The 55,885-nt window shown below is 52.1% G+C and carries 61 protein-coding genes, 2 tRNA genes and 6 pseudogenes (2 of these 69 only partly in view); 32 read left to right on the forward strand and 37 right to left on the reverse strand.

What is annotated here, in order from left to right:
• The 4 genes from fliD to amyA form a co-directional block, all read left to right on the forward strand.
• Positions 1–250: the 3' end of a flagellar filament capping protein FliD gene (gene fliD, locus OGX96_RS07135; protein WP_198802499.1), read on the forward strand. It extends 1,154 nt beyond the left edge of the window; only the last 250 of its 1,404 coding nucleotides appear in the window; its start codon lies off the left edge, out of view; the stop codon is at positions 248–250.
• A 15-nt stretch (positions 251–265) separates the two neighbouring features.
• The gene (gene fliS, locus OGX96_RS07140; RefSeq protein ID WP_198802501.1) at positions 266–673 is read left to right on the forward strand and encodes a flagellar export chaperone FliS; all 408 of its coding nucleotides are present in this window, start codon (positions 266–268) and stop codon (positions 671–673) included.
• Positions 673–1,044, forward strand: coding sequence for a flagella biosynthesis regulatory protein FliT (fliT, locus tag OGX96_RS07145; RefSeq protein WP_008785101.1), 372 nt, complete (start codon positions 673–675; stop codon positions 1,042–1,044). Before fliS ends, fliT begins: the two co-directional genes overlap by 1 nt.
• Positions 1,045–1,112: 68 nt before the next feature.
• A complete protein-coding gene (gene amyA, locus OGX96_RS07150) occupies positions 1,113–2,600 on the forward strand; it encodes an alpha-amylase (protein ID WP_198802503.1) in 1,488 nt (495 codons plus the stop codon).
• Between the two features lie 40 nt (positions 2,601–2,640).
• Here the strand turns inward: amyA and yedD are convergent, their stop codons facing one another.
• The gene (gene yedD, locus OGX96_RS07155) at positions 2,641–3,054 is read right to left on the reverse strand and encodes a lipoprotein YedD (RefSeq protein WP_003030454.1); all 414 of its coding nucleotides are present in this window, start codon (positions 3,052–3,054) and stop codon (positions 2,641–2,643) included.
• 185 nt (positions 3,055–3,239) lie between these two features.
• On the opposite strand from yedD, the gene yedE reads away from it, so the two are divergent.
• The 3 genes from yedE to OGX96_RS07175 all read left to right on the forward strand — a co-directional run bounded on the left by yedE (position 3,240) and on the right by OGX96_RS07175 (position 6,293).
• Positions 3,240–4,445 carry a selenium metabolism membrane protein YedE/FdhT gene (gene yedE, locus OGX96_RS07160; protein WP_032943831.1) on the forward strand — a complete coding sequence of 402 codons (1,206 nt, stop codon included), beginning with the start codon at positions 3,240–3,242 and terminating at the stop codon, positions 4,443–4,445.
• Positions 4,442–4,675: a sulfurtransferase-like selenium metabolism protein YedF gene (gene yedF, locus OGX96_RS07165; RefSeq protein WP_000790504.1), complete on the forward strand. Its 234-nt coding sequence runs from the start codon at positions 4,442–4,444 to the stop codon at positions 4,673–4,675. Before yedE ends, yedF begins: the two co-directional genes overlap by 4 nt.
• A 520-nt stretch (positions 4,676–5,195) precedes the next feature.
• A complete protein-coding gene (locus OGX96_RS07175) occupies positions 5,196–6,293 on the forward strand; it encodes an acyltransferase family protein (RefSeq protein WP_172111210.1) in 1,098 nt (365 codons plus the stop codon).
• A gap of 133 nt (positions 6,294–6,426) precedes the next feature.
• Here the strand turns inward: OGX96_RS07175 and OGX96_RS07180 are convergent, their stop codons facing one another.
• The 6 genes and pseudogenes from OGX96_RS07180 to OGX96_RS07205 all read right to left on the reverse strand — a co-directional run bounded on the left by OGX96_RS07180 (position 6,427) and on the right by OGX96_RS07205 (position 11,921).
• Positions 6,427–8,157, reverse strand: coding sequence for a tail fiber/spike domain-containing protein (locus OGX96_RS07180; protein WP_172111212.1), 1,731 nt, complete (start codon positions 8,155–8,157; stop codon positions 6,427–6,429).
• A gap of 56 nt (positions 8,158–8,213) precedes the next feature.
• A pseudogene (locus OGX96_RS22590) lies at positions 8,214–8,764 on the reverse strand (host specificity factor TipJ family phage tail protein); the annotation flags it as partial.
• Positions 8,754–9,518, reverse strand: a pseudogene (locus OGX96_RS07190) (DUF2213 domain-containing protein); the annotation flags it as partial. The pseudogenes OGX96_RS22590 and OGX96_RS07190, both read right to left, overlap by 11 nt.
• A 78-nt stretch (positions 9,519–9,596) precedes the next feature.
• Entirely contained in the window at positions 9,597–9,845 is a 249-nt protein-coding gene (locus OGX96_RS07195; protein ID WP_079935369.1) for a hypothetical protein, read from the reverse strand.
• The gene (locus tag OGX96_RS07200) at positions 9,842–10,867 is read right to left on the reverse strand and encodes a phage minor head protein (RefSeq protein WP_502872638.1); all 1,026 of its coding nucleotides are present in this window, start codon (positions 10,865–10,867) and stop codon (positions 9,842–9,844) included. Before OGX96_RS07200 ends, OGX96_RS07195 begins: the two co-directional genes overlap by 4 nt.
• Positions 10,803–11,921: an anti-CBASS protein Acb1 family protein gene (locus tag OGX96_RS07205; RefSeq protein ID WP_253193194.1), complete on the reverse strand. Its 1,119-nt coding sequence runs from the start codon at positions 11,919–11,921 to the stop codon at positions 10,803–10,805. Before OGX96_RS07205 ends, OGX96_RS07200 begins: the two co-directional genes overlap by 65 nt.
• Here OGX96_RS07205 and OGX96_RS07210 point away from each other — a divergent pair.
• Positions 11,910–12,134: pseudogene (locus OGX96_RS07210) on the forward strand (type II toxin-antitoxin system HicB family antitoxin); the annotation flags it as partial. The gene OGX96_RS07205 and the pseudogene OGX96_RS07210 sit on opposite strands and share 12 nt — an antisense overlap.
• Positions 12,135–13,086: 952 nt before the next feature.
• On the opposite strand, the pseudogene OGX96_RS07215 reads toward OGX96_RS07210, so the two are convergent.
• Positions 13,087–13,680: pseudogene (locus OGX96_RS07215) on the reverse strand (antitermination protein Q); the annotation flags it as partial.
• Between OGX96_RS07215 and xisR the strand changes: the two are divergent.
• Positions 13,676–13,888, forward strand: a complete 213-nt coding sequence (gene xisR, locus OGX96_RS07220; RefSeq protein ID WP_079935372.1) for an excisionase family protein — start codon at positions 13,676–13,678, stop codon at positions 13,886–13,888. The pseudogene OGX96_RS07215 and the gene xisR overlap by 5 nt on opposite strands.
• 45 nt (positions 13,889–13,933) lie before the next feature.
• Positions 13,934–15,227: pseudogene (locus tag OGX96_RS07225) on the forward strand (tyrosine-type recombinase/integrase).
• A 26-nt stretch (positions 15,228–15,253) separates the two neighbouring features.
• Here the strand turns inward: OGX96_RS07225 and fliE are convergent.
• Positions 15,254–15,568 (reverse strand): flagellar hook-basal body complex protein FliE, encoded by a 315-nt coding sequence (gene fliE / locus OGX96_RS07230; protein WP_079935374.1) that lies wholly within the window; start codon positions 15,566–15,568, stop codon positions 15,254–15,256.
• Positions 15,569–15,784: 216 nt separating this feature from the next.
• Between fliE and fliF the strand changes: the two genes are divergently transcribed.
• From fliF to rcsA, 14 genes and pseudogenes are all read left to right on the forward strand, one after another.
• Positions 15,785–17,458, forward strand: a complete 1,674-nt coding sequence (gene fliF / locus OGX96_RS07235; protein WP_071445475.1) for a flagellar basal-body MS-ring/collar protein FliF — start codon at positions 15,785–15,787, stop codon at positions 17,456–17,458.
• Positions 17,451–18,449 (forward strand): flagellar motor switch protein FliG, encoded by a 999-nt coding sequence (gene fliG / locus OGX96_RS07240; RefSeq protein ID WP_003030443.1) that lies wholly within the window; start codon positions 17,451–17,453, stop codon positions 18,447–18,449. The genes fliF and fliG overlap by 8 nt, the downstream gene beginning before the upstream one ends.
• Positions 18,442–19,149, forward strand: a complete 708-nt coding sequence (gene fliH, locus OGX96_RS07245) for a flagellar assembly protein FliH (protein ID WP_198802511.1) — start codon at positions 18,442–18,444, stop codon at positions 19,147–19,149. The genes fliG and fliH overlap by 8 nt, the downstream gene beginning before the upstream one ends.
• Positions 19,149–20,519: a flagellar protein export ATPase FliI gene (gene fliI, locus OGX96_RS07250; protein WP_003030440.1), complete on the forward strand. Its 1,371-nt coding sequence runs from the start codon at positions 19,149–19,151 to the stop codon at positions 20,517–20,519. Before fliH ends, fliI begins: the two co-directional genes overlap by 1 nt.
• 21 nt (positions 20,520–20,540) lie before the next feature.
• Entirely contained in the window at positions 20,541–20,984 is a 444-nt protein-coding gene (gene fliJ, locus OGX96_RS07255; protein WP_003834052.1) for a flagellar export protein FliJ, read from the forward strand.
• Positions 20,981–22,195 (forward strand): flagellar hook length control protein FliK, encoded by a 1,215-nt coding sequence (gene fliK, locus OGX96_RS07260; RefSeq protein WP_286582589.1) that lies wholly within the window; start codon positions 20,981–20,983, stop codon positions 22,193–22,195. The genes fliJ and fliK overlap by 4 nt, the downstream gene beginning before the upstream one ends.
• A gap of 104 nt (positions 22,196–22,299) precedes the next feature.
• The gene (gene fliL / locus OGX96_RS07265; RefSeq protein ID WP_003834054.1) at positions 22,300–22,767 is read left to right on the forward strand and encodes a flagellar basal body-associated protein FliL; all 468 of its coding nucleotides are present in this window, start codon (positions 22,300–22,302) and stop codon (positions 22,765–22,767) included.
• Positions 22,768–22,771: 4 nt separating this feature from the next.
• The gene (gene fliM / locus OGX96_RS07270) at positions 22,772–23,776 is read left to right on the forward strand and encodes a flagellar motor switch protein FliM (protein ID WP_003030434.1); all 1,005 of its coding nucleotides are present in this window, start codon (positions 22,772–22,774) and stop codon (positions 23,774–23,776) included.
• Entirely contained in the window at positions 23,773–24,186 is a 414-nt protein-coding gene (fliN, locus tag OGX96_RS07275) for a flagellar motor switch protein FliN (protein ID WP_003030433.1), read from the forward strand. The genes fliM and fliN overlap by 4 nt, the downstream gene beginning before the upstream one ends.
• Positions 24,186–24,563 carry a flagellar biosynthetic protein FliO gene (gene fliO / locus OGX96_RS07280; protein WP_103014243.1) on the forward strand — a complete coding sequence of 126 codons (378 nt, stop codon included), beginning with the start codon at positions 24,186–24,188 and terminating at the stop codon, positions 24,561–24,563. The genes fliN and fliO overlap by 1 nt, the downstream gene beginning before the upstream one ends.
• Entirely contained in the window at positions 24,563–25,300 is a 738-nt protein-coding gene (gene fliP / locus OGX96_RS07285) for a flagellar type III secretion system pore protein FliP (protein WP_003834056.1), read from the forward strand. Before fliO ends, fliP begins: the two co-directional genes overlap by 1 nt.
• A gap of 9 nt (positions 25,301–25,309) precedes the next feature.
• Entirely contained in the window at positions 25,310–25,579 is a 270-nt protein-coding gene (gene fliQ / locus OGX96_RS07290) for a flagellar biosynthesis protein FliQ (protein ID WP_008785117.1), read from the forward strand.
• An 8-nt stretch (positions 25,580–25,587) separates the two neighbouring features.
• Positions 25,588–26,428: pseudogene (gene fliR / locus OGX96_RS07295) on the forward strand (flagellar biosynthetic protein FliR).
• 233 nt (positions 26,429–26,661) lie between these two features.
• Complete coding sequence (gene rcsA / locus OGX96_RS07300) at positions 26,662–27,285, forward strand: transcriptional regulator RcsA (RefSeq protein ID WP_003030421.1); 624 nt, start codon at positions 26,662–26,664, stop codon at positions 27,283–27,285.
• A gap of 54 nt (positions 27,286–27,339) precedes the next feature.
• Here rcsA and dsrB read toward each other — a convergent pair whose 3' ends face one another.
• Positions 27,340–27,528, reverse strand: coding sequence for a protein DsrB (gene dsrB / locus OGX96_RS07305; RefSeq protein ID WP_003030419.1), 189 nt, complete (start codon positions 27,526–27,528; stop codon positions 27,340–27,342).
• Between the two features lie 163 nt (positions 27,529–27,691).
• On the opposite strand from dsrB, the gene yodD reads away from it, so the two are divergent.
• Positions 27,692–27,919: a YodD family peroxide/acid resistance protein gene (yodD, locus tag OGX96_RS07310; RefSeq protein ID WP_003030417.1), complete on the forward strand. Its 228-nt coding sequence runs from the start codon at positions 27,692–27,694 to the stop codon at positions 27,917–27,919.
• Positions 27,920–28,125: 206 nt separating this feature from the next.
• Here the strand turns inward: yodD and OGX96_RS07315 are convergent, their stop codons facing one another.
• Both OGX96_RS07315 and OGX96_RS07320 read right to left on the reverse strand, forming a co-directional pair.
• Entirely contained in the window at positions 28,126–28,311 is a 186-nt protein-coding gene (locus tag OGX96_RS07315) for a YodC family protein (RefSeq protein ID WP_003030415.1), read from the reverse strand.
• Between the two features lie 77 nt (positions 28,312–28,388).
• Positions 28,389–29,303 (reverse strand): DUF808 domain-containing protein, encoded by a 915-nt coding sequence (locus tag OGX96_RS07320; protein ID WP_172111214.1) that lies wholly within the window; start codon positions 29,301–29,303, stop codon positions 28,389–28,391.
• 175 nt (positions 29,304–29,478) lie between these two features.
• Between OGX96_RS07320 and yedA the strand changes: the two genes are divergently transcribed.
• On the forward strand, positions 29,479–30,399 hold the full coding sequence (yedA, locus tag OGX96_RS07325; RefSeq protein WP_204558149.1) for a drug/metabolite exporter YedA: 921 nt from the start codon (positions 29,479–29,481) through the stop codon (positions 30,397–30,399).
• Here the strand turns inward: yedA and OGX96_RS07330 are convergent.
• From OGX96_RS07330 to OGX96_RS07340, 3 genes are all read right to left on the reverse strand, one after another.
• Complete coding sequence (locus OGX96_RS07330) at positions 30,391–30,858, reverse strand: very short patch repair endonuclease (protein ID WP_003839067.1); 468 nt, start codon at positions 30,856–30,858, stop codon at positions 30,391–30,393. The genes yedA and OGX96_RS07330 overlap by 9 nt on opposite strands.
• A complete protein-coding gene (locus tag OGX96_RS07335; RefSeq protein ID WP_502872635.1) occupies positions 30,839–32,269 on the reverse strand; it encodes a DNA cytosine methyltransferase in 1,431 nt (476 codons plus the stop codon). The genes OGX96_RS07330 and OGX96_RS07335 overlap by 20 nt, the downstream gene beginning before the upstream one ends.
• A gap of 76 nt (positions 32,270–32,345) precedes the next feature.
• Positions 32,346–33,038: a phosphohydrolase gene (locus OGX96_RS07340; RefSeq protein ID WP_137377235.1), complete on the reverse strand. Its 693-nt coding sequence runs from the start codon at positions 33,036–33,038 to the stop codon at positions 32,346–32,348.
• 441 nt (positions 33,039–33,479) lie between these two features.
• Between OGX96_RS07340 and ompC the strand changes: the two genes are divergently transcribed.
• Positions 33,480–34,625, forward strand: a complete 1,146-nt coding sequence (gene ompC, locus OGX96_RS07345) for a porin OmpC (RefSeq protein ID WP_286582594.1) — start codon at positions 33,480–33,482, stop codon at positions 34,623–34,625.
• 169 nt (positions 34,626–34,794) lie between these two features.
• On the opposite strand, the gene OGX96_RS07350 is transcribed toward ompC, so the two are convergent.
• Positions 34,795–34,884: transfer RNA gene (locus tag OGX96_RS07350), tRNA-Ser, on the reverse strand.
• 93 nt (positions 34,885–34,977) lie between these two features.
• Between OGX96_RS07350 and mtfA the strand changes: the two genes are divergently transcribed.
• The 5 genes from mtfA to OGX96_RS07375 all read left to right on the forward strand — a co-directional run bounded on the left by mtfA (position 34,978) and on the right by OGX96_RS07375 (position 39,614).
• Positions 34,978–35,742: a DgsA anti-repressor MtfA gene (gene mtfA / locus OGX96_RS07355; protein WP_032943883.1), complete on the forward strand. Its 765-nt coding sequence runs from the start codon at positions 34,978–34,980 to the stop codon at positions 35,740–35,742.
• Positions 35,743–35,874: 132 nt separating this feature from the next.
• Positions 35,875–35,950 (forward strand) — tRNA-Asn (locus OGX96_RS07360).
• A gap of 260 nt (positions 35,951–36,210) precedes the next feature.
• Complete coding sequence (locus OGX96_RS07365) at positions 36,211–37,248, forward strand: extracellular solute-binding protein (RefSeq protein WP_048235116.1); 1,038 nt, start codon at positions 36,211–36,213, stop codon at positions 37,246–37,248.
• Positions 37,232–38,920 (forward strand): ABC transporter permease, encoded by a 1,689-nt coding sequence (locus OGX96_RS07370; protein WP_286582596.1) that lies wholly within the window; start codon positions 37,232–37,234, stop codon positions 38,918–38,920. Before OGX96_RS07365 ends, OGX96_RS07370 begins: the two co-directional genes overlap by 17 nt.
• 10 nt (positions 38,921–38,930) lie before the next feature.
• Complete coding sequence (locus OGX96_RS07375; RefSeq protein ID WP_032669186.1) at positions 38,931–39,614, forward strand: ABC transporter ATP-binding protein; 684 nt, start codon at positions 38,931–38,933, stop codon at positions 39,612–39,614.
• A gap of 24 nt (positions 39,615–39,638) precedes the next feature.
• Here OGX96_RS07375 and ldtA read toward each other — a convergent pair whose 3' ends face one another.
• The 21 genes from ldtA to OGX96_RS07480 all read right to left on the reverse strand — a co-directional run.
• Positions 39,639–40,568 (reverse strand): L,D-transpeptidase, encoded by a 930-nt coding sequence (gene ldtA / locus OGX96_RS07380; RefSeq protein WP_128612319.1) that lies wholly within the window; start codon positions 40,566–40,568, stop codon positions 39,639–39,641.
• 127 nt (positions 40,569–40,695) lie between these two features.
• Positions 40,696–41,760, reverse strand: a complete 1,065-nt coding sequence (gene cobT / locus OGX96_RS07385; RefSeq protein ID WP_008785130.1) for a nicotinate-nucleotide--dimethylbenzimidazole phosphoribosyltransferase — start codon at positions 41,758–41,760, stop codon at positions 40,696–40,698.
• 24 nt (positions 41,761–41,784) lie between these two features.
• Entirely contained in the window at positions 41,785–42,528 is a 744-nt protein-coding gene (gene cobS / locus OGX96_RS07390; RefSeq protein ID WP_286582600.1) for an adenosylcobinamide-GDP ribazoletransferase, read from the reverse strand.
• A complete protein-coding gene (gene cobU, locus OGX96_RS07395) occupies positions 42,525–43,070 on the reverse strand; it encodes a bifunctional adenosylcobinamide kinase/adenosylcobinamide-phosphate guanylyltransferase (protein ID WP_286582603.1) in 546 nt (181 codons plus the stop codon). The genes cobS and cobU overlap by 4 nt, the downstream gene beginning before the upstream one ends.
• Complete coding sequence (locus OGX96_RS07400; protein ID WP_125363422.1) at positions 43,067–44,587, reverse strand: cobyric acid synthase; 1,521 nt, start codon at positions 44,585–44,587, stop codon at positions 43,067–43,069. Before OGX96_RS07400 ends, cobU begins: the two co-directional genes overlap by 4 nt.
• Positions 44,584–45,399, reverse strand: a complete 816-nt coding sequence (locus OGX96_RS07405; RefSeq protein ID WP_267439887.1) for an energy-coupling factor ABC transporter ATP-binding protein — start codon at positions 45,397–45,399, stop codon at positions 44,584–44,586. Before OGX96_RS07405 ends, OGX96_RS07400 begins: the two co-directional genes overlap by 4 nt.
• An 8-nt stretch (positions 45,400–45,407) precedes the next feature.
• On the reverse strand, positions 45,408–46,085 hold the full coding sequence (locus tag OGX96_RS07410) for an energy-coupling factor ABC transporter transmembrane protein (RefSeq protein WP_008785133.1): 678 nt from the start codon (positions 46,083–46,085) through the stop codon (positions 45,408–45,410).
• The gene (locus OGX96_RS07415; protein ID WP_003030289.1) at positions 46,072–46,353 is read right to left on the reverse strand and encodes an energy-coupling factor ABC transporter substrate-binding protein; all 282 of its coding nucleotides are present in this window, start codon (positions 46,351–46,353) and stop codon (positions 46,072–46,074) included. The genes OGX96_RS07410 and OGX96_RS07415 overlap by 14 nt, the downstream gene beginning before the upstream one ends.
• 2 nt (positions 46,354–46,355) lie before the next feature.
• On the reverse strand, positions 46,356–47,093 hold the full coding sequence (gene cbiM / locus OGX96_RS07420; RefSeq protein WP_003834098.1) for a cobalt ECF transporter S component CbiM: 738 nt from the start codon (positions 47,091–47,093) through the stop codon (positions 46,356–46,358).
• Positions 47,090–47,803 carry a cobalt-factor II C(20)-methyltransferase gene (locus OGX96_RS07425; RefSeq protein WP_286582606.1) on the reverse strand — a complete coding sequence of 238 codons (714 nt, stop codon included), beginning with the start codon at positions 47,801–47,803 and terminating at the stop codon, positions 47,090–47,092. Before OGX96_RS07425 ends, cbiM begins: the two co-directional genes overlap by 4 nt.
• Positions 47,800–48,594: a sirohydrochlorin cobaltochelatase gene (gene cbiK, locus OGX96_RS07430; RefSeq protein WP_008785135.1), complete on the reverse strand. Its 795-nt coding sequence runs from the start codon at positions 48,592–48,594 to the stop codon at positions 47,800–47,802. Before cbiK ends, OGX96_RS07425 begins: the two co-directional genes overlap by 4 nt.
• 10 nt (positions 48,595–48,604) lie before the next feature.
• Positions 48,605–49,390 (reverse strand): cobalt-precorrin-6A reductase, encoded by a 786-nt coding sequence (locus tag OGX96_RS07435; RefSeq protein WP_048216008.1) that lies wholly within the window; start codon positions 49,388–49,390, stop codon positions 48,605–48,607.
• Positions 49,387–50,112 (reverse strand): precorrin-3B C(17)-methyltransferase, encoded by a 726-nt coding sequence (locus OGX96_RS07440; RefSeq protein WP_003030278.1) that lies wholly within the window; start codon positions 50,110–50,112, stop codon positions 49,387–49,389. Before OGX96_RS07440 ends, OGX96_RS07435 begins: the two co-directional genes overlap by 4 nt.
• Positions 50,112–51,167 carry a cobalt-precorrin 5A hydrolase gene (gene cbiG / locus OGX96_RS07445; RefSeq protein WP_075145992.1) on the reverse strand — a complete coding sequence of 352 codons (1,056 nt, stop codon included), beginning with the start codon at positions 51,165–51,167 and terminating at the stop codon, positions 50,112–50,114. Before cbiG ends, OGX96_RS07440 begins: the two co-directional genes overlap by 1 nt.
• Positions 51,148–51,921: a cobalt-precorrin-4 methyltransferase gene (locus tag OGX96_RS07450; protein WP_003030275.1), complete on the reverse strand. Its 774-nt coding sequence runs from the start codon at positions 51,919–51,921 to the stop codon at positions 51,148–51,150. Before OGX96_RS07450 ends, cbiG begins: the two co-directional genes overlap by 20 nt.
• A complete protein-coding gene (locus tag OGX96_RS07455) occupies positions 51,914–52,483 on the reverse strand; it encodes a decarboxylating cobalt-precorrin-6B (C(15))-methyltransferase (RefSeq protein WP_008785138.1) in 570 nt (189 codons plus the stop codon). Before OGX96_RS07455 ends, OGX96_RS07450 begins: the two co-directional genes overlap by 8 nt.
• Positions 52,473–53,078, reverse strand: a complete 606-nt coding sequence (locus OGX96_RS07460; RefSeq protein ID WP_008785139.1) for a cobalt-precorrin-7 (C(5))-methyltransferase — start codon at positions 53,076–53,078, stop codon at positions 52,473–52,475. Before OGX96_RS07460 ends, OGX96_RS07455 begins: the two co-directional genes overlap by 11 nt.
• Positions 53,072–54,208, reverse strand: a complete 1,137-nt coding sequence (gene cbiD, locus OGX96_RS07465; protein WP_032943892.1) for a cobalt-precorrin-5B (C(1))-methyltransferase CbiD — start codon at positions 54,206–54,208, stop codon at positions 53,072–53,074. The genes OGX96_RS07460 and cbiD overlap by 7 nt, the downstream gene beginning before the upstream one ends.
• Positions 54,205–54,837 carry a cobalt-precorrin-8 methylmutase gene (locus OGX96_RS07470; RefSeq protein ID WP_008785140.1) on the reverse strand — a complete coding sequence of 211 codons (633 nt, stop codon included), beginning with the start codon at positions 54,835–54,837 and terminating at the stop codon, positions 54,205–54,207. The genes cbiD and OGX96_RS07470 overlap by 4 nt, the downstream gene beginning before the upstream one ends.
• Positions 54,838–54,847: 10 nt before the next feature.
• Positions 54,848–55,807, reverse strand: a complete 960-nt coding sequence (gene cbiB, locus OGX96_RS07475; protein WP_286582610.1) for an adenosylcobinamide-phosphate synthase CbiB — start codon at positions 55,805–55,807, stop codon at positions 54,848–54,850.
• Positions 55,804–55,885, reverse strand: the end of a protein-coding gene (locus OGX96_RS07480; protein ID WP_198801601.1) for a cobyrinic acid a,c-diamide synthase CobB. Its footprint extends 1,298 nt past the window's final position; only the last 82 of its 1,380 coding nucleotides appear in the window; its start codon lies beyond the right edge, outside the window; it ends in the stop codon at positions 55,804–55,806. The genes cbiB and OGX96_RS07480 overlap by 4 nt, the downstream gene beginning before the upstream one ends.

Raw genomic sequence — 55,885 nt, forward strand, 5'->3', positions numbered from 1 at the left:
TATTACCACTAAAATTGCCGCCGAAGTAAAAAGCTACCTGGCCGATGACGGCATTATCGATAATGCACAAGACAATATTAACGCCAACCTGAAACTGCTGACTAAGCAGTATCTGACCGTGAGTAATAGCATTGATGAAGTCGTGGCTCGCTATAAAGCACAGTTTACCCAACTCGATTCCATGATGAGTAAGCTGAACAGCACCAGTACCTATCTGGGCCAACAATTTTCAGCGATGAATAATTCCTGATAACACGAGGTAAACATGTATACCGCGAGCGGTACCAAAGCCTATGCACAGGTCAGCGTGGAAAGCGCCGTGATGAGCGCCAACCCGCATCAGTTGATCGAAATGTTGTTTGATGGCGCACATAGCGCCCTGGTGCGCGCTCGTCTGTTTATGCAGCAGGGTGATATCGTTGCCAAAGGTGAAGCATTAAGCAAGGCAATCAATATCATCGATAATGGTCTGAAGGCGGGCCTGGACCACGAAAAAGGAGGAGAGATCGCCACCCATCTTTCTTCGTTGTACGACTACATGGTTCGCCGTTTATTGCACGCAAATCTGAATAATGATTGTCAGGCCATTGAAGAAGTCGAAGAGTTACTCGGCAACATTGCAGATGCCTGGAAACAGATCTCATCGAAAGCGTCGTCCCAGGAGTCTCGTTAATGACCTCAGCCGTGGAGTTTATCAACCGTTGGCAGCGCATCGCGCTACTCAGTCACTCGCTGCTGGAACTGGCGCAGCGTGGTGAATGGGACCTTTTACTGGAACAGGAAGTTACCTATCTGCAAAGTATTGAAGTGGTCATGGAAGAGCAAACTCCACCGGGCATTACGCGAAGTATTCAGGACTTGGTTGCCGGGTATATTAAGCAAACGCTGGATAACGAACAATTACTCAAAACGTTGTTGCAGCAGCGACTGGATGAGCTCAGCAACCTCATCGGCCAGTCGACACGCCAAAAGACGCTGAATAACGCCTATGGTCGTCTTTCCGGCATGCTGCTGGTACCCGACGCCCCCACCTCGCCACAATAATTTCCCGTCTCGTCTGAATTATCTTCCATACTCCAGAGGTCGGCCAAACGACTTCTGGAGCACGGAAGATGAAAAATCCCACGTTATTGCAGTACTTCCACTGGTATTACCCTGATGGCGGTCAACTCTGGCCCGAGCTTGCCGAACGCGCAGGCGGACTGAATGATATCGGCATCAATATGGTATGGCTGCCCCCCGCCTATAAAGGCGCGTCCGGCGGCTATTCCGTTGGCTATGACTCCTACGATCTGTTTGATCTGGGCGAATTCGACCAAAAGGGAACCGTCGCCACCAAATACGGCGATAAAAACCAGCTGCTGGCGGCGATAGACGCGCTTAAGCACAATGATATTGCCGTGCTGCTCGACGTGGTGGTTAACCACAAAATGGGCGCAGATGAGAAAGAAAAGATCCGCGTCCAGCGCGTTAACGCCGAAGATCGTACGCAAATAGATGATGAGATTCTCGAATGTGAGGGCTGGACGCGCTATACCTTCCCTGCCCGCGCAGGCCAGTACTCGCAATTCATTTGGGATTTTAAATGCTTCAGCGGCATTGACCATATCGAGAACCCAACCGAAGACGGGATTTTTAAAATCGTTAACGACTACACGGGCGAAGGCTGGAACGATCAGGTTGATGATGAGTTGGGTAATTTTGATTATTTGATGGGCGAAAACATCGATTTTCGCAATCACGCGGTGACTGAGGAGCTCAAATACTGGGCGCGTTGGGTAATGGAGCAAACCCAGTGTGACGGCTTTCGTTTAGATGCCGTGAAACATATTCCGGCATGGTTTTACAAAGAGTGGATTGAGCACGTACAGGAAGTCGCCCCCAAGCCACTGTTTATTGTGGCAGAATACTGGTCCCATGAAGTCGATAAGTTGCAAACCTACATAAATCAGGTGGAGGGGAAAACCATGCTGTTCGACGCCCCTTTGCAGATGAAATTCCATGAAGCCTCCCGTCAGGGCCGCGATTACGACATGAGCCAGATTTTCACCGACACGTTAGTGGAGGCAGATCCGTTTCATGCCGTCACGCTGGTGGCCAATCACGACACCCAACCCTTGCAGGCACTCGAAGCCCCTGTCGAACCGTGGTTTAAGCCGCTGGCCTATGCACTGATCCTGCTGCGCGAAAATGGCGTGCCGTCGGTGTTTTACCCTGACCTCTACGGAGCGCATTACGAAGACACCGGCGGCGATGGCGAAACCTATCCTATCGACATGCCGATCATTGAACAACTTGATGAACTGATCCTCGCACGCCAGCGCTTCGCGCATGGGGTACAGACGCTCTTTTTTGACCACCCTAACTGTATCGCTTTTAGCCGCAGCGGTACGGATGAGGATCCCGGCTGTGTGGTGGTGCTGTCTAACGGCGATGACGGAGAAAAGACCATCAATCTCGGCGCCAATTATGGCAATAAAACCTGGCGGGACTATCTGGGAAATCGTGAAGAAAGCGTGATCACCGATGAAAACGGCGAAGCGACGTTTTTCTGTAACGGCGGGAGCGTCAGCGTGTGGGTGATTGAAGACGTGTTGTAAAGCTCAACCCCGGTGACCGATGGTTACCGGGGCGTACGGCTTATGGCAGCGGTGTTGCCAGCGGCGTTTTCTTTAACGCGTCAGCACATTCCTGCGTCGGGCGATCCACCCGCTGCAGCGTCATACCGTCATATTCCAGCGTATTGCCTTCGCGCTCGATCTCGTACAGCTCGCGTTTCACCGTCACGTTGGTGAGATCGCCAGAGAGCATCGTCAGTTTCCCCGGCAACGCGATCACCCGCTGCCACTGGCGACAATCCAGCGTATCGCCCTCTTTCGTTATCACCAGGCTGGCAATGGCTTCCGGACTCACCAGACTGCGTTGCGGACCTTTTGACTGCCAGTATCCTTCCAGACCGGCTGGCGCTGGCGTTTTCACCACGTCGTTATAATTTTCTACTTCGGCGCATCCGGTAAGCGCCAGAAATACACCAACGATTGCTAATTTTTTCATCATTCATCCTGCATGCGAAGAAAATGGGATTGTGGCATTAAAGGCCTGATGTCGCCAGCCTTTCGGCAGCGTTGAGAAAGATTGATCCAGACGGTGTTACCTCTTATTACTCATAGTCAAAAATTCTGAACGGTGTAGTATCCACACTTCTTGTTACATACCTTCTGAGTTCAGAGGCACAACGCATGTCATGGCAACACTTCAAACAGGCCTGGTTAATTAAATTTTGGGCCCCCGCCCCTGCGGTCATCGCAGCGGGTATTCTCTCTACTTACTATTTCGGCATTACGGGAACCTTCTGGGCCGTTACCGGTGAATTCACCCGCTGGGGTGGTCAAATCCTGCAACTGTTTGGTGTGCACGCCGAAGAGTGGGGATACTACAAGCTGATACATCTCGAAGGCTCGCCCCTGACCCGCATCGACGGCATGATGATCCTCGGTATGTTCGGCGGCTGTTTTGCTGCCGCACTGTGGGCCAACAACGTCAAGTTACGCATGCCGCGCAGTCGAGTGCGCATTATGCAGGCGATAGTCGGCGGGGCAATCGCCGGATTCGGCGCACGGCTGGCAATGGGCTGTAACCTGGCCGCATTCTTCACCGGCATTCCGCAGTTCTCACTACACGCCTGGTTTTTTGCGCTGGCCACGGCCATTGGCTCATGGTTTGGCGCACGCTTTACCCTGCTGCCGATGTTCCGTATTCCGGTCAAAATGCAGAAAGTCTCCGCCGCTTCGCCGTTAACGCAAAAGCCGGATCAGGCCCGTCGCCGTTTCCGCCTGGGCATGCTGGTGTTTATCGCCATGATCGGCTGGGCGCTGCTCACGGCGATGGATAAACCCAAGCTCGGTCTGGCGATGCTGTTCGGTGTTGGGTTCGGACTGCTGATTGAACGGGCGCAAATCTGCTTCACCTCCGCCTTCCGCGACCTGTGGATTTCCGGTCGCACCCATATGGCAAAAGCGATTATCTTCGGGATGGCAGTCAGCGCCATCGGTATCTTTAGCTATGTGCAACTAGGCGTCGAGCCTAAAATCATGTGGGCGGGTCCGAATGCGGTGATTGGCGGCTTGCTGTTCGGCTTTGGCATCGTTTTAGCGGGCGGATGTGAAACCGGCTGGATGTATCGCGCCGTTGAAGGCCAGGTGCATTACTGGTGGGTTGGTCTGGGCAACGTTATTGGCTCGACCATTCTGGCCTACTACTGGGATGATTTTGCTCCCGCACTTGCCACCAACTGGGACAAAGTGAATCTGCTCAACACCTTCGGTCCGCTCGGCGGTCTGCTGGTGACCTATCTGCTGTTGTTTGCCGCGCTGATGCTCATTATCGGCTGGGAAAAACGTTTCTTCCGTCGTGCAGGGCTGACGCCTGCCAAGGAGTCTGTATGAAAAATATCGTGCCTGATTATCGCCTCGATATGGTCGGCGAACCGTGTCCATATCCGGCTGTAGCCACGCTGGAAGCGATGCCGCAATTGAAGAAAGGTGAAATTCTGGAAGTGGTGAGCGATTGCCCGCAGTCAATCAACAATATTCCACTGGATGCGCGTAATCACGGCTATACGGTGCTGGATATTCAGCAGGATGGTCCAACGATCCGCTATTTGATTCAGAAGTAACTGGTTGCCGGATGGCACTGCGCTTATCCGGCAAACATTATCTGCACGTTGTCCCTACACCTGCATCGACATCATATGACCATGTATTTTTCATAAACGACAAAGATCGTCCAAGAGCGCATCAGATAACAGATGGTTAGAGTCGTCGAAAACATCAATCGCCTAAGTTCACCTCAGAGTGAGCGCTTCGTTGTGCCCCATCCATGCCCCATCACACGTCCCATCTTAGTAAAAGATAGAAATTGGTCGAAAGGCATATAAAAGCCTTGGCGTCCCATTTTTGTCTCATATCACCTGACGATCATCGAACTCAGCATGACCCGCTCTGTTTACAACCACGCAGCTTACCTTGATACGCGCATGGAGATGATGCAGTGGTGGGCGGGCGGGATTGATGAGAAGGTGAATTGACCACCTAATGGATAGTTTACTTATCGCTGTAAATTATTAATTAATAGACACATAATTACAATCCATGATAAATTATAAAGGTTTATCTTAACTCATTAAGAGTATGCTCATGCTATTATCATTGCAGTATTTGAGAGGTATTGCCTCGCTTTTGGTGGTGCTTTACCATGCAAGAGGCGAAATTAGTAATGTATATGCTCAAAGCAATCTAGGTGAATTGCTTTTTGGGAATGGTTATATTGGTGTTGACTTATTTTTCATGATAAGCGGATTTGTTATTATGCTATCAACTGAGAAGGATAAGTCGTCTTTCTCATTCATAATTAAAAGATTGTTTAGAATTTACCCTGTTTATTTGGTCTGCTTATTTGCCTTGGTATTCCTTCAGGGAAGACCGTTTGATGTAAACTTACTAAAATCTTTGTTATTCATAAATCTTGACTTGTTCTCAGAGGCTCCTTGGTTTGGGTATACAATTATATTCACAGCATGGACATTGATGTTTGAGATCATCTTCTATATGCTTTTCTACATATCCTTGGCTTTATCATGGAAATATAGAGGGTATATTTGCATGTTATTAATTGCATCTATTGTATTAGGTACAAACCTTTATTTTAATGGAAGTGTTAACTTTAGTGGCTATTCAAGCATAACTATTGCATCAAATCAAGAGCATAGCATTTGGTTAGGAATGGCCAGAGTTTTATCATCTCCCATGTTCTTTGAATTTATTATTGGGATGGTTATTTATAAAATTTATGCTTCAACTAAAATAAATATAAGCAATAACTACACACGAATTGCTGCGATTATAGCCATAGCTTTATTTTCATATTTCTATGTTACTGGATACAATGGTGGTCACGGTCCTTTAAGTTGTGGTGTATATGCGGCAATTCTGTTATTGGCATTAGTTCTTTTTGAGAAGACATGCAAGGTTAACTACTCACCAACACTAAGCTATTTTGGTAATATTTCTTATTCGTTATATCTTACGCATGCTCTTGTTATGAACATATTACCAACCGGTATAATTCCTGGTTCTCTCTACTCTCAGGCTCACGGTTTTTCTAATTTATATCTAATATTGCTGGCTTCAATATTTATTTCAACCATTCTCTACTATACAGTAGAAGTGTTTTTCGTGAGATTTGCTAGGATGATGCTTAAAACCATCATGATAAAAAACACAAGTGCAATTTAGTTTGTGAGATTATATGTGAGTAGGCCCATGGAAGGGATTTTATCAAAATATTAGAAAGGAATAGGTTTTCTGGCTTTATGAGAATGTTGTTAAACAACTGCCTCATAAAGCCATTTAATTTACGGAAGGTTTATCATAAGAAACTTTTGCTCATTCCAGTTATCTCGATTGTTGTATTTACAGCAATATCTGTGGAGCCAACATTAACAAGCTGTACATTTGCAGAGTTAGCAGCAGATGAAACCTGAACAATGAGCCCTGCATATAAATGTCCCATGCTCCACATAACTGCGCTACCACTCTTCAAACCAGGAACAGAAACTGATGTTGTAACTGTTCCGCCACTTCCTACAACTGTAGTGTTAATCGTCGCACTGCCCCAGACCTTGTTGAACACGCCAACCAGAGTGTGAAACTCTTCCCTTACTTGTGTTTTCAGTTGGTTATCAGGAATGTCTTCGCCGTTGTCAGTACCTAATACAGTACTGCGATGACCATTTGGATTCACGTTGATCCAGTTAACAAGACTTGGGTTCCCATAAGGAAAAAGTGCAAGGCCAATAAAAGTCTGACGACCTCCATCTTTTGCCTGACACGTTATTGCTGGGTTGCCGTTATCAATACTGGTGTTTATCCAAACGTTATGATAAGGAGAGTTTATCGAGAAAAACCACTCAAAAGCACTACCAACACTTTCAATATTGCAGGTCATGAAGGTATTAGTTTCATACACCCCGCGAGGGTTACTGAAATTGTAAGCAAGATCGCTTGCTGTCCACGTGTTGCTTATAAAGGTCCATCTGTTTACATATCCGTTAAAATTAACACATCGAACACTGTCACCGGCATAACATTGCTCTACTATTCCGAAGTAACATTGTCCTCCTGCAGATGTATCAACAGCGTTAGGGTATGTGATGACTCCATCGGTAGTTACGCGAGTATCATCAATCCACTTATTAATGGATAGTGCATTGTTAAATAGGCTCATTCTGACACGGGTAAATCTGGGGTAAGAAGCATCATTGATATCAATAGCATTAATATCTTTTGCATTTCTCCCTACCAGGTAAACATCACGAATCCCCATATTGTGAGCACCCGGCCCCCATCCCGATGGGCGTATGCCGCGGATCATTGTTCCGCCAGCAGGAAAGCTGTTAGTGGCTCTGATAAATGTTTTGTCATACCCCCCACCAACAATGGTTACACCAGGATATAGCAACACCATATCTGAGATATAGAAATCACCAACGACTGTTACCTCTGGAATTCCTAAAGTGTGCGCGGCCACAATAGCAGCCTGTAGGTTTGTAGTCAGATCTGGTTGACCTGTAATTACCCCGCCAGGAACAAAATCAGCAGCCAAATCGATAGAGTTTCTGAGCTTTCTGTCTACCTTGGTAAGTTGTGATGATGGCTGGTTGAGATCGTATCCTACAAGAAGGGAGCCTGTCCCTGCCGCTAAATCTTTTCTCAAGACATCACTGATATCTACTGGCTGCCATTTTCCTTCACCTGTCCCACCTGATGATTCTGGCGTAGAGCCCGCCGGAACCGTTTTTGGCAATGTTGTCAGGTCGTCCCATCGGTACCAGACATTTGTCGACGTATCCTGCAGTACATCACCAGCAGCAGTAACGGTCCCACCGCCCTGAAATGTTCCCGCCAGATTCCAGCCGAGATTGTAGATCTGCTGGAGTGTTAACTGCTTAAGACCTTCAATCGTGTAATGAGCATTCCCAAAACGATCGATGTACTGCTGGGCCATTGACGTAACAAACTCATCAATTTTCCCGGCGTTGAATTTCAGATCTTGCGGTTTTTCGCTCGGAACTGGCTGGTTAGTTGGTGTAGTGCTCATATTTTTTCCATAAAAAACCCGGCGCTGTGGCCGGGTTGTGTTATTTGGATAAGGTCTTATTCGTAGACTGAGTCGCTGTACTCTGCGACGGTCAGAGATACAGTGTTATCTGTGTTGGGTTTGATGCTGTTGACTGTCCACAGCTGGCTGTCCAGTTCCTCCACAGTGGCTATTAGATATCGCGACGGGAGCTGTACGGTGTCTCCGTTCCATATATTGAGCTGAATGGAGGGTATTGCTGCAATGAAGCCGTATTTAGTGTCGCTGCGTGCCGTTGCCGGATAACGTAGTGTCGGGTTTCCCATACTGTCACCAGAACATACATCGTTCCGGTAAACTTGATTGGTTCGCTCGTATCGAAGTTATTTCCGGTGCGACCGGTGATGTACCCCTGTTGCTGGTTGCTGTCGTAGATGTCCGGCATCTGAATAACGCTGCCGACCTGAATGATCCCATCCTCGAACACCTTGGCGTTCATCTTCACCCGTGAGTAAATCAGACGCTTTGTTTCTCGTAACGCCCTCTCCCGAGCCTGGTACTCGTTACGGAATCCTACTATCTCAAGCTTGTTTGGGTTCTCCGCTTCCTGCTCGACGATAGCGCCATTTTTTGTCGTCCTGCTTGATGGACATGCGCAACGCCTGGTAGATATCGTCAAATGACATCTCTGAAGCGTTGCTGATGAAGAACTTCACTTTGTTCCACCAGCCGTCTTTCATGCTGTTGGCGGCATCGATGAGGCTCGTCGATTCAACATCGGCCTCCTGCCCGTCAGCGTTGACGAACATGCCGACGCCTTCATCCGGCGTACCGGCGCCGGGCTCGTCGAGCAGGATCGCAATGTGGTCGAACTGCATGTTGTGAGCGACCCAGGAGTACTTCTTCTGCTTCGACTCACCTGCCTTTTGCTCTTTGTTCAGCAGCAGACCGGTGGAAACATGAATCGGTTCGGCGTTATTGCCGCTAATCATGTCGTCCAGGCGCTGAATAAGGCGCTTACCGTCAGGTTTGGTATCTGCCACAGCCTTATTGACGTAAACGTCCATCACGACCTTGTCGTTGGCCTTGCTGACGTTCTGAGCCCACGCCCCGGCGTAGTAATCGTTGACAGCCTGCGGGTCGTTGGCGCTAACGTATTTGCCGTTCACCATCGGGTGGCCGATCGGCATTAACTTGCGCTCCATCGTCTGGTAGCTGTTGTTAATCTCCTCCGCCGGGTACAGGCCGCCATTCATCACGATGTCATCGACGATCGGGACCGCACCACGAATGACGTAGTGTTCCTGACCGTTGATGGTGGTCGTTGAGATGTTGGAGGCATTGATGGCGAGGGATTTAACGTGGATGCTGGATAGCTTCACGTTGCGTCCTCATTTGTGGATTTCGGGCAATAAAAAAGCCCAGTTAATTACTGGGCCGATAACAATACGAGGTGTATTTTAATTTATAAGTGTGTTTAAAATATTTCTGGCATTGTTTAGAGCCTGCATTTCAATCGCGTTAACGCCTGATTGTTGACCGTTTGAAACTGGCATTACAAGGCCCTTGTGCATTTTAAGGATTTCACTAGCTTCAACAGATACATCGTTTTCTAAAGTAATCACACACGTGACCTTGAAAGCAATCTCCATATCTGTCTTAAACATTTCCTTCCAGTCGAACTTCACTTGCTTGATGCTATGGCTCATATAACCTCCGTTGAATGTTGAGGTTTATTATCGCCTTTTTTATTCCAATCTTTACGCTCTTTCGCCAACTTATCAGCCAGCCCTTCGTTAAATATGCTGCCGTCGTCGTTGAGCAGCACCGGAATCTGGCTGCAGTAACAGTTGTACCGGTTGCCGTTCTCGGCGTAGAAGTCCCGCACCTCTTCGGTGGTGTAGACCTTGCCGTGACGGCTGGCGTGCCAGGTGCGCGTTGTTGGTTTGAGTGCCGACAACCACAGCAGTCCGGTATTCAGCCCCAGCCGGTCAGCAGCCCAGTCCGTTTCATTCCATTGTGCCTGCCGTAGCGCGCCGACCTGTTCAGTTTGAGCGATAGTCTTTGCCTTCGACATGGACACATCGAGACGCTTGCTGATGACGCTGGCCGTCTCGCGAGGATTAACCCCACGCGCGACCGCATCGGTGATGATGTTGGTTAAATCGCCGCGGGCAGTGTCGCTGATGACCTTCCAGTCACTAAACGTTGTCAGCCTGGCCGCCGCCACCTGATTAAGGTGTCCGGGGCTGCTTAAAAGCTGCTTTAGCGTCGTCTGACTGGCGTACACCTGCGACTGTTGCGAGAGGTTGTTGAAGGCCTCCAGCGTGCCGCGCTGCGCTTCTGCGACGACGTAATCCATCGCCCAGAGGTTTTGCTCGCCACCTTCCAGCAAGTGGTCATCGAGAATGGCCTGCACTGCCTCAAGCAGATCAGCTAGTTCCTGCGCCGACATGTCGTAGATAAACTTGCCAGCGTTGACCTGGTAAAGCGTAGGCTCGTCACCGTTAACATGGCACAGGAAATGCCAGTTATGGCTATTTACCGCACGCTCTCTCCCGATCAGACGCTGGTCGAGCAGCGCTTTCATGGCCACCTTAATCGCGTAATACCGATCCTCAATGTCGCGCTCCATCTTGCTGACTGGCTTACGCGACATCGTTGGGTCAACTTTCGACCGTGGTATCACCGGACTTTTCGGCTTCTGACTGAGGGTCGGCCAGAGGATCAGGCTTTGGTTTGTTGCCATCAGGCGGAACCTCATCATCAAGCTCAGGCAGTGGCTGTAATTCGCCAGCAGTGCGGATTTCGTTTTCAGTGATAGCCGAACGCCCGAAGGCATTCGTTGATTTCACTGCCACGTCCGCCAGTTTATCCATATTGGCAATCTTCTCTGCCTGACTAGGCGCCAGCAGATCAGACCAACCAACGGTAATTTCCTCATTCTGCGCCGGAGGAATAATGCCAAGCATCCAGAAGCGAGAAACCACGTCAGTGATAACGTCAGTCAGGAAGCCTTTACGTCGGCTCATCCTGGTGCGCCCCCAGCCTTTCGCATCTTCGGTACTGGCGCGCTCACCCGTCTGCATCCCAACAAGCTCTTTCACAGGTATTGGAACGGTCGCGCAGAACTCGCTCAGTGCTGTGCGCCATGTTGGCTCAGGGTCGGCTTCTGGAACGCTTAATACCTCGGCAGTACCGGCCTGCATAAAGCTGGCGCTGTCGGTGCTGTCGTTCAGGCGGCGCACCTGCTGATCCAGAGCCTCAGCAAGTTGCCCTTCCGCCACGCCAAGTGCCTTGGCAAGAGCGGAGAAGTTCGTCTTCTCGCTGAATGAGTAGTTAAGCTGTCGGCTGGCGTTCTTCAGGAATCCCTCAGAAGCCCCGCCGCTCACCTTCTCGATGTCCAGCAACTTATTGAAGCCGGCCTCAAGCAGTGACTTACCTGACGTCATGACGCCATCATCTGAACCTTCAGCCAGGATGATTACCCGATCAGGATGCACGTTAATGATTCGCCCCGGTCGCGCATCGAAGTTCCCGTCGACAGGCAACTCAGTAAACGAGTACATCGTTACTTCGCCAAACGTTTCACTTTCTGGGTCATCGTCCCATTTAATCGGGTCGATCTGCGCTTCCCATGCAGGGATTAACTTAACAAGTGCCTTTTCCTGAAGGCGTCCAACGACTGTCTTGTCGACTTCCTCATACCATTGCTTGCTGTCCTTAATCTGAAGCAGGATTGCAGAGTAACGTCCAACCAGGTTTCGACGGTCATCACCGTTCATCTTCCTGTGCTGATCTGCATGAAAGCTGCATTGCACAATGCAATGATTAACACCGGTACGCGTAAGGCTGATTTAGCCAGAAAGCTAAACCAGAAAGGGCCGCAGATTGACCGGCTTCTTGACGTTAGTCACGCATCCAAAGTCGAGACGCTGGAACAAGCCTTATACCTTCTTGGTTATGAGGCAGAGGTATCTGTAAAGAAGTTATCATGAGCAGTTAACAGCCACCCATCTTCACGAAGCCCAGCCATTGTGCTGGGTTTTCTTTTTTGGAAGCGCACAGCACCGTAGCCACAGTGGGTAGGGTGAGGGTTTTGTCTGTCTGGTATTTGGTGAGATGCGCTTTCAGAAAGGATAATTATTAAAAGACTTAAAGCTTAATTTGATGCGGTCGATAACCTTACTTTCAACTCAAAAAGAAGGTTCGACTATGAATGTCTTTCGTGTTCACCGTGATAGAGATGCTATTTTTAAATTTGCAGTTGAGAGGCATAAATTAACACCTCAACTTCACCCAGTTAGCAAAGGTGCGGTCAATCATTATGGCCCATACGTTAACCCTGATGTATACGTTTATGTAATTACTACGACTGCAACCAGTGTGGCTGCACTTACGTCGGACCTTCAACTTAATCCGCCAACGAAGGACACCTTCACCATCGTTGGTAACAACGAAATTTATATCTAACAAAAAAAGCCCCGGCATTTCTGCCAGGGCCTATTAATTAGTGGAGGGCATTCAGTTGTATATTGAGTACACGCCGGGGGTCTCCCGTTACATCTAACGCATACCTGAATCCGAGTAATCCTGCCTTTCGCGCAAATCCCAAGCCAGCCACAGGCATCGGTGTGAGGTACCACATATTTGCACTATCCATTCCCCTAACCCAGATTCCGCTTTATGGCTTTAGCGGATTACACAAGGGGACTTTCAAAAAGTTTGCCAAAGGAAACCTCCTTAATCATCCTCAAGTAATTCGGGGAGTTGGATCATCATGGTTTCACAAAGAAAATTCATTGATCTTAGTCATAAAAAAGCCCCGAGATATTAACTCAGGGCCATTGAATGAATGTACTACTCCATCATTGAGTTCAGATTAAACAGAAATCGCCACTTTGTAAAGTGTAATTTTCTAGATAAATCCTATTTAATAGAAAATATTCACTACCGCGTGACTTTGTTCAACATCTGGTTTGCGTACTCTTCCTGTTTGATACACTCGCCTACTAGGCTTTCAAAGAAATCCTTGTAAGACCTGCGCCATGTGGTTTCAGGTATATCCATCACCGTCGCGCAGATGTATTTACGGACGCTATCAGGTAGCAATCTGGCATATCCCCGACCGTTGCAGCGTGAACAGGTTTTATATGCAGGGACGCCGCGTTGTAGAATAGTTTTATCTTTGTCTAACACTGTTCCTTTGCCATTGCACTGGCATGCGTTGGTCAGAACTCCCTTCCCTTTGCACTTGTGGCAAAGCACCTTAACCATCTCTCTTTTTTCGCTAAGGTGTGATCGTCCCATGTGTTTCATTGTCATAACTTCAGCTTCGACAAACTTATTGCCATGGCAGCAGTCGCACGTTCTGGTACTGGCGGCGCTCCGGGAGTAATCGGCAAAGGCGAAAGTTGCGAGAACTTGCATTACCTTTGGCTTAACATCGCTCTCAAGCTTGCGTAAGGCGGCAACCTTATCGCAGTGCTCAATTGCATATTTGGTCAGCAGTTCAATCGCTCGCTCACGATCGTAATCGCTGATAACCGAAGAAAAGCTCGTCGAGATTACCGGCCTTCGCCCGGGCACTATCGAGCGGGCCCGTAAAAATTGCTGGATGGTCGGACGGGAATATCTGCATGTTTCCCCTGACGGAGTGCCTAAGAAAAACAGCGAGTGCATGTACAACAGAAAGGCTGTCGACCAGTGGGTTGAGAGCATGTCAAAGAAACAGCCTGGTGCGCGCCAATGAAGATCCGTTTATGCTTAGCTGGCTCTTGGACGTCAGGAGGGAATAATGGCTAAGTCAGCATACCCAACAGGCGTGGAGAACCATGGCGGTACGCTCCGCATATGGTTCATCTATAAAGGCAGCCGGGTGCGTGAAAGCCTCGGCGTGCCGGATACACCAAAAAACAGGAAGATCGCTGGCGAGCTGCGCGCGTCGGTGTGCTTCGCGATAAAGACCGGCAACTTCAATTATGCGGCTCAGTTCCCGGACTCACCGAATCTGAAGAAATTTGGAGTTGAAAATAAGGAAATCACCATGCTCGAGTTGGCGAATAAATGGCTTGAGTTGAAGCGCATGGAGATCAGCACCAACGCGATGTCTCGCTATTCATCTATAGCGCGCAACATGATACCGAGAATTGGTGGGGACAAGCTGGTATCTGCGGTGACACAGGAAGACCTGCTGTTTATCAGGAAGGAGTTGCTAACCGGCTATCACGTATTGAAGACAGGACAGAAGACACCAGTAAAAGGAAGATCCGTCAGAACCATCAACAACTACATGAGAACCATGTCAGGCATGTTTAACTTCGCTGCGGACAGTGGTTATGTTAAGGCGAATCCGTTTAACGGCATTTCCATGCTCAAACGATCACGCACTGAACCAGATCCGCTCACACGAGAGGAGTTCGTCAGAATGATTAATGCATGTACTCATCAGCAACTGAAAAACATGTGGTCGCTGGCCGTGTACACAGGGGTGAGGCATGGAGAGCTGGTATCGTTGTCATGGGAAGACATCGACCTGAAAGCGGGAACTATGATGATTCGTCGCAACCACGTTAACGAAGGAGTTCACCCTTCCTAAAACAGAGGCAGGAACTGATCGAATCATAAACCTGATTCAGCCAGCCATCGATGTGTTGAAGAACCAGGCTGAAATGACCAGGCTGGGCAAGCAGTATCAAGTTGAGGTTAAGCTTCGTGAATACGATCGTACTGATGTGCATCCATGCACATTCGTGTTCAACCCGCAAATCGTATCGCGTAATGGCCGTGCAGGGCATCATTACGCTGTAGGGTCGATCAACCAATCGTGGGAGGCGGCAATGCGACGTGCAGGTATTCGCTATCGCAGAGCATACCAGTCAAGACACACTTACGCATGTTGGTCGTTAGCTGCCGGTGCCAACCCTAACTTCATCGCGAAGCAAATGGGCCACACCGACGCGCAAGTGGTTTACCGGGTGTACGGATCCTGGATGGCAGAAAACAACCAGGACCAGGTACTCATACTCAACCAGAAATTGAGTGAGTTTGCCCCACCCATGCCCCATGCAGTAGGATCGGATGGATATTAACAATAAATATCATTAGGTTATGTAGCCTAAACTTGCATGGACATCACTTCCTGATACGCCGACACCAGTTTATTACGCACCTGAATACCCATCTGCATCGATACCGACGCTTTTTGCATATCGGTCATCACATCATTTAACGCAATGCCCGGCTCACCCAGGGTAAATTTCTCAGCCTGCGTACGGGACGCGGTTTGCACATCGCTGATTCTGTCTAACGCCGCATGCAGTTGTCCGGCAAAACTCACGGTCGGTTGTGGCTGCATATCCTGCGTTTTTGCTGACATCGCCGTGGCCTGTAACTGGCTGATGACCCCTTCAATCCCCTGTATTGCCGACATTCTGATCCCCTGGATGATTTTTTACGTAGCTGAGATTACCAGTTAGTCAATAAGATAAAGGCGTTAAATAACGATAAAAAACCACGGTTTTTAACGCATAGAAAAATTCGAAACCGCAAATAATGAGACCGTCAATTTTTCGAGTTTGCTGACCCGGGAGTGAGTCTTGTTCCACTTTGCAAAAAACGCCGTCCACGATAAGCCACGAGGTGCGAGATGAGTGCGACAGCATCGACTGCAACCCAGCTTAAACCTCTCGAGTGGTTAAACCGCCTGCGCGCGAATCCCAGAATTCCTTTGATTGTGGCGGGAGCCGCTGCCGTCGCTATCATCGTGGCGATGGTCCTGTGGGCCAAAGCGCCTGACTATCGCACGCTGTTCAGCAATCTTTCCGATCAGGATGGTGGCGCGATTGTCACCCAACTGACGCAGATGAACGTTCCCTATCGTTTTACAGAGGGAAGCGGTGCTATAGAAGTTCCTGCCGATAAAGTCCACGAACTACGTTTACGTCTGGCGCAGCAAGGCCTGCCGAAAGGCGGCGCCGTTGGTTTTGAACTGCTGGATCAGGAAAAGTTTGGTATTAGCCAGTTTAGCGAGCAGGTCAACTACCAGCGTGCGCTGGAAGGTGAATTAGCCCGGACCATTGAAACGCTGGGACCGGTAAAACGCGCCCGCGTGCATCTGGCAATGCCGAAACCGTCGCTGTTTGTGCGTGAGCAAAAAGCGCCTTCAGCCTCCGTGACCGTTAACCTTGAACCGGGCCGTGCACTGGATGAAGGTCAGATCAGTGCAGTTACGCATCTGGTTTCCAGCGCTGTCGCCGGGTTACCGCCGGGCAACGTTACGCTGGTCGACCAGGCGGGTCATCTGTTAACTCAGTCGAACACCAGCAGCCGCGACCTTAACGATGCTCAGTTGAAATACGCCAGCGATGTCGAAGGCCGCGTTCAACGTCGTATCGAATCGATCCTGTCGCCGATTGTCGGCAACGGTAACGTACATGCGCAGGTCACCGCGCAGCTGGATTTCGCTAATAAAGAGCAAACCGAAGAACAGTACCGTCCAAACGGTGATGATTCCCAGGCCGTGCTACGTTCACGTCAGTTAAACGTCAGCGAGCAGATCGGAAGCGGAGCGCCAGGCGGCGTACCGGGCGCGTTGTCCAATCAACCAGCACCGGCGAATACCGCGCCAATCGCCAACCCTCCGGCTAATCAGCAAAATGCGCAAACCACGCAGACGGCAAATAACAGCAATAATGCCGGACCACGCAGTACGCAGCGCAACGAAACCAGCAATTATGAAGTCGACCGTACCATTCGCCACACCAAAATGAACGTCGGCGATGTGCAGCGTCTCTCGGTTGCAGTGGTGGTCAACTATAAAACGTTGCCGGACGGCAAACCGCTGCCGTTAACCGCCGATCAGATGAAACAGATTGAGGACCTGACCCGCGAAGCGATGGGCTTCTCCGACAAACGTGGCGATACCCTGAACGTGGTGAACTCTCCGTTCACGGCGACCGACGATTCCATTGGCGAGCTGCCGTTCTGGAAACAGCCGTTCTTTATTGATCAGTTGATGACCGCAGGCCGTTGGTTGCTGGTTCTGCTAGTTGCCTGGATCCTGTGGCGTAAGGCTGTTCGTCCGCAGTTGGTTCGCCGCAGCGAAGAAGCAAAAGCGGTACAAGAACAAACGCGTATTCGTCAGGAAACGGAAGAAGCGGTAGAAGTTCGCCTCAGCAAAGACGAGCAGACCCAGCAGCGTCGTACGAATCAGCGTCTGGGTGCAGAAGTGATGAGCCAGCGTATTCGTGAAATGTCAGATAACGATCCGCGCGTCGTGGCGCTGGTCATTCGCCAGTGGATGAGTAACGATCATGAGTAATGCCCTTACCGGTACCGATAAAAGCGTCATCCTGCTGATGACCATTGGCGAAGATCGCGCTGCTGAGGTGTTTAAACACCTTTCCACGCGCGAAGTTCAGGCGCTGAGTACAGCGATGGCGAACGTACGCCAGATCTCCAACAAACAGTTGACGGAAGTGCTGGCCGAATTTGAGCAAGAAGCAGAACAGTTTGCCGCGCTGAATATCAACGCCAACGAATATCTGCGCTCCGTGCTGGTGAAAGCGCTGGGCGAGGAACGCGCCTCCAGCCTGCTGGAAGATATTCTGGAAACCCGCGATACCACCAGCGGCATTGAAACGCTCAACTTTATGGAGCCGCAAAGCGCCGCCGACCTTATCCGCGACGAGCATCCGCAGATTATCGCCACCATTCTGGTGCACCTCAAACGTGGCCAGGCCGCCGATATTCTGGCGCTGTTCGACGAGCGTTTACGTCACGACGTGATGCTGCGTATTGCTACCTTCGGCGGTGTGCAGCCTGCCGCGCTGGCAGAACTGACCGAGGTACTGAACGGTCTGCTCGATGGCCAGAACCTCAAGCGCAGCAAAATGGGCGGCGTGAGAACGGCGGCAGAAATTATCAACCTAATGAAAACCCAGCAGGAAGAAGCGGTTATCACCGCCGTACGCGAGTTCGACGGCGAACTGGCGCAGAAAATTATCGACGAGATGTTCCTGTTCGAAAACCTGGTGGACGTCGACGATCGCAGTATCCAGCGCCTGCTGCAGGAAGTGGATTCCGAATCGCTGCTGATTGCGCTGAAAGGTGCCGAACAGCCGCTACGCGAGAAGTTCCTGCGCAACATGTCGCAACGTGCTGCCGATATTCTGCGCGACGACCTTGCCAACCGCGGTCCGGTGCGCTTGTCGCAGGTGGAAAACGAACAGAAAGCGATTCTGCTTATTGTGCGTCGTCTGGCGGAAACCGGCGAGATGGTGATCGGCAGCGGCGAGGATACCTATGTCTAACGAACTGCCGTGGAAAGTCTGGACTCCGGACGATCTCGCCCCACCGATGGCAGAGTTCGTGCTGGCCGACCACAGCGAAACGCCGCTGTCCGAAGAGACGGAAGAACCCGAGCTTTCCGCAGAGCAACAGCTTGAACAACAGCTCGCACAGCTGCAAATGCAGGCCCATGAGCAAGGGTATAACGCGGGGCTGGCGGAAGGTCGACAAAAGGGTCATGAACAAGGCTATCAGGATGGTCTGAGCCAGGGGCTGGAGCAGGGCCAGAACCAGGCGCGTGCGCAGCATGCGCCGATTCATGCCCGTATGCAGCAGCTGGTGAGCGAGTTTCAGAATACGCTGGACGCACTGGACAGCGTCATTGCCTCGCGCCTGATGCAAATGGCGCTGGAAGCTGCGCGTCAGGTGATTGGTCAGACGCCTATCGTGGATAACGCTGCGCTGATTAAGCAGATCCAACAGTTATTGCAACAGGAACCGCTGTTTAGCGGTAAACCGCAGCTGCGCGTACATCCGGACGATCTCCAGCGTGTTGAGGAGATGCTCGGTGCCACTCTCAGCCTGCACGGCTGGCGGCTGCGCGGTGATCCCACGCTGCATCACGGCGGTTGTAAAGTCTCAGCTGACGAAGGCGATCTGGATGCCAGCGTCGCCACACGCTGGCAAGAACTCTGCCGTCTGGCAGCGCCGGGAGTCGTGTAATGACCACTCGCCTGACTCGCTGGCTCAATACGCTGGACAACTTCGAAGAGAAAATGTCTCTGCTGCCTGCGGTGCGTCGTTACGGTCGCCTGACCCGCGCAACCGGGCTGGTGCTGGAAGCTACGGGGTTACAGCTGCCGCTGGGTGCCACCTGCGTCATTGAACGCCAGGATGGCAACGAAACCCAGGAAGTTGAAAGCGAAGTCGTAGGCTTTAACGGTCAACGTCTGTTTCTGATGCCGCTCGAAGAGGTCGAAGGCGTTCTGCCCGGGGCGCGCGTGTACGCGAAAAACATTGCCGGAGAAGGTCTGCAAAGCGGGAAGCAATTACCGCTTGGCCCTGCTCTGCTGGGGCGTGTGCTGGACGGCAGCGGCAAACCGCTCGACGGACTGCCCGCCCCGGATACCACCGAAACCGGCGCGCTGATTACACCGCCGTTTAACCCGCTGCAACGTACCGCAATTGAACACGTCCTGGATACCGGTGTACGCCCCATCAACGCGTTGTTAACCGTAGGTCGCGGCCAGCGTATGGGGCTTTTCGCAGGTTCCGGCGTCGGTAAAAGCGTCCTGCTCGGCATGATGGCGCGTTATACCCAGGCCGACGTCATCGTCGTGGGCCTGATTGGCGAACGTGGCCGCGAAGTTAAAGATTTTATTGAAAATATTCTCGGCGCTGACGGTCGCGCACGCTCGGTTGTGATTGCCGCTCCGGCGGACGTCTCGCCGCTGTTACGTATGCAAGGCGCGGCCTACGCCACGCGTATCGCCGAAGATTTCCGCGATCGTGGACAGCACGTATTGCTGATTATGGATTCCCTCACCCGCTATGCGATGGCGCAACGTGAGATAGCCCTGGCGATCGGCGAGCCACCGGCAACCAAAGGTTATCCACCGTCAGTATTCGCCAAATTACCGGCGCTGGTTGAACGTGCCGGAAACGGTATTCACGGCGGCGGTTCAGTCACCGCGTTTTATACGGTACTGACCGAGGGTGACGACCAGCAGGACCCGATTGCCGATTCCGCGCGCGCAATTCTGGACGGCCACATTGTGCTGTCACGTCATCTGGCCGAGGCGGGTCACTATCCGGCCATCGATATCGAAGCCTCAATCAGCCGCGCCATGACCGCGCTCATTAGTGAAAAACATTACGCACGGGTGCGCAACTTTAAACAGTTGCTGTCCAGCTTCCAGCGTAACCGCGATCTGGTTAGCGTGGGGGCGTATGCCAAAGGCAGCGATCCAATGCTGGATAAAGCCATCGCCTTATGGCCACAGCTGGAAGCGTTTTTACAGCAAGGCATCTTTGAACGGGCTGACTGGGAAGATTCTCTACAAGCTTTAGAACTGATTTTCCCTGGTGTGTGATTAAGCAGGAGAGCATAGGTCATGGCACAACATGGTGCGTTAGCAACACTGAAAGACCTGGCTGAAAAAGAGGTAGATGACGCCGCTGTCTTATTAGGAGAGATGCGTCGTGGCTGTCAGCAGGCAGAAGAACAGTTAAAAATGCTGATCGATTATCAGCATGAGTATCGCAACAATCTGAATACTGATATGGGCCAGGGTATTACCAGCAATCGCTGGATTAACTACCAGCAATTTATTCAGACGCTGGAAAAAGCGATTGAGCAACACCGCCAACAGCTCAATCAGTGGACGCAAAAAGTGGACATGGCTTTGAACAGTTGGCGCGACAAAAAACAACGATTACAGGCGTGGCAGACGTTGCAGGACAGACAAACCTCGGCGGCGTTACTGGCCGAAAACCGTCTGGATCAGAAAAAAATGGATGAATTTGCTCAGCGCGCAGCTATGAGGAAACCCGAATGATTACTTTACCCCAACTGATTACCACCGACACCGACGTAGCCGCAGGTCTTCAGTCAGGCAAAGCGGTAGATTCACCCGAGGATTTTTTAGCGTTGCTGGCTGGCGCATTAGGTGCGGGCGACGCGCAGGGTAAAGACGCTCCGCTGTCGCTTGCCGACTTACAGGCGGCCAGCAGTAAGCTGCAAAAAGGGTTACTGCAAAAAAATGGCGATACTGCACAGTCGGTCAAATTAACCGATCTGTTGGCGCAACAGGAGCTACAAGCCGAGTCTTCTCTTGCCGACATGACTGACGCTCAGCAACTGTTGTCTGCTCTCACACCTTCACTGAAAGCTAATGCCCTGACGACGCTGGGCAAAGTTGCTCAGCAGGACGAAAAAAACACCACGCTGAGTGATGACGATCTCGCCAACCTGAGCGCATTGTTCGCCATGCTACCAGGACAACCGCTGGCTACGCCTGCCGTCGACAGCGCACCAGCCCCGGTTGATGCCACGCTTTCGGCGTTGTCACGTGGCGCTGCACACGGCGCGACGACTGATAATGCAGACGAATTGCTGCCGGGTGATGCCAAAAAAGGCAAAGCGGATGCCACAATTGCTGGCGGTGGTGCTAATCAGGCAAACAATCCAGCACTAACCCCGCTGACGGCGGCGGCGAACGCCAGAGCTGAAATCGACAGCACCCCGTCACCGACCAGCATTGGCATGACTGCGGCACCGCTAAGTGGTCCACAGACACACGCACAACCGTTACCGACGGCCGCGCCAGTGTTAAGCGCTCCGTTAGGTAGCCATGAATGGCAGCAATCGCTGAGCCAGCACGTCACATTGTTCACGCGCCAGGGCCAGCAAAGCGCAGAGCTGCGTCTGCATCCGCAAGACCTGGGTCAGGTACATATTTCCCTCAAGCTGGACGACAACCTCGCACAGTTACAAATGGTTTCACCGCACAGTCACGTGCGCGCCGCACTGGAAGCCGCATTACCGATGCTGCGTACGCAGTTGGCTGAAAGCGGCATTCAACTGGGGCAAAGCAACATCAGCAGTGAAAGCTTCGCTGGCCATCAGCAGTCTTCCGGGCAGCAACAGCAGGCTGGTCGCGCTCAAGGACAAGACATTTTTGCCGCTGAAGATGACGCAATACTGGCAACCCCAGCCTCGCTGCAAGCCGCTGCCCGCGGCGATGGCGCAGTAGACATCTTCGCCTAACGCCAGAGGTAGCATGATTATCCGCGTCTTTTCCACGCTTTGTCGTGGACAGGACACGGGATAATCAGCCCATAAGCTGTACCGAAACAGGAAGCCCGTATCTGATGACTGACTCCGCGATTAACAAAAAAAGTAAACGCGCTATTTGGATCCCTCTGCTGGTATTAATTACCCTCGCCGCCTGCGCAACTGCGGGTTATAGCTACTGGCGCATGCAGCAGCAGCCGTCCGCCAGCGTCAAAGCGGAACCGCCTCCACCGCCAGCCCCGGTGTTCTTTGCGCTGGATACCTTTACCGTCAATCTGGGTGATGCAGATCGTGTGCTGTATATCGGTATCACGCTGCGCATGAAAGATGAGGCGACACGTTCACGTCTTAACGAATATCTGCCGGAAGTGCGCAGCCGCTTGCTGCTGCTGTTCTCTCGTCAGAATGCAGCCACACTCGCCACCGAGGAAGGTAAGCAACAGCTGATTACCGCCATCAAAGAGACGCTGGCGACTCCGCTCGTTGTTGGGCAGCCGAAACAGGTTGTCACCGACGTTCTTTATACAGCTTTTATTCTGCGGTAAAGACATGGGCGACAGTATTCTTTCTCAGGCTGAAATCGACGCATTGCTCAACGGCGATAGCGAAACCAAAGACGAACCCATTTCAGGTATCGCAAAAGAAAGCGATATTCGTCCTTATGATCCCAACACTCAGCGTCGCGTGGTACGTGAGCGTTTACAGGCGCTGGAGATCATTAACGAACGCTTTGCGCGCCAGTTCCGTATGGGGTTATTTAACCTGTTGCGCCGTAGCCCGGATATTACCGTGGGTGCGATCCGTATCCAGCCATACCATGAATTTGCGCGCAACTTACCGGTTCCGACCAACCTGAACTTAATCCACCTGAAGCCGCTGCGCGGTACGGGTCTGGTGGTGTTCTCACCGAGTCTGGTATTTATCGCCGTAGACAACCTGTTTGGCGGTGACGGTCGTTTCCCGACGAAAGTCGAAGGTCGCGAATTTACGCACACGGAACAGCGCGTTATCAACCGCATGTTGAAGTTGGCGCTGGAAAGCTACAGCGACGCGTGGAAGGCCATCAACCCGCTGGAAGTGGAATACGTCCGTTCTGAGATGCAGGTGAAATTTACCAATATCACTACCTCTCCGAACGACATCGTGGTGAATACCCCGTTCCACGTTGAAATTGGCAACCTGACCGGTGAATTTAACATCTGTCTGCCATTCAGCATGATTGAACCGTTGCGTGAGCTGCTGGTGAATCCGCCGCTGGAAAACTCACGTAATGAAGATCAGAACTGGCGCAATAATCTGGTGCGTCAGGTTCAGCATTCTGAGCTGGAGCTGGTGGCAAACTTTGCCGACATTCCGCTGCGGCTATCCCAGATTTTAAAACTGAAACCCGGCGATGTACTGCCGATTGAAAAACCCGACCGCATTATTGCTCATGTGGACGGCGTGCCTGTGCTGACCAGCCAGTATGGCACCGTAAACGGTCAGTATGCGTTACGCGTAGAACATCTGATAAACCCGATTTTGAATTCGCTGAATGAGGAACAGCCCAAATGAGTGATATGAATAATCCGTCCGATGAGAACACTGGCGCATTGGACGATCTGTGGGCTGACGCGTTAAACGAGCAAAAAACCACGCCCACCAAAAGTGCGGCCGATGCGGTATTCCAGCAGTTAGGTGGCGGCGACGTCAGCGGTGCTTTGCAGGACATCGACCTGATCATGGACATTCCGGTCAAGCTGACCGTCGAACTGGGCCGTACCCGCATGACCATCAAAGAGCTGCTGCGTCTGACGCAGGGTTCTGTTGTCGCACTGGATGGTCTGGCAGGCGAACCGCTGGATATTCTGATCAACGGTTATCTGATTGCCCAGGGCGAAGTCGTCGTAGTTGCGGACAAATACGGTGTGCGTATCACTGACATTATCACCCCGTCTGAACGTATGCGCCGTCTGAGCCGTTAATCATGAATACCCAGGCTACCGTTTCTCAACCCGCCGCCGTTCCCGGCTCACCGCTGGTGCAGGTAAGCGGCGCGCTGCTCGGGATCATCGTCTTGATCCTGGCGGCGGCCTGGGTCATTAAACGTCTGGGGTTTGCCCCCAAAAGTGCCGGTACGCGCGGGCTGAAAGTCACGGCCAGTACCTCACTGGGTCCACGTGAGCGCGTGGTGATTGTCGAGGTCGAAGATGCCCGTCTGGTACTGGGCGTCACAGCCTCGCAGATTAACGTCCTGCACACCCTGCCCCCGGCACCTGCCGATGCAGAAGAAAAAACGGCCTCCCCTGCGGATTTCCAGGCCATGATGAAGAGTTTGCTGAAGCGTCCTGGGAGATCCTGATGCGCCGTTTGTTATCCCTTACGCTGGCAGGCTTGTGGCTTTTCAGCCCCGTTGCCCTCGCCCAACTCCCGGGTCTGGTCAGTCAGCCTTTGCCGGGCGGCGGACAAAACTGGACGTTGCCCGTGCAGACGCTGGTGTTCATCACCTCGCTGACGTTCCTGCCTGCAATTTTGCTGATGATGACCAGCTTCACCCGCATCATCATCGTTTTTGGTCTACTGCGAAATGCGCTGGGTACCCCCTCAGCACCACCTAACCAGGTGCTCCTGGGCCTGGCGCTCTTTTTGACCTTTTTCATCATGTCGCCGGTGATCGATAAAATCTACGTTGACGCATACCAACCGTTCAGCGAAGAGAAGATCTCCATGCAGGAAGCCATGGAGAAAGGCGCCCAGCCGCTGCGTGAGTTTATGTTGCGCCAGACCCGTGAAGCCGATCTGGCACTTTTCGCGCGCTTAGCAAACAGCGGTCCGTTACAGGGACCAGAAGCCGTGCCGATGCGAATTTTGCTGCCCGCTTATGTCACCAGTGAGCTGAAAACAGCATTCCAGATAGGCTTTACCATTTTTATTCCGTTTCTGATTATCGACCTAGTGATCGCCAGCGTGTTGATGGCGCTCGGGATGATGATGGTACCGCCCGCCACAATCGCGTTGCCGTTCAAGCTGATGCTGTTTGTGTTGGTAGACGGTTGGCAGCTACTTGTCGGCTCGCTGGCACAAAGCTTTTACAGTTAGAGGCGCGAAATGACTCCTGAATCGGTCATGATGATGGGCACAGAGGCGATGAAAGTCGCTCTGGCCCTTGCCGCGCCTTTGCTGTTGGTCGCTCTCATCACGGGTCTTATCATCAGTATTCTGCAGGCGGCGACCCAGATTAACGAAATGACGCTGTCCTTCATCCCCAAAATTGTCGCGGTGTTTATTGCCATCATTGTTGCTGGCCCGTGGATGCTTAACCTGCTGCTCGACTACGTGCGTACGCTGTTCAGCAATATCCCCTATATCATCGGGTAGACAACGTTATGTTGCAGGTGTCCAGCGTTGAGTGGCTCCACTGGCTGAATTTATACTTCTGGCCTTTGCTGCGCATACTGGCGCTCATCTCAACGGCCCCCATCCTCAGTGAACGAGCCATCCCCAAACGGGTAAAGCTGGGGCTGGGGTTGATGATTACCGTCGTTATCGCCCCATCGATCCCTGCCGTTGACGTCCCCATCTTTTCTGTTGGCGCGCTTTGGCAGGCAATGCAACAAATCCTGATCGGTATCGCATTAGGCTTCACCATGCAGTTTGCGTTTGCCGCAGTACGTACCGCCGGGGAATTAATTGGCCTGCAAATGGGCCTTTCCTTCGCGACGTTCTTCGATCCCGGTAGCCGTCTGAATATGCCGGTTCTGGCACGACTGATCGACATGCTCGCCATGCTGCTGTTCCTGACCTTTAACGGCCATTTATGGCTGATTTCGCTGCTGGTAGATACTTTTCATACTCTGCCCATCGGCGGCAATCCGGTGAACAGCAATGCGTTTCTCGCACTGGCACGGGCGGGTAGCCTGATTTTCCTCAACGGGCTAATGCTGGCCCTGCCGGTAATGACGCTGCTGCTCACGCTGAACCTTGCACTTGGTTTGTTAAATCGCATGGCACCACAGCTGTCGGTTTTCGTCATCGGCTTTCCTCTCACTCTGACCGTAGGTATTTCACTAATGGCGGCGCTAATGCCATTAATTGCGCCATTCTGCGAACGATTATTCAGTGAGATTTTTAATTTACTGGCCGATATCGTCAGCGAAATGCCTGGAAAATAATAACCCTTATTTTTTATCCTGTTTTACTAAGGATTGTCCTAAATTTAAAAAGTGACAACATCCACCAGGATATCTCTGTCGCGGCTTATTTGTTTTTGCCTCACTCACATAACGCAACATTCACTTTACTTTAAGATGTTTCCTGGCAAATTATACGCAACTTTACGGGATAGTAAATCCGCCTGAAAAACAGCGAAAGCGTCATCTTGGGTCGTTATTATTCCGTTTAGTTGTGATGAAATAATCAGGTAAGGGGAATTATCGTTACGCATTGAGTGAGGGTATGCCATGTCAACGATTATTATGGATTTATGCAGTTACACCCGACTAGGGTTAACCGGATATCTGGTAAGTCGGGGAGTGAAAAAAAGGGAAATCAACAACATTTCCAACGTTGATGAACTCAGTCTCGCCTGTGTCTCTCAACAACCCGCTGTGGTGTTTATTAATGAGGACTGCTTTATCCACGATCCTGCTAATAGCCAGCAAATAAAGCAAATCATTAATCAGCATCCCAGCACATTATTTATTGTGTTTATGGCAATTGCCAACGTGCATTTTGATGAATATCTACTCGTCAGAAAAAATTTATTGATTAGTTCTAAATCGATTAAACCTGATTCACTGGATAAACTACTTGGCGATATTCTGAAAAAGGAAGTAGATATTGCTATTGATGTGAATCTGCCAACATTATCATTAAGTCGAACCGAATCCAGCATGCTGCGTATGTGGATGGAGGGTCAGGGAACAATACAGATATCAGATCAAATGAATATCAAAGCCAAGACGGTGTCATCCCATAAGGGGAATATAAAACGAAAGATTAAAACGCATAATAAGCAAGTTATCTATCACGTTGTAAGGCTTACGGATAACGTCACCAATGGTATCTTTGTGAATATGCGCTAAGACGTTCTGACTGGTGGCGACCCCACCAGTCAGAATTAAACAGCGGAACTCATGTCACTCCACTTTTTCCACAAAGATACCATCCTGATGACCTGATTCATTAAAGAACCAGATACCGAGCGGGTAGTCTTCCAGCGAAACCAGGTACATAGTGCCTTCGCTAAACTCTTCGATTGCCAGTACCACGCCCGGTCGACGAGGACCGCCGTCCGTTTTGACTGTGACCCGATCATTCACCTTCATAGTTTTCCTCCTGTGGCTTTGTGCCAGTGTAGAACAAATTCCTTTTTCTGGCAGCGCTGTACACGCGCGATTGCGGGTTTTATCGACGGTCTATACTTAAGTTGTGCGTATCTGATGTTTGGGTACGCTCCCCCGGTATCCTTAACGGTTGAGAGGTATGAGGATGAAAACCGCGAAAGAGTACAGCGATACGGCCAAACGTGAAGTCAGCGTCGATGTCGACGCGCTGCTAAAGGCAATCAACGAAATCTGCGAGAGTGAAATTCATCGCAGCCAGGATGACCCGGAGCGCGTCAGCGTTGACGGGCGTGATTACCATACATGGCATGAACTGGCCGATGCGTTCGAGCTTGATATCCATGATTTTAGCGTGTCGGAAATCAATCGCTGACTGAGGGCGAAAAAAATCCCGGCCCTTATCGGGTCGGGATCAAGCTTGCTTATGCAAGAAGCACTTGTAAATTCGTTACACCAGAAAATCTGATGTGAACCAAACCTTATCTGCAATTTTTTTGCCTGACAAGTAAATAATTCTCACCGGAATGATAAATATAACTAATGGGTGAGAGATCACCAGGTTACGGTCGAGCCAAATGTTCAGGCATCCTGACAGAGCTGTCTTCGCTCGCCAGGCACCACCAGTTCATCTTCACGGAATGCTTCCCGTTTAACGCCAAAGCCGTCGTACCAGCGACACTCCACCATTCCGCTGGCATACCCGGTAACGATCATACGTGGGCCACCCTCTTTGGAGGTGACTTCCTCACTGACAGAAAAGACCATACCTGCCTCCTGTATCAAGAGAAACCTTTACACCTTAGATGACAAGGAGGCTTTTTGCGTAATCAGTCCTGTAACAATTAGTGCGAAATCCCGCGCACTCTGGCGACAGCTTTTACCAGCAAAACGACAATCCCACCGATGATAAAGCCGAGCACCAGGTTAAGCAGGGTCGGAAGCATTAGCGAAATCAATGTACTTTGCTGCTGAGCAAAATGTTCAATCGCATGATGCAGCGGCGATATTCCGTGTACCACAATGCCGCCTCCCACTAAAAACATCGCCAGTGTGCCGACCACAGAAAGTGTTTTCATAAGCCAGGGGGCAACCACCAGTAACCCTTTGCCCAACGACTGGGCAAGCAGGCTACGCTTTTCTGCCAACCAGTACCCAATGTCGTCAAGCTTAACGATAATCCCGACCAGGCCATACACGCCCACGGTCACCACTAACGCGATACCTGATAGCACCAACACCTGATTCAGCAAGGGTGCGTCCGCTACAATACCCAGCGTAATTGCGACAATCTCGGCAGACAAAATGAAGTCGGTACGTATTGCCCCTTTGATTTTATCTTTCTCAAAGGTGAGCGGATCCTGCGCCGCCAAAGATGTCAGACGCTGCTGACGTTCTTCCGGAGTTTCTTTGTGCTTCCGCGCCTCCAGGGTATGCAGAACCTTTTCCACCCCTTCAAAACAGAGAAACGCCCCGCCTACCATTAATAAGGGGGTGATCGCCCAGGGAATAAATGCGCTTATCAATAGCGCCAACGGCACCAGAATAACTTTGTTAACAAACGATCCTTTCGCCACACTCCAGACCACCGGGAGTTCGCGGTTCGCCCGCACGCCCGACACCTGCTGCGCATTAAGCGACAGATCATCCCCCAGCACGCCCGCGGTTTTTTTCGCGGCCAGTTTTCCCATCACTGAGATATCATCCAGCAGCGTGGCGATATCATCGAGTAAGGTCAGTAAGCTACTTCCTGCCAAAATTTTCACCCTCAATATTATTTTTTTGCAGTCATAAGTATGAAGTAAAACACGCCATGCTGAAACTGACCTTTCTGGTCAACAAGTTTTTAACATCAACACGTAATTATAAATCTCGCCAGTAAGATAGTTTTGACGTTTACTATGTTGCACCTTTTTATTTCCACCGTGAGGGATTATGCGTTTCAGGCAATTGTTACCGCTTTTCAGTGCGCTATTCGCGCTGTACATCATTTGGGGTTCCACGTACTTCGTTATTCGCATTGGCGTTGAAAGCTGGCCGCCGTTAATGATGGCAGCCGTACGTTTTCTCTCCGCGGGAATTTTATTAACAAGTTTCTTACTTATTCGTGGGCATAAGCTGCCCCCCTTACGCCTAATCCTGAACGCCGCGTTAATTGGTATCCTGCTGCTGGCTGTGGGTAATGGTCTGGTCACCGTCGCAGAACACCAAAATGTCCCTTCCGGTATTGCCGCCGTGGTGGTCGCCACCGTCCCGTTATTTACGCTGTGTTTTAGCCACTTTTTTGGCATCAAAACGCGCAAGCTGGAATGGTTGGGGATAGCGATTGGGCTAGCAGGGATCATCATGCTGAACAGCGGAGGCAATTTAAGTGGCAATCCGTGGGGCGCTATTTTAATCCTGATCGGTTCAATAAGCTGGGCGTTTGGCTCGGTGTACGGTTCACGCATTACGCTACCCGTTGGCATGATGGCCGGAGCCATTGAAATGTTAGCCGCCGGTATTGTGCTGATGTGCGCATCGCTACTCTCCGGGGAAAAACTGACCACCATGCCAACATTTTCAGGCTTTATGGCGGTGGCTTACCTGGCCCTGTTTGGCTCCATTATTGCCATTAATGCGTATATGTTCCTGATCCGCAATGTCAGCCCGGCGCTAGCCACCAGCTATGCCTACGTCAATCCGGTTGTTGCCGTGCTGTTAGGTACCGGTCTGGGGGGTGAAAGACTGGCCCCTATCGAATGGCTGGCGCTCGGCGTGATCGTGTTTGCTGTGGTGCTGGTAACGTTGGGGAAATACCTGTTCCCTGTTAAAGCGGATGCCGTTACTACCCCGTCGGAAAAAACGTTACAGTAAATGAATACCGAGTGTGTCGATCTGCGCGGTGTCGCCACCGCCGCAGATCCACTCGATGACACGTTCAGATAACGCTTCATCGTCCAGCTTTTCGCGACCACGCAGGGCGCACTCCCAGACAATCAGTACGCGCCAGCCCAGAGCCTGCAACTTTTCACAATCCCGCGCATCGCGCTGGACATTTTTGCCTATTTTTTCCAGCCAGAATTCCGTTCGTGTCGCGGGGACTTTAAACAAATAGCAATCGTGGTGGTGCCAGAAACAGCCGTGAGTAAAAATCACACAATGATAATCATCCACCACAAAATCAGGGCGACCGGGTAACGTCGCATCCTGCACGCGAAACGTTACCCCCTGCTCTGTCAGCACGCTGGCAAGGCGTTTTTCAATTGCGGTATCGCGGGTAGCTATCGCCCGCATATTTTTACTGCGTGTTGCTTTATCGTGAACGTCTGCCACGCTGATTCTCTTTCTCGCGAGTAGCAACTGCCTGCCTGATTTTCGGCTCCAGCAACCTGGCCACCGCCGCAAATGCCGGAACGACTACCGAATTACCAAACTGGCGATAAGCCTGGGTATCTGACACAGGGATCCTGAACTGATAGCCCTGCGGAGATTCAAACCCCATCAGACGCGCGCACTCTCTGGGCGTAAGTCTGCGTGGGCGGTGGCGCTGATTCTGCGGATCGTCAAAATCTTTCTCACCCAGCGCCATATCCCAACCACGGTCAATCAGGATCTCCGCCCCATCCTTATAATAACGCGCAGATAACGTGCGCGTTACGCAATCAGGGTTACCGGGATACACCATGCCATAGCCAAATCCATTGCCCCGCGCCTGATGCTTTTTCGCATAGCGATAGAGGTATTTCCACAACACCGGCGTCAGTACATATTTCGCATCGACGGTCGGCTCAAGCAGTTCCGCCAGCGTGGTACGCCGCGGCGGATAACGCGTGACAATATCCCGCAGCGTGAAGTCTGATTTCAAATTCAGATCGCGTCGGAAGCCGACAAGCACGATACGTTCTCGATGCTGAGGCAAAAAATGTTGCCCATCGATAATTTTCGGATCGTCCGGGCCGTTATCCGCCGCATCCGCTACGTCATAACCCAGCTCGTCCAGCGTTTGCATAATGATGCGAAACGTTTTGCCCTGATCGTGACTCTTCAGGTTTTTGACGTTTTCGAGCACAAATATGGCGGGCCGACGCGCATCGATAATGCGCACCACGTCAAAAAATAGCGTGCCTTGCGTATCACAGGCGAAACCATGTGCCCGCCCTAACGCATTTTTCTTTGATACACCAGCCAGAGAAAATGGCTGACAAGGGAATCCGGCTAACAGCACGTCATGTTCAGGAACATGCTGGCGAATATGTTCTGCCGCCTGCTGGTCACTCACCCCATCGTGATGGCTGAGTGTGATATCACGAATATCTTCATTAAAGTTGTGCTGGAGCGGATCGCAGTAGTTGTTCGCTTTATAGGTGCGCACCGCATGCTTGTTCCACTCACTGGTAAACACGCACTGCCCGCCAATAGCTTCAAAGCCGCGACGAATGCCGCCAATACCGGCAAAAAGATCGATAAAGCGAAAGGCATAATGCGGATGATGCGCAGGTGGTTTCGGCAACAAAGTATTCAGATGAATGAGCTCGCGGTCGCTGAGGCGATGCCATGTTTCATTAGCAACCACTCGTTTAAAAATGGCCGGGCTCCAGCGGTTCTCGCCAACGCCATTCAGATGAGCAACCAGCGTTTTCACGTCATATATTTCAAGCAACTTGGCCAACATCACCTGCACGTCGGTCTCGTTTTCATCTGTCATCGGGTTCATGGAGCCTGCTACTGAAAAATTATCCTGCATACATTTAACCGGCAGAAATGGATAACCGACAGATTAACATAAATTAGCACGGTTGACGTTTCAGCCGTATTGACGACTAGCGCGCTTTAAAGGGTTGAATCGCGTCAAGATCCAGCATTTCGTATTCTCCTTTTAACTCCGCACTCAGCTTCGCCATATACGTCAGTAAAAAATCCGCATTATGTTGTGCCAAATGCCTCCCTTGTTCGGTTTGCATCGTCAACGGCAACGTCAATAACTTGGTCTGGAAGTGATCGAGCGCGTACTGTTTATCGTCAAGGCTACGCTTTCGGGCAAACGGATCTTCCGCATCAAACAGCGCAACCCCCAACGCCCCTGAAACGGCAAATACGCGCGCTAAACCAATTGCACCCAGCGCCTCAAGCCGGTCTGCATCCTGCACGATTTTCGCTTCAAGGGTTTCTGGCACGATTTTGGCGCTAAAACTGTGCGCCTCAATGGCATGACACACTGCCGATAACCGCTGTTGTGGAAAATCCGGAAAATCGCGCATCAAAACACAACGTGTTTCCTTGGCTGCCAGTACCGACGAACAATGACGCTCAGGATGGTTCTTTGGCAGGCTGACGAGATCGTGGAAGTAGCACGCGGTCAACACCACCAGCCAGTCTACGGTTGCATCTGTACTCAGCTTTTGCGCCGTTATCCACACACGTCGAAAGTGAAAGATGTCATGTGCAGCATCTTGTCCAGAATGGTTATCAGCTAACCAGGCTTCAAATCGTGACTGCCAGTCGTGCAGTTTCATGCTATCTCCCTTTGTAGAAAGAAAATCACCTTAGCAACAATTTTCATTGCAGACCACTGCCCGCCCCATTACATAATCATTTTTTATTATTGCACTAAAAATAAAATCCACATGAATTTATAAAACCCACGACGCCAATATCGAAAAATAATTTATATGAATATTAAAAACAAACATCTAAAACAAATAAAATACACATAACAAATAAATAGATTAACGCATATAACCCACTGATTAAAAACAATTCATATGGCGAATGCCAATGTAATTAACACACACGTATAATTATATAAAGATGCAAAAGAAACATTTTGAAATATTTTAAATACATTTGTTACATGTTATATTTTAAATTAAATGAACTTCATAGATAGTATCCAAATGTAGTCACTTGGATAGTACTACATATTCATTTTAATTATCATGCAAAGGGAATACATAATGAAAAGAAAAGTATTGGCACTGCTTCTCCCTGCTTTATTAGCTGCAGGCGCAGCAAATGCGGCTGAAATCTATAATAAGAACGGCAATAAACTGGATCTGTACGGTAAAGTCGATGCACGTCATGTCTTCTCCGAAGATACTACTGAGGACGGGGACGCTACATATGTACGTCTGGGTTTTAAAGGTGAAACTCAGATTAATTCTGATCTGATCGGTTTTGGTCAGTGGGAATACAACATTCAAGCAAATGAAATTGAAGATGATAATGCAAATACCGCTACTCGTCTGGGTTTTGCGGGTCTGAAATTCAGTGATTATGGCTCCTTCGATTATGGCCGTAACTATGGCGTGCTGTATGACATCGAAGCATGGACCGACATGTTGCCTGTATGGGGCGGTGATTCATACACCTACACTGATAACTTTATGACAGGCCGTACCAACGGTGTAGCAACTTACCGCAACACTGATTTCTTTGGCTTGGTTGAGGGCCTGAATTTTGCACTGCAGTATCAAGGTGCAAATGAGAGCGAAAACTCTGTCTTTGGTCAGGAAGGAACCAACAACGGTCGTAATGTGCGCAAACAGAACGGCGACGGTTTCGGTATGTCCACCACTTACGACTTCGGCATGGGTATCAGTGCTGGTGCAGCATTCTCAACGTCTGACCGTACCAATGAACAACAGTATGATACCACTGCAAATGGTGAAAAAGCAGAAGCCTGGACTGTTGGTCTGAAATACGATGCTAACGACATCTATCTGGCAACCATGTATGCGGAAACCCGCAATATGACCCCAGTAGGAAGTAGTAGCAAATGTGATAACTGTTTTGCTAACAAAACTCAGAACTTCGAAATAACGGCTCAATACCAATTTGATTTCGGTCTGCGTCCGGAAATTTCTTACCTGCAGTCTAAAGGTAAGGACTTGAGTGAAGACATGGGATTCATTACCAATAAGTACAACAACAAAGATCTGGTTAAGTACGTATCTATTGGTGCTAACTACTACTTCAACAAAAACTTCTCCACCTACGTTGATTACAAAATCAACCTGCTTGACGGCGATGATGCATTCTACGACGCAGTCGGTATTTCGACTGATGATGTTGTAGGTGTTGGTATGATCTACCAATTCTAATTGACGCAAAAATAAGCAAGCCCGCTTCATATGAAGCGGGCTTTTTATTTATACGAAACGTATTTTTTTATCACACGGGCATTACAACGATAAACTTGTGAGGATACTCAAAGAAAAAAACATCCATGAGAACTGTCGTTGAAAGCGAGGCGTGCAAGTGCTTGAATAGTGGCGGAGAGAGGGGGATTTGAACCCCCGGTAGAGTTGCCCCTACTCCGGTTTTCGAGACCGGTCCATTCAGCCGCTCTGGCATCTCTCCGTTTTGGCGGTTGCCATGATGCCAGGTAATTTGGCATTTTAACAGACCCCGTTCCGTCAATTTCGTTCAAGTGACGAGTTTGCGAGCAAAACGATGATTAAGTGGCCCTGGAAAGAGCAAGAAACAACCCGGAGTGACGACTGGCCGTGGGACGACGCCCTGGCTATTCCTCTTCTGGTGAATCTCACCGAGCAAGAACAAGCCAGGCTTATCGCCCTGGCCGAGCGCTTTTTACAGCAAAAAAGATTGGTAGCGCTTCAGGGGTTTGAACTGGATCCACTAAAAAGTGCGCGCATTGCGCTGCTTTTCTGTTTGCCTGTCCTGGAATTAGGGATCGAGTGGCTCGACGGGTTTCATGAAGTTCTCATCTACCCTGCCCCGTTTGTCGTGGACGATGAATGGGAAGACGATATTGGGCTGGTACATAATCAACGTGTTGTACAGTCCGGGCAAAGCTGGCAGCAAGGTCCAATAATCCTCAACTGGCTCGACATTCAGGATTCTTTTGATGCCTCCGGCTTTAATCTGATCATCCATGAAGTGGCGCATAAGCTTGATATGCGTAATGGCGACCGCGCCAGCGGTATTCCGGCGATCCCTCTGCGAGATATTGCCAGTTGGGAGCACGATCTGCATGCCGCAATGAATAACATTCAGGATGAAATTGATCTGGTCGGTGAAACCGCGTGCAGTATAGATGCCTACGCAGCGACCGATCCTGCCGAATGCTTTGCCGTTCTATCGGAGTATTTCTTCAGTGCCCCTGAATTATTTGCACCACGTTTTCCGGCATTATGGCAACGTTTCATTCAGTTTTACCGCCAGAACCCCATGGAGCGGTTACGCGATACCCGCTAAGGTGGCCATTGTCGCTCACCAAATGTGCATTAACGCTGAATTTGAAGATTAATTAACCAATTGAAATGACGCGCTAATTTTACTGTTGACACCTCATGATGAGGTCAGTAATATGCGCCTCGTTCACACGATTCCTCTGTAGTTCAGTCGGTAGAACGGCGGACTGTTAATCCGTATGTCACTGGTTCGAGTCCAGTCAGAGGAGCCATATTTAAGAAGCCTGCTTAGGAAACTAAGCAGGCTTTTTGCTTTTCAGGTCGCTATAAAATCCCTTTCATAAGCCCCCTGCCTGCTCTGCACCGCTGTTACATGCCGCATCACAACGTTGATTAAAGTTATGTAAATGTAAATCGTTTAAACTTTGCAATTATTGTAAGTGCTAGTGATTATCATTTATTGTACGCGAGCCAAAGGAACGAGCCCCCCGCTCGGTTCACTGTACGTTCCAATTACTCTGGGATATAAACGATGAATTCTCTGCCTCGCGCCGGACTGCGCCGTATCACACTTGCCTCTGCCCTGGTCTTCTCAGTTAGCCTACCGGCTTTCGCTCAGGATACGTTAACGCTCTATACCACCCGTGAACCGGGTCTGATCCAGCCTTTGCTTGATAGCTGGACCAAAACCAGCGGCATCAAAGTCAGTACGGTCTATATCAAGGACGGTATGCTTGAGCGCGTTAAAGCTGAAGGTAAAAATTCACCTGCTGACCTGCTGATGACCGTTGATGCCGGTAACCTCATTGATTTAGTGGAAGCGGGTGTAACTCAGCCAGTAGAGTCTGAAGCACTGAAAACCGCTATTCCGGCTAATCTGCGCGGCGCAGATAATCAGTGGTTTGCGCTGTCGATGCGTGCCCGCGTGCTGTATGCCGAGAAGTCACTGCCAATCGATAACTGGCATTACGAACAACTCGCCAGCCCTGAGTACAAAGGTAAAGTTTGTATTCGTTCCGGACAGCACCCGTATAACACAGCGCTGATCGCCGCAATGATTGCTCATCACGGTGAAGCAAAGACCGAAGAATGGCTGCGCGGTGTGAAAGCTAACCTTGCGCGTAAAGCTACCGGTGGCGACCGCGATGTAGCTCGCGATATTCTCGGCGGCATTTGCGATATTGGTCTCGCCAACTCCTATTACGTCGGCCATATGAAAAACGCCAAAGAAGGCAGTGATGCACGTCAGTGGGGCGATGCGATTAAAGTCGTTAAACCCACCTTTGAAAATGGCGGTACACACGTCAACATCAGTGGCGCAGCTGTAGCCCGCTATGCACCAAATAAAGCCGATGCCGTTAAGCTGATGGAATATCTGGTTTCCGCACCTGCCCAGCAGCAGTATGCGAAAGCGAACTTCGAATATCCGGTATTGAAAGGCGTGACGCTTGACCCGGTTATCAGCGCTACCATCGGTGAAATCGACGTCGATAAAACGCCGTTAACCGAAATCGTTAAATATCGTAAACAAGCTAGTCTGCTGGTAGATAAAGTTGGATTCGATCAATAAACCTCTGCAGGTTCCGACGTTACGCGGCCTGGTTTCCGGGCCGCAGTCATTATTAACGCCGCTACATCTTGGTGCACTATGCGTAGCGCTTGGCGTTCTGACACCGATCATTGCGCTGATTTGGCAGGCTACCCAGGCCGATTTATCTCACTGGGATAATCTCCTGACGTATGTACTGCCTGCCGCACTAAAAAATACCGTGTTGTTATTAGCCGGTGTCGCGGTGATGGTCGGCGTGATTGGCGTAGGCAGCGCATGGGCGGTAACGGCATGGGATTTTCCTGGACGTAAAATTCTTAGCTGGGCGTTACTGTTGCCGCTGGCGATGCCAACCTACATTGTGGCCTTTGCGTGGCTCGATCTGCTGCATCCGATTGGCCCCCTGCAAACCTTTATCCGTTTTTTATTGGGTTTTGACAGCCCAAGACAGTTCCGACTGCCTGATTTACGCTCACTTTCCGGCGCAATCATCCTGCTCGGATTAGTGCTGTACCCATACGTGTATCTGACAACCCGCGCCATGTTTATTAGCCAACCGGCTCATTTACTGGAAGCCGCACGCACGCTGGGATGCAGCGCAACCGGAACCTTCTTTCGTGTTGCTTTGCCCATGGCTCGTCCGGCGTTGGCCGTTGGGATCAGTCTGGCACTGCTGGAAACGCTCAACGATATTGGCGCATCGGAGTTCCTCGGGGTACAGACGTTAACCGTTACCGTGTACACCACATGGATCTCGCGTTCTGATTTATCTGCCGCGGCACAAATTGCCTGCATGATGCTGATGTTTATATTCCTTATTCTGACGCTGGAATTTTATGGTCGCAGAAAACAAGGATTCAGCAGCCGCAGCCTGCGGGAAATTCAACCAACGCGCGTGCAGGGCTGGCGTGGTTGGCTGCTCGGTGGCGTTATTTCAATGCCGGTTGTGCTGGGTTTTCTGGCTCCGGTACTGTTTTTAATGTGGGAAAGCGCCAAACGTATAGGTGATGAGAACCCCCTTTCCTCTTCGTTACTGTCAGCATTGCAAAATACGCTATCGCTGGCAGCGGGAACTACGCTAGTGGTGGTTTGCGTCAGTATGCTGGTGGCCTGGAGCGCGCGTCATAGCGCCGCAGACAACGCCATGCCGGGATTTCGTCGCGGCGTGATGCGTCTGGCCTCTTTAGGCTATGCGGTTCCCGGCACAATTCTGGCGATTGGTTTTTTACCCCCCGCCATGGCTGTCGACCGCTGGCTGGCAGATTTACTGGATGTTCGCGGCCTGCCGCTGATGTCCGCCGGGATCCTGCTGGTAATTTGTTGTGCCATGCGATTCCAGGCGATTGCCATTGGCGCGCTGGATTCTGGTCTGGGCCGCATTCCACCTTCGCTGGAACAGGCGTCTCGTCTGTTGGGTGAGAATGGTGCGGGGACGTTTGCACGAGTCCATTTTCCCCTGCTGCGCCCGGCGTTAGTCAGCAGTGCCCTGCTGGTTTTTGCTGATGCCATGAAAGAGCTGCCAACAACGTTGCTTTTGCGCCCGGTCAATTTTGAAACGCTGGCAACGTTGCTGTATGCGGAAGCCGCACGTGGAACCTATGAAGAAGGTGCTATCGCCGCGCTAATGATTGTTTTAGCTGGCACGCTACCGGTTATTTTGTTGGTGCGTCACCAAATGACTCGCCGTGGTTAAGAGAGCAACAATGTCAGAAATTGCATTACGACTCCAGGATGTACACGTTGCTTATGGCAACAGCCAGCAATCGGTACTGAGCGGATTTTCAATGTCGGTACGTAAAGGTGAAATTGCCTGTCTGCTGGGCGCTTCAGGCTGCGGAAAAACCACGGTGCTACGCGCAGTAGCCGGATTTGAACGCCTGCAAAACGGAGAGATCTATGTGTCACAGCGACGTGTTGCCGGTCCCGGCGTTCATCTGCCACCGGAAAAACGTCATGTCGGCATGGTCTTCCAGGAATATGCGTTATTCCCCCATCTGACCGCGCAACAAAATGTGGCCTTTGGGTTGCGTCGCATGCCGCGTGAGGAACAACAGGCCAGAGTGACTGAGTTGTTGAAAATGGTGGAGTTACACAGCCATGCCAACCGCTATCCGCATGAGCTTTCCGGCGGGCAACAACAGCGTATCGCCCTTGCGCGCGCGTTGGCGCCACATCCGGAAATCCTGTTGCTCGATGAACCCTTCTCCAGCCTGGATAAGCGCACGCGTGAGCGTCTTGGCAACGAGGTACGGGATATTTTGCGCGCCGCCGGGCAAACGGCGCTGTTGGTTACCCACAGTGAACACGAAGCCCAGCTAATGGCTGACCATATTGGCGTGGTAAAAATGGGGCAGTATCAAATTAAAAAAGCGACCCATCCGACCTGAAGGTAAACAGGGTCGCCCTGAAAATTAATAATGCTTCTGTACCAGGCTGATGTTCACCGGCATACCGGAACGTCTTTCCAACGCCTGGCTCCCGCGGCTCACATCCACGTCATTCCCGCTGATAAAGGTGCGCAAAGCGGGAGTGACTGGCAAAGGCACCTTTCTGTCAGACTCGTATTCCGAACGGTTTCGTGACAGCGGCTCATGTACTTCCACCCAGCGACTACCGTCCGGCTCTTCGCTGTATTTCACCGGTCGGTCAATTAATTGTACACGCGTCCCTACAGGCACCGTATCAAACAGGTACTTGATGTCGTCATTCCGCAAACGGATGCACCCCTGACTTACCCGCAGACCAATACCGAAATTGGCATTTGTCCCGTGAATGGCATAAAGCCTGCCAATATAAATTGCATACAGGCCCATCGGATTTTCTGGTCCGGCAGGAACAAAAGCCGGCAAGCTTTCACCACGAGCGGCGTATTCACGTCGGGTATTTGGCGTCGGCGTCCAGCTTGGTGCTTCCTGCTTACGTTCGACCGCCGTCACCCAGTTACGCGGCGTTTCTCTACCCGCCTGACCAATGCCAATGGGTAAAACCTCAACCGTATTGCTGCCAGCAGGATAATAGTAAAGCCGCATCTCGGCGACGTTGATGACAATCCCCTCACGCACGGTATCCGGAAGTATCAGTTGCTGTGGCACAACCAGCGTTGAACCCGATTTAGGCAGAAAAACATCGACGCCCGGATTGGCTTCAAGCATATTGCTCAACCCCTGCCCGTACTGAGCGGCAAATGCCTCCAGCGGCTTGGTGTTTCCTGGTGGAACCGTAATAGTCAAAGTGCTACCCACCAGGCGACTACCCTCTGGCGGCAGCGGATAACTCACCGCCTGCGCTCCCTGACTCGCAAGCAGCATAATGAGTGAACAAAGCAGTTTTACACGACGCATCTTTTTCCTTTCCTTCGTCGCAACAGATATCCGTTAAGTATAGCTTTTATTATCTGTTTTAGTGGGTTACGACATATTTGCGCATAAAAAAACCTCGCCATCAGGCGAGGTTCAGGTTGAGCGGTAACTACGCTTCCTTACCATCCGGAAGCACGATGTTACTGGCGGCTAACTGCCCCATATTTTTGTACATCGCACAAGCAGCTTCAATAATCGGCATCGCCAACGCGGCCCCACTGCCTTCACCTAAACGCATCCCCATATTCAGATAAGGATCCAATTCAAGATGCGCCAGCGCGGTGCGGGCGCCCTTCTCAGCGGAGAAGTGTGACGGGATCAAGTAAGGTTTAATCTGCGGTGCAATCTGGCTGGCCGCCAACGCAGCAGAATACGAAAGAAAACCGTCCAGCACCACAGGCAGACCACAGGAGGCCGCCCCCAGCATCACCCCCGCCATACCGACAAGATCAAACCCGCCAACCTTAGCCAGCACATCGACACCGTCATGGCGATCCGGTTGATTGACGGCAATTGCCCGGCGCACAACGTCTACCTTATTCCCCACCCGAGAAAGAGGAAGGTTAGCGCCAATACCCACGACTTCCTCAGCATCACTGCCGGTCAGCACGCTGACAATGGCCGCCGCAGGTGTGGTATTTGCCATACCAAGCTCCCCGACGCCAAACAGCGTTACGCCGTCTTTTGCCAGTTCATGGGTATAGCGGATGACTTCCAGCAACAGCTCCTCGGCCTGCGAACGGCTCATTGCCGGGCCTTCGGCTATATTGCCGCAGCCGCGTGCCACACGCATATTTACCACACCGGGAATAGGTTCAGCATCAATCCCAACATCTATCACATGAACCTTCGCCCCCGCCTGAGCGGCCAGAACGCAGACGCCGGTCGTTCCACGCGTCATATTGGCAGCCTGTATAGCCGTAACAACTTTAGGCGAAACGGCAACCCCTTCATCCCACACGCCGTGATCGGCGCACATCACCAGCATCGCTTTGCCGTTCACATGCGGCACACCCTTCAGGCCAGGCATCCCGGCCAATTGTACGGCGAGAGATTCGAGTCGCCCTAAACTTCCCGGCGGCTTAAGCAAGCCGTCGATATGCTGCTGTGCACGTAGCATCGCGGCACTGTCGGGTGATGGGATCGTGCGGAGTAAAGAGGTTAAAGTCTGCATAAGGGTTCCAGTATGTGGGCTGACTCAGAGCAGAGCCAGCAAGAAAATCAACTCGCCAAGTTCAATGGCAGCGCCCAGCGTATCGCCGGTTTGCCCACCCAACGTGCGTTTTAATAACTGCCCAAGAATAAAAATCGCCACTATTGTGACAACCAGCGCTGCCACGCCGCGCATGCCGGGAAGTAGCACGGCGGCAAGGATCGCCGCTAATCCCAACGTAACGCAGGTTTGACGCCCGGTGACTTTGCCAATAAAAACGTTGCCCAGCCCTTCTTCGCGGGCATAGCGATGCCGATACATCAGCAACACCGCCGTTCCTCGCCCGGCGACACATGCAGTTGCCAGCGCGGCCAGCATTGGCGTGCCACGCAAAGCCAGTTCACTCACCACCAGCACCTTCGCCAGTAAAACGAAAATTAACGCCAGTCCACCGTGGGTGCCCAGACGACTGTCGCGCATGATTTCCAGCATCCGCTCGCGTCGGCGCGCCGAAAAAATGCCGTCACAGGTATCCGCCAGACCATCCAGATGAAATCCCCCGGTCAGCAATGCCAGTGTCAACACCGCAAAAAGGGCCGCCAACGGAATACCGCACCAGGGCTGGAGCGCCATAAAGACCAGCCCCGTCAGCCCTCCCAACACGACGCCAATCAGGGGAAACATTACAATACCGCGGGAATAGTGCTCGAAATCCAGTCCTTGCGACCAGCGAGCAGGAACGGGCAAGCGACTGATAAAAGAGAGCATTGCCCAGAACAACTTACTCATTTAATTTTGACTCCAATTCCTGATACCACCAGCCAGACCTCATCCGCTGCCGCCGCCAGTCGCTGGTTCACGCGTCCTGCAATATCACGAAAATGCCGCGCCAGACGGTTCTCCGGCACAATCCCCATTCCCACTTCGTTAGTGACCAACACGATCTTTGCCGGGCAGCGCTGACAGGCTGCGATCAGCGAACGGATTTCACCTTCGATAGACTGCTCCATCGCCGCGTAATCCCAGCTGTCCGGATCGCTTTCACCGCCCAGCTCAAACAGCAAGTTGGTCACCATCGTGGTGATGCATTCCAGCAGAATGGCTTCATGAGGATCGTTCGCGGCCGTGATCAGTTCATCAAGATGTTGCCAACGTTCGGCTGTCCGCCAGTGCGCAGGACGTCCATCGCGATGATGCTGAATTCGCGCAGCCATCTCCTCATCAAAAATCTGCGAAGTCGCAATATACAAAACGTTTGGGGAATCAGCGATCAGCGCTTCCGCATGCCGACTCTTACCGCTTCGCGCGCCACCAGTAACCAGAATCATCATACTGGCTCCCGGTGTTGCTGCATGATGGTATAAATTTTTTCAATATCGATGTGTTGCCGCATCGCATCCGCCAGCAGATCAAACTGCTGCGATTTATATTGCGCGTAATGGAAGGTGGAATCCAGCGGAGCTAACCCTTTACGTTCTCGCAGGCCATTGACCAACGCACGGGTGAAATCATCGCTGTCGAAAAGACCGTGAAGATAAGTGCCGAACGCCAGACCATCCGGAGTAACCGCGCCGTCAACAACGCTGCCGCCGTCTTTGTGCAGCGTCATCACCGACCGGCATTCATCAGTTAATGCTGTTTCGCCCATATGAATTTCATAACCGCGAACGGATAACCCCGCTGTGCCCGCCAGCCAGTCAGGCAGCGATGAAGACATTTGTCCCTCAACCAGGGTCGTGGTTTTGTGCTGGGCAAAATGGGTGACTGTATTGAGTAAGCCCAGACCCGGCAGCGTACCGAGGCCCGACTCTACTTCATCAATGATGGTGTCGCCGAGCATTTGATAGCCGCCACAAATCCCAACCACCGGTACGTTATTACGATGTAATTGCACGACGCCATGCGCCATCCCGCTTTCACGCAGCCATACCAGATCGCCAAGGGTATTTTTGCTGCCCGGCAAAATCACCAGATCGGCCCCCGCCAGCTCTTCAGGCTGGCGAACATAGCGCACGCGCACATCCGGCTGCGCAGCAAGCGCATTGAAATCAGTAAAGTTAGAAATGTGCGGTATTTGAACAACGGCGATATCAATGTCGCGTTTGTCAGTGCGCAAATACTTACCCTTTTGCAGCGCAACGCCGTCTTCATCTTCCAGATCAACATCCAGCCATGGCATCACGCCCAGTACCGGAACGCCGGTCAGCGCTTCAATTTGCTCGATACCGGAGTGCAGCAGCGTCACATCACCGCGAAACTTGTTGATGATCACCCCTTTTACCCGTGCGCGTTCGTGATCGTGCAGCAGCGCCAGCGTGCCGTAAATGGAGGCGAACACCCCGCCACGATCGATATCCGCCACCAAAACGACAGGGCACTGCGCCATCTCGGCCATACCCATATTGACGATATCGCGATCGCGCAGGTTAATCTCTGCCGGGCTCCCCGCTCCTTCCAGCACCAGCACATCGAACTCCTGCGCCAGGCTGTTATAAACTGACAGGATCTGTTCCCGCAGACGTGGCTTGTACTCGTGGTAACTCACCGCGTCCATATCGGTTGCCACTTTACCCATCAGCACTACCTGCGCTTTTCGATCGCTGGTCGGTTTAAGCAACACCGGGTTCATACGCACATCTGGCGTAATGCCTGCGGCTTCGGCCTGAAAAATTTGCGCGCGGCCCATTTCTTTTCCCTCTGGCGTAATGCCAGAGTTCAGCGCCATGTTCTGCGATTTGAACGGCGCGGTATGCAGTCCATCCTGATAAAAAATACGACACAGCCCGGCGACCAATACGCTTTTACCCACATCAGATGCCGTTCCCTGCAACATTATTGCCTGCGTCATGACGCCTCCTTCAGTGCGTTCTCTCGCATACAGCTAAAAAATTCAGCCTCTGTTTTACACAGCGGGAAGCCCAACTCTGTATGCAGCTTCACCAGCCAGGGCTGAGTTAATCCCGCTTGTTCAATAAGATCCGTACGGGCGAAAACCTCGCCTGGCGTACCGTGCGTGAGCACTTCGCCCCGGCGTAAAACGTACACCGCATCGCTGACTTCATAGATAAGATCGATATCATGGCTGGAAATTACGACGTGGTTTCCTTGCGCAACGATGCGTTTGATTATCTCAATCATCTGCGTGCGGCCTGACGGGTCGAGGCCCGCAGTAGGTTCATCCAGCAGCAGATACTGCGCCTGCAACACCAACGCCCCGGCAATCGCTACGCGTTTTTTTTGCCCATGGCTTAAACACTGAATGGGCTGATGGCGAAAATGCTGGGCGTCGACCAGCGTAAGCGCATCTTCCACGCGCCGAGCGATTTCAGCTTCATCCACCCCAAGATTGCGCAGGCTAAAGGCGATATCGCTGTCAATATCGGTATAAAAGATTTGCTGATCGGGGTCCTGAAATACCGTTGCCACCTGTTGACGCAGCGCCAGCAGGCCGCGCTTGCTGTAATCCAGCGGTTTGCCCTGCCACATCACCGCGCCTTGCTGTGGGCGCAGTAAACCGCTCAGGTTCATGAACAGCGTGGATTTCCCGCAGCCATTAGCGCCTACCAGTCCGGTGACGGCATGCGTCGAAAAATCCAGCGTTAGCCCTTTGAGGATCGGGTCATCCTGATAGCGAAACCAAAGCGCTGAGGTGGCAAGCATACTTTTCCTTACAGGTGAAAATCACCCTGATACAGTTTGATATCCAGTGTGGTGGTCATTTGCTGGTAGCGGATCAACACGCGGGTGAACAGCAATCCCACCAGCATTGCCAGAGAGCGGTAGCCCAACGGCAAGCTACGATAACCAAAACGCAGCGTTTGTGCGCGATGAATAGCCAGCGCCTCGTCTAACAGGATAAAAATAAACCGCCAGGTCAGCAGGATCTGCTCAGTTAGCAGGCGAGGAACATGCGCGCGTTTGAGTAAGATAATTAATTGCGGAAACGGCAGATTCAGCACCAGCCAGAAAGTTGCCGCCAACGCGGCAAGGCTGCGCCAGAAGGTTTCATTGGCGGTTACCACACCTGGTGCACTGATCCCCAACCAGTAACTTCCCACAGGTATGCTGGCCAACAGCGTCTGTGGATCGCGGCTGATGCTAAACAAAATGGTCACCACGCCAACCGTGAGAAAACCAAACGGTAATGCCATCCAACGGCACCAGCGCCAGAAGGAAATACGCAGCAGCCAGCAGCTCAGCGCGGCAATAAGTAAAAGCTCAATACCCTGCCCCAATGGGGGCAGAGTAAACGCCAGAATCATCATCACCAGCCAGAGCAGAAATTTCCGCACCGGCGAGACATGAACCCAACGGCTTTGATAGCTAAGCCTGTCAAGCCCGGTCATCACGGCGTTGCCTGCCCTTGGTGTAACCCAGGATATAGAAAATCACAGCTGCGCCCAGCGATCCCTGGAGTGTAAACAGCAGACTTTCAATTTCACCGCTTGCGGGTTCATACAACGGTTGGAACCAGGGCTCATAATGCGGGGCAATAGCCTGAATCTGGCTTTCTGCCTCACCATCTGAACCGCCGTACTCCCCACCGTGGTTGATAAAGAACGGCAGGATCACCAGCGCCACTACCATGCCCAATATAATCAGCGTCTTTTTCATCGTTAATGCCCTTGTGCGGTTATCAACTGGCGTTTGGTTAGCTGATCGTAAATCAGCACGGTAAGTAACCCTTCCGCAATCGCAATTGGGATCTGCGTCAGGCAGAAAATCCCCATGAACTTAATGATTGAGCCGGTAGCGCCAGCAGAGGGATCCGGGAACGCAACGCCCAGCTGTACAGAAGTCACAAAATAGGTGACGAGATCCGCCAGCATCGCACACAGGAAGACGCAGACATCACGACGCAGCCCTGCACGGCAGGCCATTTTCCACACCATGTAACCCACTACCGGGCCAATTACCGCCATCGACATGCCGTTCGCGCCGAGCGTTGTCAAACCACCGTGTGCCAGCAGCAGAGCCTGGAACAGCAGGACAATCGCACCAAGGATGGCTACCACGCCCGGTCCAAACAGGATAACCGCCAGGCCTACACCGGTAGGATGTGAGCAGCTTCCAGTAACGGAAGGAATTTTCAGCGCCGACAGCACAAAAATAAAAGCGCCACACAGGGCCAGCAAAACCTTCTGGTGGTTATCCTCCTGCACGATTTGGCGCAGACGTACCAGTCCGTACCACAGGCAGGGTAAAAACAGCAGCCACCAGGCCAGCGCCCACATCGGCGGCAAGAAACCTTCCATAATGTGCATGGCGAACGCTTGTTCAGGAACAATCATCAGTAATAGCGCCGCAGCCAACCCGCTGAAAGACAGCTGTTTTAGCTGTTGTTCAAGCTTCATTGTGCATACTCCCACTGTTTATTGACCAGAATGGTCGAGAAATAAGGCAGCGGCTGATCGTCGCTCACCTCATCGAGATGACGCCAGCACTGTTCACCTGGCAGCGTGGCTTCAGACATCATTAATGCACAGTCCAACAAACCCTCTTGTTGTAGCAGCGCTTTGATACGTGCAAAACGACCGTACACTTTCATCAACACCAGACTGTCATGCTGTTTTAACGCTTGCTGGATTTCCACTTCCGGCGCGGTACAGGAGACCACCGCCAGTGACTGCTGCTCCATAGCGAGCGGCGTTTTGGAACGCGCGGCAATCGCGGCGAAAGACGTGACGCCAGGAACGATTTCCAGCCAGTCAGGACAACCAATACGCTGAAGTAAAAAGACCCAGGTGCTGAACAGCATCGCATCGCCGAGAGTGATAAACCCCACCTGCTTACCGGCCTCGACTTCCTGAACCATCGCGGCAGCAACTTCATCCCAGACGGCCTCTTTTTCAGCGCTATCAGCACTCATAGGAAAATGGCAGCAGCGGACTTCGGTCTGTTCACCGATATACTCACGTACAATCGACAATGCCAGACTGTCGCCGCCTTTACGCCCGGCAGGCGCATAGAGAATATCCAGCGCGCCCAGCGTACGTGCGGCACGCACGGTAATCAAGTCGGAAGCACCTGGCCCGGTGCTCAGTGCATACAGTTTTCCGCTCATGCTGCTTCCTCCAGCGCCACATTAAGCGCCTGCTGTAAATGTGCCACGAACATGGCGCGAACCGCTGGGTTCTCACCCAGACCACTAAGCCACGGCGTAGCCGGTATCCCTGCTGCATTGAACAACGTTTTCCAGGAATCATCTTCGTCGGAGGCCATATCGTTGATGGCATGGTCGCCAGCGACTAACATCAGCGGCATCAGATGCACCGCCGTCACCCCTTCCTGAGATAAACTTTCAATCAGCACATCCACTTCCGGATAGCTTTCCACCGCCCCAACCCGCGCGGGAAAGCGCTGCGCCGTCATCATGTGGTCGAGACAGGCATAGGCGGCAAAAGCATGGTGGCTGGCGCCGTGTCCCATAAAGACCACTTTTTCACTTTCGCCAAGCGCCGGCATCTGCTGTTGCAGCGCCAGCATCAACTGTGCGTAATCTTCATGGCTGCTCAGCAGCGGTACGCCGAGCGTCAGGCGTGAAAACAGCGGACGCATACTTTGCACTTCGCGGACAATTTTTTCGTATTCGTCACCATTAATAATGTGCAGCGACTGAATAGCCACATCCTGATACCCCTGCTCCGCCAGTTTTTGCAGCGCCTGCAGCGGCGTGTCGATTTCAATACCGTCTCGCTGCTTGAGCTTGCGGATTATCATCCCGGAGGTAAACGCCCGGAACAGGTCGCGGTCAGGGCAGCTAGCTGCGAGATCGCGCTCACAGGCCACAATATTTTTCTCGCAGGTGTCGTGATAGCTGGTGCCAAAGCTGACCACCAGAAGCGCCTTTTTCATCTCAAACTCCTTAAGCAGTGGCCAGCCAGCGCGTTAAACGCGCCCCAAAGGCGGCCTGACTTTCCAGTAACTCTTCTCCCGTCACCAACGGTGCCGGACGTGTAATCACGATGCAGGGGATTCCGGCATCCAGACAGGGTTGAACCTTTTCCTGATAGCCACCTTCAGCGCCAGATGCTTTGGTGATCACCACATCAGCCTGGCACTGGCGATAAAACGCAGCGTTGAACTCGGCGCTAAACGGTCCGCACAGTGCGAAGATTTCACCGACGCCAAATCCCAGATCCGCGCATTGCTGAATGACCTCAGGAACAGGCAGAACGCGCGCCAGCAGCGTTTTTTCAGGCAACCCTTCGCGCCAGATAGCCAGATCTTTACTGCCGGTCGTCAGCAGCACACGATCGCCGAAGCGTCGCGCCACCTCACAGGCTTGCGGAATGCTTTGTACGGTATACAGGTGCGGGTGAGTTAAACCACTCAACTGCTCAGGGCGCTGGTAGCGGCTCAGCAGTACGCCCGCCGCTTCGCAGGCGCTCATGATGTTGCGGCTCACCACCTCGGCGTACGGATGCGAGGCATCGATCACCCAGCGCGTCCGATTTTCCTGTAGCCAGGCAATCATTTGTTCGCGCTCCAGACGCCCGCAGCGCACCTGGCCTTTGATGTCTCCCGCCAGTTGTTTCCCTGTTGGGGTTGCAACTGACAGGGTGTAGGCCACGTTTGCCGCATCCAGTTGCTGGCACAGCATGCGCGCATCGCTCGTACCGCCCATGACCAGCACATCACCGTAATTCACAGCACATAACCTCGTGGCGTGATCATCAGGCCGTCCTGAACATAGGTTGTTTTGTTACCCACGATCACAAGGCTGGTCATATCAACCGGTTCGAAATCCATTTCACCGAGCGTGGTTAACCATTTTTCCTGCTTTTTACGTCCGGCAGACTTCACAATACCAACCGGCGTTTGTGCGCTTTTGCTGGCGGAAAGCAGCTCAAATGCGCGCGCCAGATGACCTTCGCGACCCCGACTGCGCGGGTTGTAGAAACAGATAACAAAGTCTGCCTCACCGGCGGCAACGATGCGTTTTTCGATAACCGGCCATGGCGTTAACAGATCGCTTAAGCTGATGTGGCAGAAGTCGTGCATCAGCGGCGCGCCCAGCAAAGAGGCCGCGGCAATACTAGCGGTCATGCCAGGTATTAGCCTGACCTCAACATCCAGCTTTTGCTTGCTGACCAGTTCAAGCACCAGCCCGGCCATACCGTAAATCCCCGCGTCACCGCTACTGATCAGCGCCACGTTGTGACCCGCCTGTGCCAGTTCGATCGCCGCCTGGCAGCGTTCAATCTCTTTGCACATTCCGGTTTTGATCACCTGCTTGTCACCCGTGAACGCTTTTACCAGATGGGTGTAGGTTTTATAGCCAACGATGATTTCCGCTGCCTGCAGTGCTTCAACGGCTTCCATGGTCATCATTGCCTGCGAGCCAGGGCCAATTCCAATTACGCTTAACATCAGTGTGAAACTCCCAAAGTGATAGTGACGCCCTGTTCTCGCAGGGTCTCGCCTAACAGTTTTCCGTGGCTCAACAGCCAGGCTGCAGGACCGGAAACGCTTCCTGTACCCACCGTTTTGCGAACAAACGATGAGGCTGGAAAACGGTGCTCATGCTCACGCAGCGCGTCAGCAGTAAAGGTTTCGAAAGGAACGCGGCAGCACGAAGCCAGTTGGATAAGTCCCTGTTCATCTTTTTTCAGCGTGATGCTGCCAATCGCTTTTAGCGCCAACGGATCGAGCTGTTGAGCTTCAAGTTGCCGGGCAAGCAGCGCAGCCAGCAGAGGGAACGGCGTATCACGGCGACAGCCAATTCCGGCCACAACCCGCTGTGGCACCAACTTCCAGTGCGGAACAGGCAGGTCAGGTAAATTGGTGCGTAAGGTGATGCACACCAACGCATCCAGTTCAGGGAGCTGGTTGAGATCGGTAACCGTGATAAACCCGCGCCGGTCGCAATGGCTGACATCCTGCGTCAGTTCGTCATCCCACCACAAACCAACCCGCTTATTGCTGACCAGCATCTGGTTCACGATCTTCACCGCCGAACGGAAATCACTCATCCGGGCATTCAGTTGAAATGCCAGCGTATCCAGTGCCGCCATATCGTTCACATCCGTCGCGGTAGTGATAACCGGGTCAGCGCCCAACATGCCCGCCAGATAACGCGCCAACGCATTGGCACCGCCCGCGTGACCGGAGAGCAGGCTGATGACATGCTGGGCACGTTCATCAATGACCACCACCGCCGGATCGCAAAACTTGTCGTTGACCAGCGGGGCCAGTACGCGCACCGCAATACCGGTCGCACCGATAAAAATCAGCGCCGAGTAATTCGCAAACGCTTCGCGGGCGGTATTCGCAAAGCCGTTTTCAAAGGGAATAAACCCCTCCTCCAGCAGCTTTTCACTGGTAAAACAGGTAACCGGCAGCATGGCTGCCAGACGTTTCGCCAGCACAACGCCGCCAGGAGTCAGGCAAAAAAGCGCAATTGACTCAGGCTTTACGGTATTCATGGCTAAAGTCCGCCGCATAGAGTTTGGAGTAGTGATACTCCGAGCCCAGGAAATTACCGACCAGAATAAGGGCCGTTTTACGGATCCCCGCATCGCGAACCTTGTCGCCAATATCCGCCAGGGTCCCGCGCACGGTCTGACTTTCCGGCCAGGTCGCTTTATAGATCACCGCCACGGGCGTGGTCGCCGGATAGCCGCCTTCAATCAGACGCTCAGCCACCCGATGAATACGCTGGACGGAAAGATAAATCGCCATTGATGTCTGGTGGCTGGCAAAAGACTCCAGCTGTTCACGCTCTGGTACCGGGGTGCGGCCTTCCAGGCGCGTAATGATCAGGCTCTGTGAAACTTCGGGCACGGTATACTCAACGCCCAGCTCCGCCGCCGCGCCGAGGAACGCGCTGACGCCGGGCACCACCTGCCAGTCAATCCCGCGTTTGGTCAGCTCCTCACCCTGCTCGCGTACGGAACCGTACAACGAGACATCGCCGGTTTGCAGGCGCACAACGGTCTTGCCCGCTTTCACTCCGGCTTCCATCAGATCAAGGATCTGCTCCAGATGCAGTTCAGCACTGTCGTGACATTCAGCACCGGCAGGGCAATACTCCAGCAATTCAGTGTTAATCAGCGATCCGGCGTAGATAACAACCTGCGCCTGCTGCAGCAACCGGTAACCTTTGAGGGTAATCAGCTCGCGATCGCCAGGACCTGCGCCAACAAACCACACGCTACGGGGATCAAAAATCTCAGACATGGTTTCCTTCCTTCTGACAGGCGATAACAAATACGGGGTTATTCGGTTTAAAATAGTGACCATTGCCAAGCGTGGTAAGCGAGGAAACCTGTAGCTGCAGGCAATCCACTCCCTGTACGCCAAGATGATCCAGATGTGCCAGCGCGGTGTTGAGGTTTTCCTGGAGGATAAACGTCATCACCAAACGCCCTGCGGGATGCAATTGGCGCATCGACCAGTCAATCAGCTCGGTCAGATGGCCGCCGCTGCCGCCCATAAAAATGGCATCGGCTTTTTCAGCGATGGTCATGGGAGCAACGCCGGGAAAAATATCGATATTTGCGCAGGCAAAATGCTGGCGGTTTTCATCCAGCAACCTGAGTGCCGCCGGGTTACGTTCGATGGCCGTTACACGTAATCCGGGATATTGCAACGCGGCTTCTATCGACACGCTGCCGGTTCCGGCACCAATATCAATCAGGTGACTGGCGCGGTGTAATTCAAGTTTTGAGAGGGCAAGTGCGCGTACCGCTTCTTTGGTCATCGGCACTTTCTCTCCACGCAGAAACAGCTCATCTTTCATCAAGGATCACCACTGCATTCATGTCATAGTCAGCGTTAACTTCACGCACAGGCAGGAAATGGATCTGTTCGTTTTCCATCGCCAGGTTTTCGCCAATCACCATCCAGCGATGCCCCTTGCCTCGGGCAATGAGCTGCTGCGCGATTTCACGCGGGCCACACAGCGCATCAGTCACCATCGCCACCTTGTTATGTCGCGCCAGCTCATCAAAACAGACGCTGCGGCCATGGCTACTGGTCAGCCACATATCGTTCATATCAATACCGGACTGCGCGCACAGGTACTGCACCGCACTAATGCCGGGAATAATCCGCACATTCTCAATACCAAAATGCGCCACCATGCGCGTCCCGATGCCGTAAAACAGGGGATCGCCAGACGCCAGTACCACAACGTGCTTCTCCTGGTGCGCGCTAATCCAGCTCAGGAGTTCCGGGATATTGGCGCCAAGAGCAAACTGTTCACCGGTAAAATCCGGGAATTGCTGCAAATGCCGCTTTCCACCGACCAGAACATCCGCCGTCGCGACCGCTTCTCGTGCCGCAGGCGTCATCAAATGCAAACCGGCGGGGCCCATCCCTACAACGGTTAACATTGCATCTCCTCAGCAATCTCTGCGACCGGCCGATTACTTCCAAGAACCTGATTATCAAAAGAAAACATAATGGCATCGCAGGTCGGGGGATTTTTGGTAAAGCGCAATGTTTGCAGGACACGCATACAAATGCGCTGAGCCAGATGGTCATAAATGTGCTGGAAACCGTACGCCTCGATATGTTCCATCGCCGCTTCGGTGGTATCGCACTCGCTGACCAACGTCAGCAGTTCCAGCGGTGCGCCAAGTAGCGCGAGGTGAGCCACCAGCGTTTCCATGCGGGCATCGGCAATATGGCTATGGGTATGGAAGATCCCCGCCGCGATTTTGACGAGCTTGCCTGGATGCCCCACCAGTACTATTTGCCGGAACCCCAGACGTACGGCTTCTTCAATCATGTAGCCGACAAAGTTGCTCATGGTGACCACAACCTGGGTATCGATACCCATCTGCTCGCGCACAAAACGCTCGCCGTGGTTTCCCGGCACCAGTACAACACGCTCCAGCCCTGCCGCCCGCTTAATTTCCAGCTCAAGCGACAGTGAACGCTTCCAGCTCTCTTCCGACATCGGCGTGACAATACCCGTGGTGCCGATAATCGAAATGCCGCCAAGAATGCCAAGGCGAGAGTTGTAGGTTTTTTGTGCCCGTTCTTCGCCTTCTGGCGCGAAGATTTCAATCTGCGCCCCACGATTTGGGCCAATCGCTTCGCGGACAGCTGATTCAATGGTCTGGCGAGGTGTACGGTTAATCGCCGAACTGCCCACCGGCAGGCCAATCCCCTTGCGGGTTACCGTACCGACCCCTTCACCGCCCTGTAAGGCAATCACGCCACTATCGTCTAACGTCACGCGGGCAAAAATCAGCATGCCGTGGGTGGCGTCCACATCATCTCCACCGTCTTTGCGGATGGCCGCTATTGCCTGCTGCCCTTCGATATGCGGTGACTCCACGTTCAGGCACAGCGTCACCCCGGAAGGCGTCACGATGGAAACCTGATGGATGAGGTGTTGGCGCAATACCATCAACGCGGCAACTTTTGCTGCCGCCGTGGCGCACGATCCCGTGGTATATCCTTTACGCAGCGCTTTACCGTTGTGCCACACCGGCGTATCGAAGGCCTCGCTCATCGCGCCCCCTGCATGTGATAAAGCATGGCGTTGACGATAGCGGCGGCGACATTGCTTCCCCCTTTGCGGCCTAACGCTGCAATGGCGGGCAAATTGCTTTGGGTCAGGGCATCTTTCGACTCTTCAGCACCAACGAACCCGACCGGTACACCCACCACACCGCTGACGGCAACATCATGCTCAAGCAGGCGGAACAGCGCAGTCGGCGCGTTGCCAAAGACAAACAGCTTTTCCCCCTCTTCCTTCACCGCAATGTCGACTGCCGCCATGGACCGGGTAATACCCTGCTCTTTTGCCGTACGCACAACCCGCGGGTCGCTGATGTAGCAGCGGCATTCACCGCCGAATTTTGCCAGCAGCGTTTTATTGATCCCGGAAAGCGCCATCGTGGTGTCGGTGTAAATCACGCTCGAACGGCTAAGCGCCGCACAAAACTGCTCCAGCACATCACTGGAAAACCACAGAATGTCCAGCCAGTCGAAATCTGCCGTCGTGTGAATAACCCGCTTGATAATGGCTTCATGTAACGGACTGGCAAACTGATAGTCCGGACGGGTTTCACGGATGATCTCGCCAATAATGTCGAAACTTTTGGCTTCAATCGCCTGGGGTTGCTGGATGTATTGCATTATGTTGTCCTCAGGCTACACCGACCCACAGCCACCGCAGCGCAATAAACAGCGCCAGTGCCAGCGTCGATGCCACCCACATCAGTCGAATCGTATGGGAAATGTCGTCTACCGAAATGTCGCGTTGAGCATCACCGATCCACGGTTTCTCAACGCGCTCGCCAAAGTAGTCATTAGGACCACCCAGCCGAATGCCTAATGCCCCGGCTACGGATGCCTCTGACCACGCACAGTTTGGGCTGCTGTGGTTGTAGCGATCGCGCCAGCCGATCTGTAAAGCTCGCGAGCCGTCTTTACGGCATAAAAATGCCGCCACACCCAGCAGCAGCCAGCTCAGTCTTGCAGGAATAAAGTTCGCGACATCGTCCAGACGCGCGCTGACCATACCAATAGCGCGGTATTTTTCATGTTTGTAGCCCACCATGGAGTCAAGGGTGTTTACCGCTTTGTAGGCCATCGCCAGGGGCGCACCGCCGAGGAGGAGAAAGAACAACGGCGCGATAATGCCGTCTACGGTGTTTTCAGCCACGGTTTCCACCACCGCGCGATTGATCTGCTGCGGTTGCAGCTGTGAGGTATCACGCCCCACAATCCATGACAATTTCTCCCGACTCTGAGCAAGGTCACCGGCACGTAGAGGACGTTCGACATCCTGCGCGGCTTTTGCCAGGCAGCGCCCGGCCAGCACGGTAAAGATCATCCATACCTCTACCCCCCAACCCAACCAGGGATGAATAGATTCTGCCAGTGCCTGCACGCCCCAGGACACAGCCCAGGTCAGACCAACCACCACAATCCACATCACCGCGCCGCCAATGCGCAGCGCACGGTCGCTATGGCAATAACGCCGAATAACTCGCTGCACGGCAGAAATCAGATTGCCAATCCAGCGCACCGGATGTGGCCAGTTCTGCGGATCGCCGATGATAAAATCAAGCAGCCAGGCAACACACCACGCAAGGATCGTCATAGCGCACTCCTCGCGGCTGCCAGCCAATGGTTAAGCATCTGCGGACGTTGAGCAAAATGAACGTGTAGATAGCTGGCA

Origin of the sequence: Citrobacter sp. Cpo100 (genome assembly GCF_030332595.1) — a bacterium.
In the GTDB taxonomy this organism is placed as follows: Bacteria; Pseudomonadota; Gammaproteobacteria; order Enterobacterales; family Enterobacteriaceae; genus Citrobacter; species Citrobacter portucalensis.

Coding starts and splice junctions, on each gene's coding strand:
- fliS (WP_198802501.1), top strand. CDS start 266: ATGTATACCGCGAGCGGTACCAAAGCCTATGCACAGGTCAGCGTGGAA.
- fliT (WP_008785101.1), top strand. CDS start 673: ATGACCTCAGCCGTGGAGTTTATCAACCGTTGGCAGCGCATCGCGCTA.
- amyA (WP_198802503.1), top strand. CDS start 1,113: ATGAAAAATCCCACGTTATTGCAGTACTTCCACTGGTATTACCCTGAT.
- yedD (WP_003030454.1), bottom strand. CDS start 3,054: ATGAAAAAATTAGCAATCGTTGGTGTATTTCTGGCGCTTACCGGATGC.
- yedE (WP_032943831.1), top strand. CDS start 3,240: ATGTCATGGCAACACTTCAAACAGGCCTGGTTAATTAAATTTTGGGCC.
- yedF (WP_000790504.1), top strand. CDS start 4,442: ATGAAAAATATCGTGCCTGATTATCGCCTCGATATGGTCGGCGAACCG.
- OGX96_RS07175 (WP_172111210.1), top strand. CDS start 5,196: ATGCTATTATCATTGCAGTATTTGAGAGGTATTGCCTCGCTTTTGGTG.
- OGX96_RS07180 (WP_172111212.1), bottom strand. CDS start 8,157: ATGAGCACTACACCAACTAACCAGCCAGTTCCGAGCGAAAAACCGCAA.
- OGX96_RS07195 (WP_079935369.1), bottom strand. CDS start 9,845: ATGAGCCATAGCATCAAGCAAGTGAAGTTCGACTGGAAGGAAATGTTT.
- OGX96_RS07205 (WP_253193194.1), bottom strand. CDS start 11,921: ATGAACGGTGATGACCGTCGAAACCTGGTTGGACGTTACTCTGCAATC.
- fliE (WP_079935374.1), bottom strand. CDS start 15,568: ATGTCGGCAATACAGGGGATTGAAGGGGTCATCAGCCAGTTACAGGCC.
- fliF (WP_071445475.1), top strand. CDS start 15,785: ATGAGTGCGACAGCATCGACTGCAACCCAGCTTAAACCTCTCGAGTGG.
- fliG (WP_003030443.1), top strand. CDS start 17,451: ATGAGTAATGCCCTTACCGGTACCGATAAAAGCGTCATCCTGCTGATG.
- fliH (WP_198802511.1), top strand. CDS start 18,442: ATGTCTAACGAACTGCCGTGGAAAGTCTGGACTCCGGACGATCTCGCC.
- fliI (WP_003030440.1), top strand. CDS start 19,149: ATGACCACTCGCCTGACTCGCTGGCTCAATACGCTGGACAACTTCGAA.
- fliJ (WP_003834052.1), top strand. CDS start 20,541: ATGGCACAACATGGTGCGTTAGCAACACTGAAAGACCTGGCTGAAAAA.
- fliK (WP_286582589.1), top strand. CDS start 20,981: ATGATTACTTTACCCCAACTGATTACCACCGACACCGACGTAGCCGCA.
- fliL (WP_003834054.1), top strand. CDS start 22,300: ATGACTGACTCCGCGATTAACAAAAAAAGTAAACGCGCTATTTGGATC.
- fliM (WP_003030434.1), top strand. CDS start 22,772: ATGGGCGACAGTATTCTTTCTCAGGCTGAAATCGACGCATTGCTCAAC.
- fliN (WP_003030433.1), top strand. CDS start 23,773: ATGAGTGATATGAATAATCCGTCCGATGAGAACACTGGCGCATTGGAC.
- fliP (WP_003834056.1), top strand. CDS start 24,563: ATGCGCCGTTTGTTATCCCTTACGCTGGCAGGCTTGTGGCTTTTCAGC.
- fliQ (WP_008785117.1), top strand. CDS start 25,310: ATGACTCCTGAATCGGTCATGATGATGGGCACAGAGGCGATGAAAGTC.
- rcsA (WP_003030421.1), top strand. CDS start 26,662: ATGTCAACGATTATTATGGATTTATGCAGTTACACCCGACTAGGGTTA.
- dsrB (WP_003030419.1), bottom strand. CDS start 27,528: ATGAAGGTGAATGATCGGGTCACAGTCAAAACGGACGGCGGTCCTCGT.
- yodD (WP_003030417.1), top strand. CDS start 27,692: ATGAAAACCGCGAAAGAGTACAGCGATACGGCCAAACGTGAAGTCAGC.
- OGX96_RS07315 (WP_003030415.1), bottom strand. CDS start 28,311: ATGGTCTTTTCTGTCAGTGAGGAAGTCACCTCCAAAGAGGGTGGCCCA.
- yedA (WP_204558149.1), top strand. CDS start 29,479: ATGCGTTTCAGGCAATTGTTACCGCTTTTCAGTGCGCTATTCGCGCTG.
- OGX96_RS07335 (WP_502872635.1), bottom strand. CDS start 32,269: ATGCAGGATAATTTTTCAGTAGCAGGCTCCATGAACCCGATGACAGAT.
- OGX96_RS07340 (WP_137377235.1), bottom strand. CDS start 33,038: ATGAAACTGCACGACTGGCAGTCACGATTTGAAGCCTGGTTAGCTGAT.
- ompC (WP_286582594.1), top strand. CDS start 33,480: ATGAAAAGAAAAGTATTGGCACTGCTTCTCCCTGCTTTATTAGCTGCA.
- mtfA (WP_032943883.1), top strand. CDS start 34,978: ATGATTAAGTGGCCCTGGAAAGAGCAAGAAACAACCCGGAGTGACGAC.
- OGX96_RS07365 (WP_048235116.1), top strand. CDS start 36,211: ATGAATTCTCTGCCTCGCGCCGGACTGCGCCGTATCACACTTGCCTCT.
- OGX96_RS07375 (WP_032669186.1), top strand. CDS start 38,931: ATGTCAGAAATTGCATTACGACTCCAGGATGTACACGTTGCTTATGGC.
- ldtA (WP_128612319.1), bottom strand. CDS start 40,568: ATGCGTCGTGTAAAACTGCTTTGTTCACTCATTATGCTGCTTGCGAGT.
- cobT (WP_008785130.1), bottom strand. CDS start 41,760: ATGCAGACTTTAACCTCTTTACTCCGCACGATCCCATCACCCGACAGT.
- cobS (WP_286582600.1), bottom strand. CDS start 42,528: ATGAGTAAGTTGTTCTGGGCAATGCTCTCTTTTATCAGTCGCTTGCCC.
- cobU (WP_286582603.1), bottom strand. CDS start 43,070: ATGATGATTCTGGTTACTGGTGGCGCGCGAAGCGGTAAGAGTCGGCAT.
- OGX96_RS07400 (WP_125363422.1), bottom strand. CDS start 44,587: ATGACGCAGGCAATAATGTTGCAGGGAACGGCATCTGATGTGGGTAAA.
- OGX96_RS07405 (WP_267439887.1), bottom strand. CDS start 45,399: ATGCTTGCCACCTCAGCGCTTTGGTTTCGCTATCAGGATGACCCGATC.
- OGX96_RS07410 (WP_008785133.1), bottom strand. CDS start 46,085: ATGACCGGGCTTGACAGGCTTAGCTATCAAAGCCGTTGGGTTCATGTC.
- OGX96_RS07415 (WP_003030289.1), bottom strand. CDS start 46,353: ATGAAAAAGACGCTGATTATATTGGGCATGGTAGTGGCGCTGGTGATC.
- cbiM (WP_003834098.1), bottom strand. CDS start 47,093: ATGAAGCTTGAACAACAGCTAAAACAGCTGTCTTTCAGCGGGTTGGCT.
- OGX96_RS07425 (WP_286582606.1), bottom strand. CDS start 47,803: ATGAGCGGAAAACTGTATGCACTGAGCACCGGGCCAGGTGCTTCCGAC.
- cbiK (WP_008785135.1), bottom strand. CDS start 48,594: ATGAAAAAGGCGCTTCTGGTGGTCAGCTTTGGCACCAGCTATCACGAC.
- OGX96_RS07440 (WP_003030278.1), bottom strand. CDS start 50,112: ATGTTAAGCGTAATTGGAATTGGCCCTGGCTCGCAGGCAATGATGACC.
- cbiG (WP_075145992.1), bottom strand. CDS start 51,167: ATGAATACCGTAAAGCCTGAGTCAATTGCGCTTTTTTGCCTGACTCCT.
- OGX96_RS07450 (WP_003030275.1), bottom strand. CDS start 51,921: ATGTCTGAGATTTTTGATCCCCGTAGCGTGTGGTTTGTTGGCGCAGGT.
- OGX96_RS07455 (WP_008785138.1), bottom strand. CDS start 52,483: ATGAAAGATGAGCTGTTTCTGCGTGGAGAGAAAGTGCCGATGACCAAA.
- OGX96_RS07460 (WP_008785139.1), bottom strand. CDS start 53,078: ATGTTAACCGTTGTAGGGATGGGCCCCGCCGGTTTGCATTTGATGACG.
- cbiD (WP_032943892.1), bottom strand. CDS start 54,208: ATGAGCGAGGCCTTCGATACGCCGGTGTGGCACAACGGTAAAGCGCTG.
- OGX96_RS07470 (WP_008785140.1), bottom strand. CDS start 54,837: ATGCAATACATCCAGCAACCCCAGGCGATTGAAGCCAAAAGTTTCGAC.
- cbiB (WP_286582610.1), bottom strand. CDS start 55,807: ATGACGATCCTTGCGTGGTGTGTTGCCTGGCTGCTTGATTTTATCATC.